This window comes from Photobacterium ganghwense (assembly GCF_017329545.1).
Taxonomy (GTDB): Bacteria; Pseudomonadota; Gammaproteobacteria; order Enterobacterales; family Vibrionaceae; genus Photobacterium; species Photobacterium ganghwense.
Window position 1 is genome coordinate 2533218 of the sequence record NZ_CP071325.1, and the last position, 57671, is coordinate 2590888.

Sequence of the window (57671 nt, forward strand, 5' to 3'; positions counted from 1 at the left end):
ATAGCCATAGACATGTAGGCTCCCATCGACCAGATGGCGGCGGGAACGTGAAGATAAATAATTCGGAAGCTGTCACCCTGCTGATAATCGGTCGGTGCGTACATTAACCCCCAGAGGGTACCAATCACCATTGATAACAGGGCCAGGATTGAAAACCAGGGTAGCAAAGTGCCACATAACCGGTAACAATTTTCAGCTTTAGCGTAGGGATGTAACCACTTCCACATAATTCTGCTCTACTCACATAATAGTAATTAGTACGTTCCAGTCTGCAGCCGGGCTCACTGACATGGCCTGATTGCGTGACAGAGACGTGACTCATCTTTCTCTTTGGCTAACACAAGGTGAATACTCCCAAAGGGGTAATCCACCCATTATCAACCGCTTCCTTGTGCTTGCTCAAATTCATCACCGGTGATTTCACCCCGTATGATGAATAAGTCAGCCTTTACCTACTTTTTTGCCGATATTTTAGTTTTACTGACAAGTTGCAAAAAAGCTCTATGGCTAACTTTATTGTAATCATTTATTGCACACTGATGCGTAGTGAAGCTGCGACAGCAAACGGAGAAAGTGTCGCAGAGCCCACTAACATGGCTCCCAGCAGTGCCAGCTGGCCGTTATACGGCATGCCCAAACTGGCCGCATCAATCGCGGAGGTCGCGAATATAAGCACAGGTATATAGAGCGGCAATATGAGCAGGCTCAATAAAACCCCACCTTTTCGCAATCCCACAGTTAACGCCACCCCGATGGAGCCTAAAAAGCTCAAAGTTGGCGTTCCCAATAGTAAAGTTAACACCACAGCTTTCCAGGTTGCCCAGTCTAATGACAATAAAATCGCCAGCAACGGACTGATCAGCAGCAGCGGTACCCCGGTCAGGAACCAGTGCGCCACCATTTTGGCAAACGCCAGGACCGGCAACGGCGTCGGCATCATCAACATCTGCTCCAGCGACCCGTCTACATAATCATCCCGGAACAGGCGCTCCATCGATAACAGGGCCGCCAGCAGGGCCGCAACCCAAACAATCCCCGGAGCAATACGTGCTAACAAATTCGGCTCTGGCCCAACACCGAGAGGGAACAGCGTAATAACAATAATGAAAAACCACAGCGGGTTGAAAATTTCAGCCTGACGACGAAACGCAATCATCAGCTCACGGCGAACAACGAGGGTAATTTCTCTGATCATGGATTTTTATCGCCCCAGCTTGATTTTTCGTAGATGGTCGCTGTCAGCGAACATGTCCTGGTGCGTGGTCAGGATCACCATCCCTCCTCGCTGGACATGGGAAAGAAACAATTGCTCAAGCACTTTGACGCCTTGTTTATCGATCGCAGTCAGAGGCTCATCCAGAATCCACAGCTTATGGTTGCTCAGCCACAGTCGGGCCAGCGCCACCCGGCGCTGCTGACCAGCAGACAACTGCCCGGCAGGCACATCTTCCCGTCCTGCCAGGCCAACGCGAGCCAGCGCCTGCCACAGGCTATCGGCACCACTGACCATTGCCTCACCGGTTAATCCGTTGTCACCGTTGTGGACGTGCATAGACTGGAAAAAAGAAAGATTTTCGTAAGCCGTCAGCTCACGTTTCACGCCGGTCTGGTGACCAAGAAAAAGGAGATCCTGATGGTAGAGCTCCCGTGCCGATTCGATATTTTCATCATTCCAGCTAACGATGCCGTTGTCTGCTCGTCCCAACCCTGCCAGGATACGCAGCAAGGTCGTTTTTCCGGCCCCGTTCTGGCCCTCAATCTGAACCAGTTCTCCAGATGAAACCGAAAAATGTAAATCCTCAAACAATACCCTTTCGTCCCGGGTACAACTTAACTCTTCAACAGACAACATAAAAATGATGTATCCTAGGTGACACAATTAGGGTCGAATCTTATCACAGCGACCGCTGGATCTGTTAGACATGGAATGATATCTGCCTGCGCGAGGATCGGTAATTGTGACCTCTATACACACTGCTCACGTTTCCGCTACATTACAACGCAAAAATGAACAAATTGACGTAAAAAATGTACCGGAAAATGCGACTAAAACCGCAAAATCTGAGCTAACACCAACATCCGGCACGCAGCAAACTGCGAAATCAGTCAATAGTGCCCACTCAGCAAAAACGTCGGCCATATCATCTGCGCTACCACCGATAGCATCTTCCGCAACGCAGCTTGAACGTCTGTTAAATCAGTTACCTATCTTGCAGCGTTTATTCAGTCCTTTGCTGACTGGCCTCGCCACGCCCGGGACAACAAATGCCGATACAAAGACGCCAATGCTGACGACGCCCTTACAGCACCTGATAAGCCAGCTGCTGCAACCGTCATCGCAATCCACATTGATTAACTGGCTCCAGCAAGGTGCGGGAAAACAGGTGTTGGCACAGCTCATTCGTCAGCTGGCTGAACCCGGCAGTGAACTGCGACGCTGGCTTTCCCAGCTTCCACCTCATCAGCAGGAGGAATTCAGTGCCCTGTTAAGGCTGGCAGGGGAACAGCGTCTGGCCACACCAACACCAGCCTCTCAAGATACACTGGTTCTGATGTGGCCGATGCTAACTCCCAATGGCAGGGAGGCCTTTCTGGAAATCCAGCGTGAGGCGCGGTCAACAGAAAAGAACCCGCAAAAAAAGCCGAAGTGGCGGATACGTTTACGCTTACCGGTAGGTAATGCGGATAATGTGTATGTGCAGGCTGGCTGGGACGGCGACGAATTATCGCTGTTGTTTGAATCGGAAAACCCTGCGCTGTTGGAACGCACCCGACTCTTGTCACCGTTCTTAAACCAACGTCTGGAGAGCATGGGGATTCAGACGGTTTCCAGTGAGTTTCGCCGACATGTTGAGGAGCCGGAATCAACCTATACCGATTCCGGCAGTGGCCTGAATATCACAGTCTGACCATGCAGCTACAGCAACAGAAACGGGAAATAATATGACGACGAAAACAGGTTCTGCCGTTGATGCAGCAAAATCAGCCATCGCCTTGCATTACAACGGGTATGACACTCCCACCGTCGCCGCCAAAGGGTATGGTGCGCTGGCGGAGCACATCATTACGCAGGTAAAAGAACAAGGCGGCCTGATTCATGAAGATAAAGAGCTGGCCCAGTATCTCGATCACCTGAAGCAAGGAGACGAAATTCCGGAGCCGGTTTACCGGATTGTCGCGGAACTGATCGCGTTTTCCTGGCTACTGAACGGAAAAACCCCTCCCGGCTGGGAAGGGCTTGAAGGTATTGATGAACACGTTTAGGTGTATCGGTGGAACGCCAGTTTTTAATAAGCCCACCGGAGCGTACTAAAGCTGAACAAGCTGGCGCTGTAGTTGCCAGCCGTTAAAATGCGTTCGCGATAAAACAGGCTTCAGCGGCGCCGTGACTGATGCATTTGCTGCAGCCGCAGCAGAAGCTCGGCTTCCGCTTTGGGCAGATCACACTCTTCCATCAGCTCATTCACATCCGCACCGAGTTCAACCATTTTACTGGCACGGCTGTAAAGGCGACCATCCGGGTCCTGCATGGCCAGTTCCCCTTGTCTCTCGGCCAATGACTCTAGCTGATGATCCATTTCGGCCAGCTTCTGGCCCATTCCCATGGTACCGGCCCGCAACTCCTGAAACTGCTTCTGCATACTTTCGTTTTGCTGGCGGGCATTTTTCAACACCAGCTCCGTCGCTGCAAATTTGCTCTCTAGCGCCTGACGAGCCAGACGCTCACGCCGAATCATGAACCAGGCAAACAGAATCGCCAGCAGAGAAACAATCAGCGGCAGCCATTGCAACAACACCGTCAGCATTACAGGTACGCCATCTCGTCCCATTCATCATCAGACAGCAGCTTGTTCAGATCCACCAGGATCAGCAGCTGGCCATCACGATTGCTCACACCCTGAATGAATTTCGCGCTCTCTTCCGTGCCAACACTTGGTGTGCTGTCGATTTCAGAGCTGCGCAGGTAAACCACTTCCGCAACGCTGTCGACCAAAATACCGATAACCTGCTTTTCCGCTTCGATGATCACGATACGGGTATTGTCTGAAATATCTCCCGGAGCCAGACCAAAGCGGGCACGAGTATCAATCACGGTAACCACATTACCGCGCAGGTTGATAATACCCAGAACATAATCAGGCGCGCCAGGTACTGGAGCGATTTCTGAGTAACGCAACACTTCACGAACCTGCATCACATTGATGCCGTATGTTTCGTCTTCCAGCTGAAAGGTTACCCACTGCAGGACCTGATCGTTACTGTCTTCTTTTTTTATTTCAGCGACACTCACCTGAGACATGCTGTTTCCTCATTTTGCAGCTTTAACATTGTCCTTACCAGACCAGCCTCTTTCAGGGCTGCCCTAGCTTGGTATTAACATCTAATCCCGCGTTTAGCATAGAGATTAGTTCGCTAACATGAATTAGCGCACACATTTTTTCTTTCACCATACCGGCCAGCCAGGGGCGTTTACCGGCTTTCTCCCGCCAGCGCACACTGCCGGTCGGCAAGGCTTCGGTTCCCAGCAGCGCATTACATGCCAGGCCCCATTTACTTTCCCCCAGAAGGACAACGTATCGGTACCCTTCGCGGTGGTCATCATCCGTCAGCTTTTCAGCCATTGCCCAACGGGCAGTATCAACCACATCCAGTTGCTGCTCACGCGTACTCATCAACCCCAGGTACCAAGGTGGCCGGCCAAGCAGATGATTCAAATCGCCCAGCTGATGGATACCGCCCAGTTCTGTCAAAGGCACCGCAAACGTGACGCCATTGACTTCAAAAAACAGCGCCTGAAATTCATTACCCAGACTCTTTTGCTGATTCCAGTCATCCGGCGGGGCAACGCCCGTCTGCGTTTCCGGTGCAGCAGTTAGGCCTGACTCCGGTTCTGGCTGGTCCACCGTGTTTTCTTGCAACGATTTTGCCGCTGGCAACACTTCCGAAGGCTCTAGTTCCTGTACCTCGGAAGGCAGCTGTTCAGAAAGCTGTACTTCCGACAAAACTAACGTTTCTGTCGCAAATTCTGTCTGCACGGCTTTGTGAGCCATCGCTTTATGGGCCATCTCCTCATGAGCCATCACGGCCTGCCAGTCCGCATCCAGTTCTGGCGCGGCATTCATGACACCGCTATCGGGCTCAGGTACCGCAACCGCAGTGTCGGTTGGCGTCGGCATCTGCGTCGATAAGCGGCTGACCTGATCCAGCAGACGCTGAACATTTTCCAGGGCGACCGGTTGTGCTTCTGGTGCCTGAGCAATCCAGTCGTTCGGCCTATCGGCACTCACCTGGCGAGCCGGAGACAATTGGGGCGATTGGGGTGCCGATTGCGACGTTTGTTCACTCCACCACGGCATGTCCCCCATCACTGCATCAGCCGCTTCTTCAGACGGACTCTCCAGCGAGGAAAAATCAAACGGTGCCGCCGAAATGGCCTCCGATGTTTCTGCTGTCAGATCCCCAGCAAGCGGAGGTAATGCTCCGTCATCAGGCCTGGGATCCTCCAGGGTGTTTTCAGGCTCCGGCTCATCGTCACCCGCAATCGGGGTCTCGGCGGCGACCGGAACACTGGCCACGTGGGCACTGCTATCTGCCGCTGAGCCTGTTTCTGTTTCTGTTTCTGTTTCAGTTTCAGGCACAGGTTCAGGTTCAGGTTCAGGTTCAGGTTCAACCAGCAAATCAAAAAAATAGTCATCCAGCGCCTGCTGGCTGGACAAACGGTTACTATCGCTCATCCTGTTGCAATCGCTCCAGGTAATTCAATAAGGTTTTATACGCAAACACGCCCCGGCAGTTGCGGGAAAACAGTGAAGGCGGCATGTGCTTTATACTGGCATCACGGAATTTGGTGTCAATCGGCACCGCGGATGCCCAGACCTGATCAGGGAAACGCAGCTTCAGCTCCTGCAGGGTTTGCAAAGAGGCCCGGGTACGTTTGTCGTACATGGTTGGTACAATGGTGACTTTGAAACCATCCGGACGCGACTTTTGCATAATCTGCAGTGTTCGCATCATGCGCTCCAACCCTTTCATCGCCAGAAATTCCGTCTGTACCGGAATCAGAATACGATCGCTGGCCGCCAAGGCATTGACCATCATGACCCCCAGAATAGGCGGGCAATCAATCAGCACATAATCGTAGTCATCTGCCAGACAGTGCAGGGCTTTTTTCAGGATCAAGCCCATTCCACTGCGGTTTCCCATGACCCGATCCAGCGTCGCTAGGGACATATGGGCCGGAATGATATCCAGATGCTTAAACGGCGTACGCTGGATAACCGTCCGTACCGTATCGCGGCGGATATCCGTGAGCTGAAATAAATCAAACAGGCTGGTCGATACCCGGTCGACATCGAGATTCAGGTAGGTCGACAGCGAGGCGTGGGGGTCTGTATCCACCAGCAGCACCCGCTTATTGCGCTCACACAGCAGACCCGCCAGCGTTACCGTTGTTGTGGTTTTGCCGACGCCGCCTTTCTGGTTAGCAATACTCCAGACAATCACAGACCGCTCCCTATGCCATATTCAGCTCGACCAAAATGCGCTCTGCAATTCGGTCAAGTGGCAGATCTTCGCTGGAAATACCGGCTTTAGCGACAGCTTGCGGCATCCCGTAGACTACGCAGCTTTCTTCATCCTGAGCCCAGACGGTCGAGCCGTTGTTTTTCAGCATGCGGGCACCTTCGCGCCCGTCGGCGCCCATCCCAGTCAGCACCATCGACAACACTTTGTCGTGATAGACCTTGGCTGCCGACCCAAATGTGACATCCACACACGGTTTGTAATTCATTCGGTCACCGCCATCCAGAATACGCAGACGCGCAGCCCCCGGACGACCTTCGACCATCATCTGCATGCCGCCCGGTGCCAGATACGCCATTCCCGGTTTCAAGGTATCGCCGTCTTCCGCTTCCTTGACGCCAATTTTGCAAAGGTTGTTAAGACGGGCTGCAAACGCGGCAGTAAACGTGGCAGGCATGTGCTGCACTAAAACAATCGGGTACGGGAAGTTAGCCGGTAATTTTGTCAGGACTTTCTGTAGCGCAACGGGTCCACCGGTGGATGTGCCGATGGCCATCAACTGGTATTTCTTCCCACTGGCTTTAAATCGTACCGGGGGCTTGGCGGCCGGACGCACCGGTGTCGTCTGGCGAAAGGAATTTGCGGTTACCGGTTCTGAGGTATGACTGTGGGTCGGCGCCATTCGCTGACTACCGGCACGCACAGCGTCACGGTTCAACGAGGCTCCGGATACAGAGGACGGTGCAGACGCCTGTCCTCCCGTCAGCGGAGTACGCACCGCGCGGCGCATGAACATCCGCTTGCGGGCAATCTCAATAACCCGTTTTTGCAACAGAGCAACCGCCTCATCGCGGTTACGGGCGATGTCTTCAAATTTTTTCGGCAGGAAATCAAGCGCACCGGCATCCAATGCATCCAGTGTCGCCTTAGCACCTTCATGGGTCAAAGAGGAGAACATCAGAATCGGCGTTGGTGCCACTTTCATGATTTCGCGCACCGCGGTAATACCGTCCATCACCGGCATTTCAATGTCCATGGTGATCACATCCGGCTGAAGCTGACGCGTCATTTCAACGGCTTCTTTGCCGTTCACTGCATTACCAATTACTTCCAGACGCGGATCCGCGTTGAGTATTTCACTGACACGACGGCGGAAGAAACTGGAGTCATCCACCACCAATACTTTGACTGCCATGTTATGCGTTCATCCCGTTGAGATACCTAGCACCTGATAAAACAGGGTTACTCTGTGAATTCTTTATTTTAAAAATGAAGGGCCTTACCAAACGAGCTAGAGCACAATCCTGTCGATTTGCCCCTGCCTGTCTGGCAAAGCCCCTGGCTGGTCGCTGGCCGGAGGACAGTGAAAAATGTTACTTCCCCTGTTTTTCGCTCCGGCTAGCGCCGCTTTGTCAGACCTGTAACTTAACGACTGGCATAGTGCTTGAGCAGGTTTGGCACATCCAAAATGAGGGCAATGTGGCCATCACTGGTAATGGTTGCACCGGCCATTCCCGGCGTTCCTTGCAGCAGTTCGTCAAGCGGCTTGATCACGACTTCTTCCTGACCAATCAGGGTATCCACTACAAAACCGATACGCTGGTGACCAATCTGTACAATCACCACATGGCCGTGGTCACGCTCGCGCGTTGGTGCACCGGCACCGGATAACCAGTCCTGTAGGTAAAACAGCGGAATGGCTTTATCACGCACGATAATGGTGAGCTGGCCATCGACCGTATTAGTCTTACGCAGATCCAGATGAAAAATTTCATTCACGCTTGCCAGCGGTAGCGCAAACGGCTGATTCGCCACGCCGACCATCAAGGTTGGCAGAATGGCCAGCGTCAACGGCACCTTGATGTCAATACGAGTGCCTTTGCCCATCGCCGAATCAATACTGATCGAGCCGTTAAGCTGGCTGATACCGGTTTTCACCACATCCATCCCTACACCACGGCCGGAGATATCGGAAATCTCTTTCTTGGTCGAGAACCCCGGGGCAAAAATCAGGTTGTAGCATTCAGTATCGGTCAGACGCGAGGCTGCATCGGTATCCATCACGCCCCGCTCAACAGCGATGGCGCGTAGCTTATCCGGATCCATACCGCCCCCATCGTCTTCGATGGTCAGCAGAATGTGATCCCCTTCCTGCGAGGCCGCCAGCAGCACGGTACCGATTCGCGGTTTACCGGCTTTTTCACGGACATCCGGCATTTCAATACCGTGATCCACCGAGTTACGCACCAGGTGAATCAATGGGTCGGCCAGCGCCTCCACCAGGTTTTTATCCAGATCCGTTTCTTCACCGCGCATTTCAAGCACGATTTCTTTTTTCAGGCTTCGGGCTAAATCCCGTACCACCCGCGGGAAGCGACCAAAGACTTTTTTGATCGGCTGCATACGGGTTTTCATGACTGCGCCCTGCAGATCCGCAGTAACCACATCCAGGTTCGCGACCGCTTTCGACATTTCTTCGTCGTTGCTGTTCAGCCCCAGACTGACCAAGCGGTTACGTACCAGCACCAGCTCACCAACCATGTTCATGATGGTATCCAGGGTCGAGGTATCTACCCGAACCGTGGCATCAGACGATTTAGCTTTCTCTTTGGCACCCGCAGCAGGCTTCGCCATTCGGGTTTCAGCAACCGCCGGTTTTTCTGCCGTGGCAGCGCGTGCAACAGCCACCGGAGCCGCATTATTTTGAGCGAAGTCCTGTACTGAGCTCTGTGCCGGGTTCGGCGCAGAATTCACCGCCTCCGCAGGCTCAGTAGCGGAAGTGTGGCTTTCCTCAATCATCTGAGCGACGGGCTTAGTTGCCATTTCCAGCTCTTCCGCCGTCGGGCCTTTGCCCACACCGTGCAGCTCATCCAACAAACGTTCAAATTCATCGTCGGTCATCAGGTCATCGGCATTGCCTGATGCCATGCCAGACGCACTGTGTGGTGTCTGTACTGAACCGCTAGTTGCAGCAGCGTTAGCCGCCAGAGTCGCGGATGGATGACCCTGCGGAGACAGCGAGGCAGCCGTGTCAGCACTAGCTGAAAATTCACTGTTGCCAGGGCCTTTACCGACGCCGTGCAACTCATCCAGCAGGCGCTCAAATTCATCGTCGGTGATATCTCCGCTGTCAGACTGAATCTGGCTGACAATATCCTTGCCCGCATCAGCCACTGCGTTGTTGGCCGGGCTGGTATCGACAGACGGGCCACAACCCACGCCATGGAGTTCATCAAGTAGACGCTCAAACTCGTCCTGGGTAATGTCGTCCACCGAGTTACCGGCAATAGCAGAAGTATTCTCGCTCCCACCTTGCGGGCCGGACGGCATCACTGACTGGCTGTCAGGCTGAACGACCGCTTGAACAACAGACGCTTCCGGTGCCATTACCGGGATGTCTTCAACAACTGGAGCCGGTTGTTCAACTGGTGCCGCCGCCTGTGCCAGCTCTTCAGCTGTCGGTGGCTGACTGAAACGGTGCAGCGAGTCCAGCAAGGCCGGATCAGCAGGGTCAATCGGCTCGCGATCCTGCACCTGACCAAACATCACGTTAATGGTATCGAGTGCTTCAAGGATCACGTCCATCAGCTCAGGCGTCACACTGCGCTTCCCTGTGCGCAGCAAGTCGAAGATATTCTCAGCCCCGTGACACGCTTCAACCAGCTCAGTCAGAGACAGGAAGCCAGCGCCACCTTTCACGGTATGGAATCCGCGGAAAATCGCATTGAGCAGATCCGTATCCTCCGGACTCCGCTCCAGCTCAACCAGCTGCTCAGACAGCAGCTCCAGGATTTCCCCGGCTTCAATCAAAAAGTCCTGCAGGATATCTTCGTCTAAATCAAAGCTCATATCATTCCCCTAAAATCCTAGGCTCGATAGCAGGTCGTCGACATCGTCCTGGCTAGACATTACATCCTCACGGACTTCGCTGTTGACAATCGGGCCTTCCGGCGAAAGCTTGCGAGCTTCGCGTAGTGCCTCTGTTCTGTCTTCGCTTTCCATGTCAAAAGCTTTAAGAATTTCAACCAGCTGGTCTTCAACTTCGTGAACCAGTTCAATAACCCGGCGAATAATCTGCCCGGTCAGATCCTGGAAATCCTGAGCCATAAGAATTTCTGTGAGTTGGCTGCGCAGAATGGTGCTGTCACTCTCGACCTGAGTGAGCAAACCGTCGATATCGTGGCAGAGCGACTTAAATTCAGCCAATGCAATCTGCCCGCCCATCAGGCGCTGCCATCGTGGATGTACCTGTTGTAAGGTGTCCCCCAGCCGTTCCGCCAACGGCTGAATGCTGTCAACGGCATCCATGGTTTTGTTTGCCGCCTGCTCCGTTTTATCGATGACAAAGGTCAGTCGATCACGGGCATCGGGGATTTCCGTTTTTGCTAAGTCATTAATGCGGGGATCAAGGCGGAAATTTGCCAGCGAATCGTGCAACTGACGTGTCAGTTTGCCGACTTCAGCGTAAACCGGATCGCGATTATCAGCTACCAAACGGTTCAGCAGCGCATTCGCGTCTTCCTGGTTACCCTGTTCAAGCAGGCTGACAAGCTGTTTTGCCTGATCAAGTGTAATCATTATTGTAATTATCCTTTAGCGCACGACACGATTACTGCATACGTTCGAAGATTTTTTCCAATTTCTCTTTCAGTGTTGCAGCAGTAAATGGCTTAACGATGTAACCATTCACACCCGCCTGAGCGGCTTCAATGATCTGTTCGCGCTTGGCTTCCGCCGTGATCATCAGTACCGGCAAATGCTTCAGTTCAGCATCGGCACGGATATGTTTCAGCAGGTCAATTCCCTGCATGCCCGGCATATTCCAGTCGGTCACGACAAAGTCAAAGCCACCTTTTTTCAGCATCGGTAGCGCAGTCAATCCATCATCCGCCTCCTGGGTGTTGTTAAAGCCCAGGTCACGCAGCAAATTCTTTACGATACGGCGCATTGTCGAAAAATCGTCGACAATGAGGATTTTCATGTTTTTATTCAAAGTTGCCTCCACTGAGGTCACAGTGTTGTCTCAAATGGTTATTACGTGGTCCACGCGCGTAGCTTGGACCTCAAACGTTGCATTGCCTGACTATGAATCTGGCAAACGCGGGATTCACTGACCCCTATCACAGCGCCAATCTCTTTGAGGTTGAGTTCCTCGTCATAGTAAAGAGAAAGGACCAAGGCTTCTCTCTCAGGCAGGCTTTTGATGGCTTCCACCAGTGACTGACGAAAATTATCATCTACAACCCCCTGAAAGGGAAGATTTTCTTCTAGAGATTCCTCATTCGCCACCGCATCTTCGGAGACCCCGAGGTCTTCCATCCCTATCAGGCGACCACAATTAACATCATTTAAAGCCTGGTGGTACTGTTCGAGTGTCATTTCGAGATATGCGGCAATCTCCTGATCATTGGGGTCCCGCCGCAGTTCCCCTTCCAGCGCCGCTATCGCTTCGCTGATTCGCCGGCTGTTTTTGTACACAGAGCGTGGTACCCAATCGCCGCGACGAATGTCGTCTAGCATGGCCCCGCGAATCCGGATCCCGGCGAACGTTTCGAAACTCGCGCCTTTGGTCGGGTCATAGTTCTGCTGGGCTTCCAGCAGGCCTATCATGCCGGCCTGAATCAGGTCTTCCAGCTGTACATTCGGGGGCAGGCGCCCCATCAAATGGTGGGCAATGCGTTTCACCAACGGCGAATAGCGCTCAATAAAGGCATGCGGGCTCTGCTGATACTGGCCATATGGCATTGCCTTAGGATTCACTGAGCGGCACCTCTTGACGTGAGCTTCGGATCAGTAGCTTTTCAACAAAGAACTCAACGTGTCCGCCCGGGCATGCCGGAACCGGCCAGCTCAGGGCTTTGTTTGACAATGAGGTAAAGGCCAGCGCCGCCGGGCTGCGCGGAAAGGCTTCCACGACCACCTTCTGACGTTTCACGGCCTGACGCACCCGATCGTCAAGTGGGATACAAGCTACCAGCTCCAGGTTCGCACGCAGAAAACGCTCCGACACCCGGGTCAGTTTGGCAAACAGATCGCGCCCTTCACGGTAACTGCGGACCATATTCGCCACAATTTTGAAGCGCTGGACATCGTATTCGCGGCTGAGAATCTTAATCAGGGCGTAGGCATCGGTAATCGACGTAGGCTCATCGCATACCACCACCAGCACATCCTGCGCGGCCCGAGAGAAACTCAGTACCATGTCGGAAATACCGGCTGCGGTATCAATCAGCAGCACATCAATGTCATCTTCCAAGGTACTGAACGCCCGAATCAATCCGGTGTGCTGAGCCGGAGTCAGCTCTGCCATGGTTTGTGTTCCGGAAGAAGCCGGGACAATTTTCACCCCGTACGGGCCTTCAACGATGATGTCTTTCAGGTCGCAGACACCGGCCAGTACGTGGGACAAATTTCGTACGGCACGCAATCCCAGCATAACGTCCACGTTTGCCAACCCGAGGTCGGCGTCCAGCACCATGACGCGCTTACCCTGACGGGCCATCGCAATTGCCATGTTCAGAGTGACATTGGTTTTGCCTACTCCCCCTTTACCGCCAGTAACTGTAATGACTTTGGTAGAGGTTAACTGTGTCATACGGCGTAAACCGCTCGCTTGATCGTACATGCTGTTCTCAATCATAAAAGTCCGCCGCCAGATTCTCGGAGCTGTCACTCGTCCAAAAGTGGGATTGCTGGCTTAACTCTTGTTCTAGTAGTTCATTTGCCCGTGCAACCAGGTAATTGCCTGTTGCGACCTTAATATCTTCCGGTACCCGCTGGCCGTCTGCCAGGTAGGCAATCGGCAGCGCATGCTGAATCGCCATACAGATGACTTCACCGAGGCTCAGTGATTCGTCCAGCTTGGTCAGTACGCAGCCTGACAACGGAATACGCCGGAAATGTTCAATCGTTTCGTGAAGCACCCGACGCTGTGCGGTGGCCGGTAGCACCAGGAAACTGCGAATTTGCGAACCGCTGTTGTGCATCAGGGTATCCAACTGCTCTGACAGACGGATATCACGCTGTCCCATGCCTGCGGTATCCAGCAGAACCAGGCGGCGATGACGTAACTGATGAAGTATATCGGCCAGTTCCTCGGCATCTTTAGCCACGCGTACCGGACACCCCATAATGCGTCCGTACGTCGCCAGCTGTTCGTGGGCACCGATCCGGAATGTGTCTGTCGTAACCAGCGCGATCTGATCCGGACCAAACTCCATTGCCGCGCGGGCGGCCAGTTTGGCTATCGTCGTGGTTTTGCCGACGCCGGTCGGGCCCAGCAGGGCAACCACCCCACCGGTTTCCAGAATACAGTCGTCGGTGGTAATAATTTGATCCGACAGCAACTCCAGTAGCGCTGGCCAGGCTTCATTAGCAGGCACGTCTTCCGGGATGTAACAGGCCAGCTGATCTGACAATTCAGGTGACAAGCCCATTTTTTCCAGCCGCTTGATCATCATCGCCCGCATCGGTTCACGGCGCTCAACCTCCTGCCACATCAGACCGGAGACCTGATGCTCCAGCAGACGTCGGATGGTCGCCAGCTCGCTGCGCATTGATTCCATCTCATCCTGTTCGTACTGGCTGGCTTTCGGGTCATACCGGGTCGGATCCAGACGATTGCCTTTTTTCGGCGCGGATGAATAGCTGTTCTTCTGACGCTGGCCGCTCAGGGGTTCATAACCACGAGCGTCAGGACGGCGGTACTCGCCGATATCCAGTGCATGGCGCGGTTGATAGCCCTGATGACTGTCTTGACGATGCCCTTCGTGGTGATTGGTATCGCGGCGGTTATTCGCACGGTTAAGGCCACGCGCCATCTGCCCCGGCTCTGACTTCCGACGATCATTGGCCGGAAAGCCGTTCATGCGGCGAGCCTGGGCGTCATCGCCGTAACCCTGACGGAAGGATGACGAGCCGCTCTGCTGCGAGTTCTGACCTGAATACGCGTCACGGGAACCGGCCTGCTGCTTGGACTGCCGATGCAGCAAAGCGGACAGAGAATCCACTTCACTTTGCATCTCATCACCGCTGTCGCCAGCCGATTCACCACCAGCATAGCTGTTGAGCACATTGGCAAAGCGGGATGACGGCTGCTGCAACTGCACTTTATCTTCAGCCAGCTTGCGTTTAGCCTGACCCAGTCGCTCAGCCAATGCATTACGGCTCTGAATCGCTTCCGGTGAAGGCTCGTTTGGCACATCCGTATCCACGGCTGCCACAATCTCAACCCCGCCCGTCACTTTTTTGTTGGACATGATCACGGCATCAGCCCCGAGCTCTTCCTTAACCTGGCTCAGGGCGGCGCGCATATCTTTTGCAAAAAAACGTTTTATTTTCAATCTGATATTCCCGCTTTATCGTGCTATCGTCATGGCTCCTGCCATGCCTCAGACATTCCTTGTCGGGTTCCCGCCCAGTAATAACCGGTACGGGTCAAGATTCATCACTGATTTCCAACGGCACTGACAATACGAATCTGTTTCTCATCCGGAACTTCCTGGTAGGAAAGCACCCGCAGGGAAGGAATGGTATTTTTCACAAATTTCGCCAATGTCGAACGCAGAACTCCGGAGGTCAGCAATACCGCTGGCTCCCCTTTCAGTTCTTGCTGCTGGGTCGCTTCTGTCAGCGAACGCTGCAGACGTTCAGCCAGTCCAGGCTCAATACCGGCAGACTCACCACCGGCAGATTGCATCGTCTGATGCAATATCTGTTCCAACTCAGGAACCAAAGTAATCACTGGCAACTCAGGCTCTATACCATTGATTTCCTGACAAATTAGTCGTTTCAGGCTGATTCGGACTGCTGCGGTCAAGATGTCAGGATCTTGACTCTTCACGGCGTACTCCGACAGAGTCTGAGTAATCGTCCGAATATCACGGATTGGAATACCTTCATGCAGCAGGTTCTGCAGCACTTTCACAACAGTCCCGAGTGACAATTGATCCGGCACAAAGCCTTCCACCAGTTTCGGTGCTGACTGGGACAGCAATTCCAGCAGGTTCTGGACTTCTTCATGTCCCAACAGCTGAGAAGCATTATTGGCCAGGATTTGACTTAAGTGCGTCGCCAGTACCGTGGCTGAGTCCACCACGGTGTAGCCCAGTGCCTGAGCATGCTCACGCTGTGAAACCGTGATCCATACGGCTTCTAGGCCGAACGCCGGATCCGTGGTCGCCTCGCCGTCGATGTGGCCAAAGACCTGGCCCGGATTAATGGCCAGCTCTTTGTTCGGGTGAATATGGGCTTCCCCACAGGCGACGCCCATCAGACTGATACGGTAAGTATTCGGTGGCAGCTCAAGATTATCGCGAATATGAACCGGCGGGATCAGGAAACCAAAGTCCTGCGACAGCTTTTTCCGCACCCCTTTCACCCGGTCCAGCAGCTCGCCACCCTGATCTTTGTCCACCATCGGAATCAGCCGGTAGCCGACTTCCAGCCCAATCACATCAATCGGTTTAACGTCATCCCAGGACAATTCTTTCTGGGGTTGCTGTGTCGGTAAATCAGGCACCGGCGCTTCCGCCTCAGCTTTGGCTGCCGCCTGATCTTTCTTAAGACGCCAGTAAGCAAAGCCGCCAATCATGGCTGACAACAACAGAAAAGGAACATGCGGCATCCCAGGCACTATCCCCATCACAAACAGGATCACGCCGGTAATCACCAGCGCCTGAGGATTGTTGAACATCTGGAAAATCATTTGCTGGCCCATGTCCTCGTCGGTATTTTGACGAGTGACCATCATGGCCGCCCCAATCGATAAAAGCAGAGAGGGGATCTGGGCAACCAGACCATCACCAATGGTCAGCAAACTGTAGATTTGAACGGCATCGCCAAAAGCCAGGCCGTGTTGGCCCATCCCGATGACCAGACCACCGATAATATTGATGAACAGGATCAGAATACCGGCGATGGCATCCCCTTTTACAAACTTTGAGGCACCGTCCATTGAGCCGTAGAAGTCCGCTTCTTTGGTAACCTCCTGACGGCGTGTGCGCGCCTGCTCCTGATCAATCAATCCGGCATTAAGGTCCGCATCAATGGCCATCTGCTTACCCGGCAATGCATCCAGGGTAAAGCGGGCACTAACCTCTGAGATACGACCAGCACCTTTGGTCACGACCATAAAGTTGATAATCATCAGGATCAGGAATACCACCAGACCGACCGCGTAGTTACCGCCAATCACGACCGAGCCAAAGGCATCGATCACCTGACCAGCGGCCCCTTCTCCTTCATGGCCGTACAGCAGCACGACCCGGGTGGATGCCACGTTCAGCGCCAGCCGGAGCAAGGTCGCAATCAGCAGCACGGTCGGAAACGCGGCGAAATCGAGCGGGCGACGGGTATAAACGGTCACCAACAGCACCACCAGTGCCAGTGCAATATTGAAGGAGAATGCCATATCCAGCAGCAGCGGCGGCATCGGCAACACCACCATGGCCAGCGTCGCCAGCACCATCACCGGCGCGCCAATGGCCGGCATCGACTGAAGCCGGGCGAACGGCAATTTCTCAGCAAAAGGTAAAGAAAGTTTCATCAGGTCTGAAAGCTGCTCAGTTGCGCAAGGAATAAACGTGTTTTAATTGAGCAAGTTAGGTACTTGCCCGTATTAAAATGCAAACAAACCTAGCAATATTTATTCCACTTTTAAGTCAAAAAAATGACAGTGGCAACTTTTCGCTTAGTGCCGATACTCCTCCGGAATATTGGCAGCTTCCCGGGACAAGGTCGGTTTTTTTACCGCGTCCCTTACGGTATTGTTTCAACTGGAAAATATACGCCAGCACCTGGGCGACAGCGCTGAACAACCCGTCAGGAATTTGTTGCTCCAGCTCCGTGCTGTGATAGAGCGCCCGGGCCAGCGGCGGCGCCGGTACAATATCGATCTTATGTTCATTGGCAATTTCACGGATTTTCAGTGCCAGAAAATCGGTGCCTTTGGCTACCACCACCGGTGCCGTGTCAATATTGGGGTCATAGCGCAGTGCCACGGAAAAGTGCTCCGGGTTCGTGATAACGACATCAGCCTGCGGCACGTCAGCCATCATCCGGCGCTGGGCCATCTCCCGTTGCAGCATCCGAATCCGGCCCTTCACTTCCGGCTTACCTTCGGTTTCCTTGTATTCGTCCTTGACTTCCTGCTTGGTCATTTTCAACTGCTCTTTGTGCTGCCAAATCTGATACGGCACATCAATCGCCACCACGATCAGTAATGAACAACAGATCAGCAGGATAAAGCGCACCAGAATATCCAGCGCATGAAACATGTTCTGCGGGTACACCTCGACCGTCAGCTGGAACAGATCTTCCAGGCTGGCGCGCATCAGAAAGTAAGCCACTCCTGCTACCAGCGAGACTTTGAGGATGGATTTGATCAGTTCGACCAGGCTCTGCTTGCCAAACATCCGCTTGACCCCGCTTATCGGACTCAGCTTGGAAAACTTGGGAGAAGCCGCCTGCATCGAGAAGCTGATCCCCCCCAGTCCGGCCGCCCCGATCCCGGCAGCGAAAAACAGAAACACCAGCACCAGGAACAGCGGCAAGGCGACGTGCGACAGCGCGGCGGTAATCACGACAAACAATCGATTAAGATCAAACACTTCATCGCGGGTCAGGGTAAACATTTTCCCCATCATTTCCGCCAGACTTTTGCCCAGAGACTCGCCGAACCACATCAGCCCGACGGCCCCCGCAACGAGAACAGCAACAGACGCCAGTTCTCTTGAGCGCGGTACCTGCCCTTTCTCCCGCGCCTGCTCAAGCCTTCGGGGCGTGGCGTCTTCGGTACGTTCCTGACCGTCTGATTCTGCCATGGGTTATTTTCTCCGGCTTTGTATTAAGTCAGCCAAGTGGGCTTGATGATGTGATAACACTGTTAGCTGTTAGCAACAGGCCTAACATTCCATCCGGATCAGGCCACAGACTTGATCAACGCCCAGCTCCCAGGTCTGTTCATAGTGGGGAATAATACCGGCGACCAGAAACCAGCTGATCAGCAGCCCCAGCAACAGCGCAAAAGAGAAACCGAGCGAGAAAATATTGAGCTGGGGAGCCGCCCGTGTCATGACCCCGAACGAGAGGTTCACCGTCAACAGGGCAATAATGCCTGCCAGCGACATATTCAGCCCCAGCTTGAACATCAGCCCGAACCAGCCTGCCAGCTCGTAATAATCCTGCGGACGGAGCATCGACTCGCCAATCGGCAGTGTCTGGAAGCTCAAGACCACCAGATTAAGCATCGTCAGATGCCCGTCTGTAGCCAGAAACAGCATGATGGAAAGCATCATGTAAAACTGCCCCAGCACCGGCGTATTCTGGCCATTGGCCGGATCCACCATCGACGCAAAACCGATACTCGACTGCATACCAAGAATCTGCCCCAGCAACACAAACACCTGGGTAATAAACTGGGTCACCAGTCCCATCGCGGCACCGATGACCACCTGCTGTGCGCCAGTCAGGAATCCCTGAAATGACAACAGCTCAATCGTATCCGGTACTTTGGGTAACATCGGCATCACCGCGAAAGTGACCGTCAGTGACAAATAGAGCCGGATTTTAGGAGAGACAAATCGGGCACCGAAAAAACTCATCGCCATCATCATTGATGAGATGCGGGTCAGTGGCCAGAAATAGTTGGCAATCCAGTCAAGCAACAAAGGTGCAGAAAATTGCATCGACCCGCCCCGTCAGTACAGTATCTGCGAAATCTGATCGATAATCCGATAGAAATAATCCATCAGCATCTGAGTCATCATGTGACCAAACAGCATGAGTGCCAGCAGCGTCACGATCAGACGCGGCAAAAAACTCAGGGTCTGTTCGTTGATTGAGGTCGCCGCCTGAAAAACCGCGACCACCAGACCAATCAGCAACCCCGGCACCACAATGGCACTGACCATGATCAGCACCATGTACAGGGCTTCCTGAAATATCTCGACAAACGCTTCCGGCGTCATGTGCCAAAACTCCCCGCCAGCGTCGACAGAATAAGGTTCCAGCCATCCACCAGTACAAACAGCATGAGCTTAAAGGGCAGCGAGACAATCATCGGCGACAGCATCATCATACCCATTGCCATCAGCACCGATGCCACCACCAGATCGATGATCAAAAACGGCAAGAACAGCATGAAGCCAATCTGAAAAGCGGTCTTTAGTTCAGAGGTCACAAAAGCCGGGATCAGCACCGTCATCGGTACTTCCTGCGGGTCTGTGGCCGAAGAGCCTGACATATTGACGAAAGTTTCCAGATCTTTAACCCGGGTTTGCTTGAGCATGAATTGCCGCAGCGGATCCTGCGCCGCTTGCAAAGCCTCAGTCGCGGTCATTTGCTCATTGATATAGGGCTGCACCGCCTCATTATTAATACGATCCAGCACTGGCGACATAATAAAAAAGGTCAGAAACAAAGCAATGCCAATGATGACCTGATTTGAAGGCGTTTGTTGTAACCCCATGGCCTGACGCAGAATCGACATCACCACCACAATGCGGGTAAACGAGGTCATCAGAATGACGATCGCCGGCAAAAAGCCGAGCGCCGTCATCAGAGCCAGAATTTGCAGGGTCACCGAGTAATCTTCGCTGCCGTCAGGATTAACCGTAACCGAGAAAGCCGGGATACCGCTGCCGCCCCCTTTACTGAGCACCATCTTGGTTGAACCCGCCTCACTCTGCATTTCGCTGACAGTGACACTACTGGCAGCCGTGCCGGTATCGCCTTGCGCTGCCCATGCCATCGGTGTGACAAACATTGCGAAACAAAGCGAAAAAACCGCCAGAGCGGCGGCAATCCAATTATTTTTTCTCATCTTTTTTTAACAGCCTGCTGAGGTGACGGGCAAACTCGCCACTCCCCTGCATCTCATCCGTTGCGATAGGCGTATCCAGTTTCCCCAGCATCGAGATATTCTGTTGCGTCACTCCCACCAGCATCTGCTCATCACCCACCTGCAGCAGCACGATGCGTTCACGCTGTCCGACCGGTAGCTGACGCAGTACCCGCAGGGTTCGGTCACCACCCTGCATACCCGGCAATTTCATGCGTTTGAGTAACCAGGCCAACAACACGATAATGACCAAGACCAGTATCAAGGAAGCCAGGGTCGTTGCGATATTGAGTTCCGGCGCCGTACCTGCAGCCATCGCCGGGCCTGCGCCCAGCAATCCATAACACAGAGCTACCCCATAACACAGGCCTAATCCGACCTGAGCTAAACGCTTTTGATGCACACTCATCAGCGCAGCTTCTTAATGCGTTCAGTTTGGCTGATCACGTCGGTCAGACGGATACCGAACTTGTCGTTGACGACAACCACTTCGCCGTGAGCAATCAGTGTCCCGTTGACCATCACATCCAGTGACTCACCAGCTACCCGGTCCAATTCCACAACCGACCCCTGGTTCAGCTGAAGCAGGTTACGGATGCTGATCTGAGTACGGCCGACTTCCATCGAAATCGTGACCGGAATATCCAGAATGGTATCCAGTTTACGGCGCTCATCGTCACCAATCGGTCTCGATTCGTCAGTCAGTTCTTCCAGCGGTGCTGGCTGAGCATCATCTTCGGCACCCGCCTGTTCGGCCAGCGCAGCAGCCCAATCATCGGCAATTTGTTGATCATTCTGAGACATGGCTTTTACCTATCATTATCGTTGTCGTCACTGTCTAGGTTCAGCAGTGCCGTACCTAATTCATTTCGGTCCAGGAAGGCCAGATCGCTCTTCACCATATCAGGACGTTTCAGTTTCTCGGTGATTTTGAGGGCGATGTTTTCCCCTGATTTCCCCATCTTGGCGCGATAGGTTGGCAGGTCTTCCACAAACACCGTGGCATGTTCCGGCATATCAATCGGGATAATATCGCCCGGCTGAAGCTCCATCAGGTCGCGCAGTGTCAGCTCGACATCCAGCAGCTTGGCCCGCATATTCACCGGTACATCCATAATTTCGTCACGCAGCGCTTTGCTCCAGCGCACGTCAGTATCCATCTTGTCACTTTGTACACCGGCATCAAGCAACTCACGGATTGGCTCGACCATGGAGTACGGCATCACGACATGAAAATCACCGCCGCCACCATCAACTTCAATGTGGAAGGAGCTGACAACAATCACTTCCGTCGGGCTGACAATGTTGGCCATGGTCGGGTTCACTTCAGAGTCCAGGTATTCGAACTCCACCCCCATCACCGGAGACCATGCTTCGCGGTAGTCTTCAAACACCAGCTTCAGCAGCATCTGTACGATACGTCGCTCGGTCGGGGTAAACTCCCGCCCTTCGATCTTGGCGTGAAAACGGCCGTCGCCCCCGAAGAAGTTCTCGACCAGGATGAAAACCAGCCGGGCCTCCATGGTGATCAGTGCCGTTCCTTTCAGCGGCCGGAACCGCACCATATTCAGGCTGGTCGGGACATACAGGGTATTCTGATACTCACCAAACTTGAGCATCTGTACCCCGTTAATAGAGACTTCCGCCGTTTTTCGCAGCATGTTGAACAGGCTGATCCGCATATGACGGGCAAAACGTTCATTGATCAGCTCAAGCGTCGGCATCCGCCCGCGGACAATACGGTCCTGCGAGGAAAAATCAAACGAGATGACCCCGGCTTCATCCTGGCCATCATCGTCGTCATCAACGTCATCGACCCCGTGCAACAGGGCATCAATTTCATCCTGCGTTAATAAATCGCTCACTTTATACCTATTGCATTACAAAACCAGTGAACAGGACTCGCTCAACAGACTGTCTGCCAGCGACTTTAATCATGGCATCCTGAACGGCTGTCAGTGCTTGCTGACGCAGATCAATACGGCCATTCGGAGTACGTAACTGTTCAACCGTTGCCGCACTGAAGGTCTGCAACAACGTGCTTTCAATCAATGGAATGTGCTGTTTGGTGGCCGCTTCGTTCTCGTCGCCGCGAACCATTAACTGGACTTTCACCTGAACCAGGCGATCTCGCTTGTCACCCGTTACATTGAAAATGAACGGCTGAGGAAGAATCACATAATACGCGGACTCTTTAGCTCCCGGTGCCGCACTTTCCTGAGGCTTTGCGACTTCCTGTTCAGGGGTATCCTCACCGCCGAACATGAACCAGGCCCCGGCCCCGCCGCCAGCCAATAGCACCACGGCCAGAGCTATGATCACAAACAGTTTTTTCTTGCTGCCACCGTTAAGGTCTTCCGCCATTGCGTTTGATTCCTTTTCTTATTCTTGTCGCCCGAGCCAGTCTACCAAACTCTGTGCTCAGGCATAATAATCGACGCCGTCTTTCTTCTGGCTCATCCACAGTTCTGTCACATCACCGTCCGAACCCTGCCCGGGGTCAGTTCCGCCCGCCGTCATCATTCCGTTGCCGGAAGACTGCTCTTGCTGATGAAACTGGCCGCCATTCTGCCCGGCGCTATCTTGCTGAACAGAGCCCTGAGCCAGTTGGACGCCCTGCTGACCCAGCAATTCCCGGAGTCGTGGCATGGCTTGCTCCACCAGATCACGGGTCTGCGAATTGGCGACGGTAAAATGCACCGAAGCCTGATCCTGGTTGAGCGACAATTTAATGTGCAGTTTTCCCAACTCCGGTGGATCAAGGCGAATGTCGATCTGCTTTAAGTTCTTGGCCATCATCATTTGCACCTGATCAGCCAGTTTGTCACCGGCCTGATCTTTATGCAGCTGAATAGCTGGGGCAGAGGCGGTATTTTCAGCTTTATTCGCTGCCAGCAAAGGGGCGCTCTGCCCCTGATGTGTCCGCCCGGCAGCGTCATCCGCTTTGTGATCACCGGTCAGTTCATCCAGCCCGCCCTGGCTGATTTGAGATGACAATGCATGAGTCCCTTTCAGGCTTTCAAGGCCTACCGCCTCAGACTCTCCGTCTTGGGTCGTCGCACCTGTCAGGAGTGTCGATTTACCGTCACCCCCAGACAAACGGGAAGCCATCAATGCTGACAGTGGGGAATCTGTGCCAGTCAAAATTCCGGCACTTTTCTGACCATCGGGTTTCACCCCGTCTTTGCCGCCATCAGCCCATGGCGGCAACTCTTTGCCATTTGCCTCTTTGATGGTCGACAAAGCAGTCTGCGCTAAACTCGCATCATCCGCCTGATCTGCCTCACCGTCACTCAACTGAGCATGAGCGGCAGATAAGCGCGCCAGCAGTGCATCGCCTTCACTCATCCACTTTTTCGCCCCGGATGCACCGGAAAATGCTTTATCAGAAATAACGGCATCGGTAACGGCTTTATCTGAACCTGCTTTATCAGCAGAATCAGCAGCCTTCGTTATAGGTGCCGCTTGGGCAAAACCCATCAGTGAAGAAATAGCAGCCCCATCCACCTTATCCTCAGAAGCTTCATCGACGTTGTCCGACTCCGCGACATGGGACGCGGAGAGCGCTACATCGTTAGCGGTCGGCGAATGGCCGGCTGACATGATGGCATCGCCCTCATCGTCAGGCTGAACAGACCCAGCCGTTTGTTCTGAAAGGGATTTATCAGCTATTTCTGCACTGTCATCGTCCCCTTTTTCAGCCAACACCGATCCCTTTGAAGAGCCGGCGAACACACCGGCTTCGCCAGATGATGCGGTGCCAGACAGTTCGGTTGCCGCAGAGCGGGTGACGGAATCCGCTTTTTCTGCTCCGACAGCCACTTCTTCCCCGGCCTGAGAGCCCGGTTGTGTGGACTGAGACGCGGTGCGACTCGTCTCTGATTGTTTTCCGGCACCCTGACCATCAGCAGCTAGGGGCTGTTTTGCCACAAGCGACTTTGCCGATGATGGTTTTTCCGAAGACGGGGCATGACGATTCGCCTGATCCAATACCTCAGAAAAGGCTGCTGAAGAAGCAGGAGTCGTCGCTGTTTCTCTCCCCTGGGCACGCAAAGGCGCTGCGGCAATAGGAGTTGACGAAGGTAAAACCTGACTTTTAGTCGGCTCTGGCGTGAGTAAGCGAGATACAGTCATAATCGGCTCTGGTGTGCTGTGCTTGCCAAAATAGACAAGTCAAAATCACGACAATTCATAACGGGTATACAAGCAAGAATTGCACCAGTTTTTTGCCATCTCTCTGACGGCCTGACAGGTAACCCGATACCGGATCAGGTTAACGCTGATTGGTCATCCGACGGGCGAATTGCAGAGTGGCAAACTCATCCATCAGCTTCTGCTCCTGGCGATCCAAACGCTGCTGGCGCTCCGTTTGCTTTTTATCCAGCAGCCATTCAATGGAGCGCCGCTGTTTTCGGACTTCATTCCATTGCTCAGAGCTTCGGGTAATTTGATGATCAAAGTGGTGACCGGCGGCTTTTTGCCGCGACAGGGTTTCATCCAACTGGCTGAGAAACTTTTGCAAATGACTGTAGGAGCTGGCTGTCAGCCCCTGCATTCCGCGCTCCGACAGCTGTCGGCTGTAATCCAGCCGGTATTGCTCGATCTGCTGCAGCTGGCGAAGGTAATTTTCCTTCTCCAACCGCGCCTGGTGTAAGGCTGTCGCGGCTTTTTGCTCATCGTCTTTGGCTCGCTCCAATAAGAGCGCCAGGGCTTGTTCAGACATGGTCAGATTCCTAGGTTAAGCTCAGCTTTCATCAGGAACCACTCAGAACCGAGCGCAGCATGTTGACGCACATATCATAAGGAACCGATTCTTTCATCGATTGTTGCAGATACGCATCCAGTCTGGGTTTGAATGCGAATGCCTGATCAATGGCCTGATCCGTACCCGGTTTATAGGCACCGATAGACACCAAATCCTGATTTTTTCGGCAGATAGACAAAATCTGCCGTACTGCTTTTGACATCAGCATGTGCTCCTCGCTGACAATCGCCGGCATCACCCGGCTGACCGAGCGCTCTACATCAATAGCCGGGTAATGACCGGCATCCGCCATTTCCCGGGACAGCACAATGTGACCATCCAGAATTGCCCGCGCGGAATCGGCAATCGGATCCTGCAGATCATCACCTTCGGTTAACACGGTAAAAAAAGCAGTGATAGACCCCTGATGCTCGCCACCATTACCGGCACGTTCAACCAATGCCGGCAGTTTGGCAAAAACCGACGGCGGATAACCTTTGGTTGCCGGGGGCTCACCAACCGACAGGGCAATCTCCCGCTGTGCCTGGGCAAAGCGGGTCAGAGAATCCATTAACAGCAGCACATCCAGTCCCTGGTCACGAAAGTATTCCGCAATTGTCAGGGCTGTCTGGCAACCTTTTAACCGCATCAGCGGAGAGGCATCTGCCGGGGCCGCGATCACTACAGCCCGCTCGCGCCCCTCAGTACCGAGAATCTCATCAATAAATTCTTTTACCTCGCGACCACGCTCGCCGATCAGGCCCACGACAACCACCTGAGCGGTCGTGCCCCTAGTCATCATTCCCAGCGTGACGGACTTACCGACCCCCGAACCGGCAAACAGGCCAATCCGCTGGCCTTTGCCGACCGTCAGCACACCATTGATGGCTTTCAGCCCGACATCCAGCGGTTCTTTGATCGGCTTACGGCTCAAGGGATTGATTGGGTCGGCGTTAAATGAAGCGCGCTCAGCGGTATAAATATCACCCAGCCCGTCAAGCGGGTTACCAACCCCGTCAATGACCCGCCCAAGCAGCTCCATCCCAACCGGCAGACCGGCAGCATGCTGAATTGGTGTGACTCTGGCCCCGGGCATCACGCCGGTCAACTGTTCGCTCGGCATCAGGTACAGGGTCTCGCCGGAGAAGCCCACCACCTCAGCTTCCATCTCACCGTTGAGGGTTTCCACCCGGCACAGGCTGCCAACCGGAGCCCGACAGCCAATCGCTTCCAGAGTCAGGCCAACCACGCGAACCAAGCGGCCAGCGGCCACTGGGCGACAAGCCAGTTGGGAAGTTTGGTATCGGGAAAGACGCTCAGCCAGTGCCATTATCAGGCTCCATGCTGCGTGTGTTGCGTTGCATTGACGCCTATGAATTGGGTCAGCAGATGGCGAATTCGCTCCTGAACGGGGAACTCCACCGTAGAGTCACCAGCCTGCACCACCAGATCGCCGCGATTTAAGGCGGGTTCAGCCTGAAGCTGCCATTGGCGTTCGGCCAGGCTCGCTTCACCATAGGCTTTTTTGATAACAGCGGCATCGTCTGGATGCAGTTGAATAATCACGGTTTGATTGGCGATAGGCAGAGCGGCAATACCCTCGCGAAGAGTCTGAAGAATCACCTGAGAATTGGTATTCAGTTCCACCTGAATCAGCTCACGGGTCAGCCCGGTTACCAACCGGAGCAACTGCTGTTCAACATCATTGTCGACCTGCGCCAGCGGAGTCGAAAGCTTGTCCATCAGCTGGGTGAGTAATCCTACCTGCTCCTGAATGCGTGCCTCGCCCTGTGTCAGCCCTTCTGCGAGCCCTTGTTCCAGGCCTTGCTGCTTACCCTGCTCCAGCCCTTCGCTTTGCCCCAGAGCAAAACCTTCAGCATGACCGGCCTCGCGACCTTCTAGCAGGCCTTCTTCGTAAGCCGACTGACGAATGGCTTCCAGATCAGCGGCGGTTAACGGTGGCGGTCCCTGCTCTTCCTCTTCAAGTTCGAGCGGCTCCACATGCCATTGCGGATCATAGTTCAGCGCATTCTCCGCCATCGACGACTGCTCGTCGCTGTAATCCGGATAAGCCCAGCGCTCCAGCTCCTGAGCCTGATGCTCAGATACTCGCAAAAAACCACGGCGGCGATCAGTCGACATTTATTTTCCTGTCAGTTTTCAGGTTATAGGATCAGAGGAAATCGTCCTGACCACTGCCAGTCAGCATGAGTTCACCGGCATCAGACAGACGACGGGCAATTGACAGAATCTCTTTCTGAGCAGCTTCCACATCAGAGACCCGAATTGGTCCCATGGCTTCCAGATCGTCCTGCAGCATTTCAGCCGCACGCTTGGACATGTTACGCAGGATTTTTTCACGCAACAGGTCATCCGCTCCTTTCAGGGCTTTCTGCAGCAGATCTTGCGGCACATCACGCAAAAGAGTCTGGATACCACGATCATCCACTTCCGCCAGGTTATCAAAGACGAACATCAAATCTTCAATCTGTGTCGCCATCTCTTCATCGTTCTCGCGGATCTGATCCATGAGCAGACCTTCAACATTGTTGTCGAGGTAGTTCATGATTTCTGCCGCCGCCTTCAGGCCGCCAATTTTCGCCGCCTGAGCGCCGGCCTGACCGGCAAACTGTTTCTCCATGATATCATTCAGTTCATGCAGTGCCGCCGGCTGGACTTCTTCTAGGTTAGCAATACGCATCATCAGATCTAAACGAACCCGTTCAGGGAACTGTGCCAGAATCTCGGCCGATTGTTCCGGCTCAAGGTAAGACAGCACAATGGTCTGGATCTGCGGGTGCTCATTGTGAATGATGCTGGCCACCTGACGGGGATCCATCCATTTCAGGGAATCGAGCCCTTTCGAGCCGCTGCCCATCAGGATTTGATCCACCAGATTATTGGCCTTGTCTTCACCCAGCGCGGCAATCAGCGTATTGCGAACAAAGTCTTCACTGCCCATGCCGATGCTGGTGTATTTCTGAATATCTTCGAGAAAATGGCGATGTACGGCGGACACCTTGTCCTGGCTCAGATCAGCCATTGACGCCATGGCACCACCCACCCGCTGTACCTGTTTAGGCTGCAAATGGCGAATAATGCTGGCGGCATCCTGTTCATTCAGGCTCAACAGCAAAATAGCCGCTTTTTCAGTCCCAGACAGACTGTTGACGTCAAACTTTTTGTCTTCAGTGGTAGAGACTTCATTAGCCATCTTCATTCACCCAATTTTTCACAACTTGTGCCGCCAGATCCGGCTCGTTAGCAACCAGTGCCCGCACCGCTTTCAGCAGATCCTCATCTTTGTGCAGGTTCGGCAGGTCGAGCGTGCTGCTGCTCAGCTCCAGCACGTCACCGCCATCCAATTCACTACCGATAAGGTCAATCCGATCATTGTCACCGCCCATCAGTGGCATGCCATTTTCATCAAGTGGCGTACCGTCTGCGGCCTGATTCGGATACAGCAGCTTGCGCATCGCCGGACGCACCATGACCAACATGACAACAGCAATCACCAGTGCGGCAGCCAGCCAGCGAACCCAGGTACTGAAGTTCGGATGCTCCCAAATTGGCAGATCGGAAACCTGAATGTCTTCCGGCTCGGCAAACGGCACAGAAATCACTTCCAGCATGTCACCGCGGGCCTCCGAAAAGCCCACCCCACCTTTCAGCAGGCGGCTGATTTTCGCCAGCTCGGCTTCACTGAGCGGTATCCGGGTCATTTCACCACTTTCCGGATCCAGTACAGATTTATAATCAATAGCAACAGAAACCGTCTGACGCTGAATACTGCCGGATTGCGCCCGCTTATGGCGAATAGTGGTATCCAGTTCATAGTTACGGGTGGCTTCGCGGTGTACCGAGCCATTGTTTGCATTTTTACCCGACTGCAGTTTGGCGACATCTTCCGGAATCGAGCTGTCTGCAGGCGGCTGGTTGCTCAGCGCGCCGGGAATACCGGCCACCATGCTACCGTTGTTGTAATCTTCCAGCGTGTATTCACTGCGGGTCGCCGAGGTCGCCGGGTCGTACTGCTTGCGGGTTTCTTCCACCGCGCTGAAATCCATCGATACATCCACCTGGGACGTATATTTCCCCAGTCCCAGTACAGGGATCAGGATGGCATCGATTTTATCCCGCAGGGCCTGCTCCTGCTTGCGTTCCAGCTCATACTCTTTGCGCCGGGCGGTCGCCGCCGGGTCTTCGGTTCCTGAACTGAGCAAACGACCGTGCTGATCAGTCACGGTAACACGGGTCGGTTTGAGCCCCGGCACCGCCGTGGACACCATGTCGACAATTGAATCCACTTCCTGCTGGCCCAGCGTTGCACCGCTGCCCAGCGTCAGAAAGACAGTGGCTGATGCTTCCTGGTTATGACGCACAAATACGCTCTGTTTTGGCATCGCCAACAACACCTGCGCTTTGCGGACCTGACGGATTTGTTCGATGGCACGGGCCAGCTGGCGCTCACGACTTAGCTTAAGACGCTCCTGCTCAAGCCGTTGCGACACGCCGAAACCCATGTCTTTCAGCAGGATATCATCGCCTTCTGCGGTCGTCTGATTGAGCCCGGCCCGGGTCATCTCCAGCTTAATCGAGGAATAATTATCGGCAGGCACCCGGATGGTGTTGCCTTCCAGGGTGTAAACAATTTTTTTCTGATCAAAATGATCGAGAATAGGTATCAGCTCAGCCGTTTCAAACGTGCCTAACGGACGCATCTCCGGCTCTTTCAGCCAGGAGATAACCAGCACAATCAAGGCCACGCAGATCGCCACTGACAAGACCAGAATCACCTGACGCAGAAGATCTAGGTTGCCCAGCATGCTGTCTACACGCGAAACACTCTTTTCTTCCGCATCCGGGTTCTGCATATCCAGGCTATCATTCGACAACGCCGGTGTAGATGCCTGCCCAGCCACAGCTAGCTCATTGTTTGAAGACGAATCCGACACTCAATAATTCCTGATTTATACCGGCATGTTCATTAATTCTTTGTAGGCCTCAACCATTTTGTTCCGCACCTGCACGGTTGCTTCAAAGGCCACACTGGATTTGTTGCGGGCAATCATAACGTCAGACAGAGAAACACTGCGGTCTCCCTGATCAAATCGCGTCGCCAGCTCGCTGGACTGCGACTGCAGACCGTTGACGTTTTTAATGGCATTGCCCAGCAACGCGCCGAAATCTTCACTGACTTGCTGTGCTGAGGCAGGCTTGTTGGCATTGCTGGCCTCCAGTTTCATTGCCTGGAGTTCCGCCTGAAGTCCGTTTACTTTCATCTTCTCTCCTTACAAATCAGTCTAATTCTTATTGAAATCAACATTCTAAATAAATAATGGTAATGGCAAAACAACAGCATCATTACGCCGGTTAAACTGGGATATCGATTCCAGCATCACGCATTTTTGCCAACTTATAGCGAAGGGTTCGTGGGCTGATCCCCAGTCTTTCTGCGACATCTTTCCGGCTGCCATCGCAGGCACGAATGGTTTCTAGAATAATCGAAAACTCCTGCTCCCGCAGCTCATTTCCTAGGCCATCAGCAGGCACCGCTGTCGAGAAAACCGCACTGCACTTTTCCTGAACAGGCATCACATCCGGAATCACTGCCTGCTCAATGGTCGATTGCAAGTCACAGGCATCCAGCCAGTCCAGCCCTTCCAGCAGAATATCAGCTGCGGTAATGTACTGCCCCTGACACAGAATCAGCGCACGCTGGACGACATTATCCAGCTCCCGGACATTTCCCGGCCAGCTGTAGCGTCGCAGTTTAGCCAGGGCATCACCCGCAATCTCCGGCAAGGCCAGCCCCTGCTTTTTGCAGTGGCGATCCAGTAGAAACTGAGCCAATGGCTCGATATCGCCCGGACGATCAGCCAGCGCCGGCCACGCCAGCGGAAACACATTGAGCCGGTAATATAAGTCCTCGCGAAAATGCCCGTCCGTGACATACTGCTTCAGGTCACGGTTGCTGGTCGCCAGAACTCGTACATCCAGCTTGATACTTTTACGGCTGCCCAGACGTTCTACTTCTCTTTCCTGCAGCACGCGCAGCAGTTTGACCTGAAGATTCAGGTCCATCTCGCTGATTTCATCCAGCAAAATCGTCCCGCCCTGCGCCTGCTCAAATTTACCCGGACAAGCCTGGACAGCACCGGTAAACGCCCCTTTCTCGTAGCCAAACAGCGTGGCTTCCAGCATGTTGTCCGGTATTGCCGCGCAGTTGATAGCGACAAATGGGCCATCACTACGTGCCGAATGATCGTGAATATAGCGGGACATGACTTCTTTGCCCGAACCGCTTGGGCCAAGGATAAGCACGCTGGCATCCGTTTTGGCTACTCTTTCCGCCAACGCCAGCAGCTTACGGGATTTTTCGTCTGCCACTACCGCGGAGGTAGATTCCGTCTTAACCGGTGCATAACGGCCAATCATGTTAAGCAGCACTTCCGGGGCAAAAGGCTTGGCCATGTAGTCGATGGCACCGTCCTTCATAGCTGACACGGCATCTTCAATATTGGCGTATGCCGTCATCAGCAACACCGGCAATTTCGGCCAGTGCTGCTTGATACTACGCAGCAGGCTGAGCCCGTCCATGCCTGCCATTTGAACATCCGACACGACGATATCAACCGGCTCCGATTTCAGCAGTAGCAATGCCTGCTCGGCACTCTCTGCTTCCAGCCATTGGTAACCTGCCAGAGCAAGTGTATCGACCAGGGCCTCGCGCAGTCCCTCATCATCTTCAACGACTAAGACACGGCTCTGATTCATAACATAACTCCTGTTTCTGACGTATCGGGTTGATGCGCGTAAGAAGATGACGCAGCATCAGGGACAGGCAAAGAAAGGGTAAAACAGGCACCATTACCTGGTTCAGAAGACACCCTCATCGTTCCCTTGTGAGCATTGACGACCATCTGGACCACAGCCAGACCCAATCCGGTGCCCTGTTTGCGGGTCGTAAAGAATGGCTCCAGGATTTTTTGCTGCAGCTCGGCGGAGATCCCCGGGCCATTATCCAGCACGGCAATATGAATTCGATCATCTTGTTGTAGTACATGCACCGCAACACGGCAGCCTTTACCCGCCATTTGGACCGCATTGATAATCAGGTTGCTAAGGGCATTCGCCAGCGCGTTCACATTACCGACCAAAACATGTGATTCATCATCACAGTCAATGCTGAAATCCACCTGTTTTTGCATTACCAACGCTTCAACCATCGTTTCCAGTTCGTTCAACAGTGCTTCCACGGTAAACCGTTCGATCACTTTGTTGTCGCCACCTTTGGCGAACAGCAACATATCATTGACTTGTTTTTCAAGATCATGGAGGCGGTCGACCAGTTTGGCCTGAAAGCGATCTCGGGTAGCTGGAGCCAGATTCGGAGCCCCCAAATTAGAGGCATACAACATGGCACTGGACAAAGGGGTACGCACCTGATGAGCTAAGGAAGCAACCATTTTTCCCAGTGACGACAGTCGCTGCATTTCACTGATTCGCGACTGGAGTAGTCGGGTTTCCGTCATATCAGTAATAAAAATCAACTGCCCGCTCGCTGTGGCAGAAATAGCCAGTCTGACACGGCGACCGTTTCGTAGTGACACTTCATGACCGTCGTCTTCTCGGGGCGCAAAGGCACGCTGAATGACCTCAACCCATTTCACGCCCACCAGCGGTTCACCCAGAAGGCGGCAGGCTTCGGGATTCGCTTCGCTGACTTTGCCGGCTGAATCGAGGAAAATCACGCCTGAAGGCATGACATCAAGTGCTTGTTGGTATCGGGCGACCTGCTGCGACATCGTGTCGAGCGAGGCGTCTTTGTTGTCCATCAAATCCCTGGCCATACTGACTTTTTATTAGTAGGTGTTTTCTTTAGCATTTTTCGTGCCAATAAAAAACAATAAGATTCAGTATGTTATAATGACCAGAAACAAAAACAGCGATGTCAGTATTTTGACACCGCTGTTTTTAAATAGGCACTGCTTATTGTCGCGAACTTCTGCTATCCGCTCACTCAATACATTGTCTTAGCGAATTTCTTCTTTGTTTAGACCGTATTTACGCATTTTTTCAACCAGAGTCGTACGACGCATTCCCAGCATATCCGCCGCTCGCGCCACGACGCCGCTTTGCGCTTCCAGCGCCTGACGAATCATATCAACTTCCAGCTCTGCCAGCATTTCCTTCAGATTCAAACCTTCAGGTGGCAGCCCGCTCAGGCTTAGGGTCTCTTCCGGTTCGCGGCTGTCTGTCGCAAACATGTCAGCCAGTGCCGCACGCTCCTGATCTTCAAGCGACAGGAAGTTTTCTTCCGGCTGGAACTCCGGCAAATCACAATAGCGGTACTTCATCGGCAGGTGGTTAACGTCAACCATCTCGCCCGGATAAAGAATGATCAGGCGTTCAACCAGATTCGCCAGTTCACGAATGTTACCCGGCCAGTCGTGATCCATCAGCGAGGTAATCGCACGCGGGGTAAAGTAAACCGGCTTCGCCCCTTCAGCTTCCATTCGAGCCAAAAGTTCCTGAAGCAGCAGCGGGATGTCTTCAATACGACCGCGCAGGGCGGGCATTTCAATTGGGAAGACGTTCAGGCGATAGTAAAGATCTTCACGGAAAGTATTGTCGCTGATCATCTCTTCCAGGTTGCGGTGTGTCGCTGCGACAATTCGCACATTGGCTTTGATGGTTTCCGTGCCACCGACGCGCTCAAAACAACGTTCCTGAAGGACCCGAAGTAGTTTCACCTGCATGGACATTGGCATATCGCCAATCTCGTCCAGGAACAGAGTGCCGCCTTCAGCCAGTTCAAAGCGACCTTTACGGGCAGAAATCGCACCGGTAAATGCCCCTTTCTCATGGCCAAACAGTTCACTTTCCAACAGATCCGGCGGGATAGCCCCACAGTTAACCGGAACAAACGGGCCTTTACCACGGTTGGAATGATAATGAATGTTTCGTGCCACTACTTCTTTTCCGGTGCCGGATTCCCCTAGTATCAGAACACTGGCTTCCGTCGTCGAAACCTGTTCAATAAGATGGCGGATCTCACTGATCGCTTCACTGCGACCCACCATTGAGCGAAATAAGGTGTTCTTTCGTCCCAACTGAGGCGCCTGAAACGCACGTTTGCCTAGAAATTCCTGGCAGTGACGGAATGCATTGGTCAACTGACTGTAGTTAAGTGGTAGCTCAAGGTTTCCGACATAATTTGGCAGCCCCGCTAACGCCTGTTCGTGACCAGACAAAGCAATGACCGGGATATGATTATTGATGCGAAGGAAGTCCAGGATTCTGCTGACCGCTTTATCGGCTTTGATATTACCCAGTAAACAGGCACCCCAAGCATTTCCCCACACAGAATTATCGATCTCTTCAGAGGATAAAGTGACATGTTGTTCACCGAGAAAGTTCAATATGACACTAAAATCGTGGCGATACTGCTGATCATCATCAATAACGAGGGTTTTTGCTAAACCTTGCATAGGAAAGATATTGCCTGTCTGTAATTATCTAATCGTGGCACCCTGCCAAACGGATAAAATCCTACAACGTTAATCGCGAATTTTCGTTTATAAAAATAAGATGGTTGCCAGGTAAATTGGCAACCATTGTAATCAATGTACAGTAGAAGGCAACTGACTTCCCTCAAAGTGAGAGACCAGTACAAATGAAGGGGCTTTTGCCGTGCAACAATAGGAATATTTGTCACACGGCGAGGTTAGCCATACATTAACCGGCGTTTTCGGCCTGTTCAGTGGCATAATGGTACTCTGCCGGGATTTGATCCCAGGCTGATTTAATTTCACTGAGCAGTGAAATTACTTCCGCAATTTTCTCCGGATCGTTGTTCAGATTTGCGTCAAGGATATGACGCATCATGAAATCGTAGAGGCGATCCAAATTAACAGCAACGTCACCACCATCAGACATTGAAAGTGTTTCACGCAGACTGCTGATGATTTCCAGGGCTTTATTCAGGCGCTCACCTTTGGCCGCCATATTCCCCTGCTCCATTGCCGCTTTACCCTGAACCAGGCGTTCAATGGCTCCGGCCATCAACATCTGTACGATGCGATGTGGTGAAGCACTGGCTAGCTGAGAGTTTACCGATACTTGCTTGTAGGCCTGAAGGGAACCACGCATGATAATTTCCTAATTTATTTTTGATACATTTGATAAATCGACACTGATTTTTTGCCTTTTTTGGCAATCAACAGCTTCTCTTTAATACGGGAACGGTTTTGCTCCAGCAGATGCTTAATTTCCCGAGTACGCTGCTGTACCTCATCAAATTTTTGACGGGTCAGCGTTTTTTCATCTGCAAGGATAGTTTTCACCATCTCATGACGAGCAGCCACCAACGTCTGTAGCTGCTCCGGAAATTCTTCCGGGTATTCTTCCATTACAACCATCGCTTTAATACGATGCTCAAGCTGATGTAGTTCTTTCATGGTCTTACCTTACTGAGAGCAACACGTTCTAGAGCAACAAGCTCTGCATGGTTGCCAGCTCCTGGGTCATTTGGGCAATCGCGGCATCCATGGCTGACAGTTGTTTGTATGTGCGATCTTCAAAGTCTTTCATACGGGCATCAAGCTGAGACATATCGTCTTCCAGACGCTTTTGCTGCTCTTTCAGGCTGTCTTCTTTACTGGTAATACTGCCATCCCGGCCAACAAAACCATCCAGGACTTCATCAGCCTTATCTAAAAAGCCGCCATCACTGGTAAAAAAAGCACCAAAATCTAAAAATTTATCATCCAGCATGTCACCTAAAATTTCTTCATCCAGTTCTAATTTACCGTACCTATCAGTCGTTACACCGAAGTCTGCCATCCGGTATTTCTGGCCATCCACGGTTACAGGTTCATTTATCAGGTTTCTCAGCTGGCTAATAAGAGATTTGGAGACACTGTCGCCGACCAACGGTCCGCCACTGCCCTCTTCAACACTATAGCTTGACTGCGATTCAATCATCTCAAACAGGCTATTGTATTGCTCAACAAACTTCGTCAACGCGTCTTTGGGTTGAGTTTTATCGTTTTCAATCGTGATATTGATACTTTTGGTTTCAATATCATCGGTGTCAGTACCTGTACCATAAGTTCCCGTCAGCTTCTTGATATCCAACGTTAAGCCATCAATGGCATTTTCAAATTTGTTGGTAGAGCTGGTTACAGCAGAAAAACCATCAATGATAATTTGAGCATCCTGCGCAGCCTGCATTTCTGCCATATTTCCGCCAGGAGAGGCGGGATCATAGGTCAAATTCGCCAAATCACCAGTCATGCCTGATGCATCGATTTTTATCTGATTTTCAGCACCGGTTTTCGTCGATGAAAACAGAATTTTTGAACCACCGTCATCGGTAATGGTAGTCGCAGTGATACCGGGATTATCTTTCGAATTATTAATTGCAGCAACAACGTCTTTTAGACTGTTTTTATCCGAACTGATATTGATGGTCATTGATTTGTCTCCGACGGAAATGACCATCTCACCACTACCTAAATCAGCAGCCGGATCGGCATCAAAGCTGGAATTACTGACAATTTTATGGCTTTTTGCCAGCTGTTTGACCTCAACAGAATAAGAGCCATTCTGGGTATTACTGTCCGCCGTTACAGAAATAAACTCTTTATCGGAAGATGAAGCTTTCTTACTGATAAAAGCTTCATCTTCTTTAAACTTTTCAAGTAACTCTTGTAGACTACTGGCCGAAGACTTTACCAAGCCATAAGCACTCAGGCTACTGTCTACTTTACTCATTTGATCTGTTATTCGCGTTTGCTTAGGCGTTCGTTCGGCTGCCACCAGCTGCTGCGTCATACCAGCAACGTCTAACCCTGATCCTAAACCACCAACAGATAATCCCATAAGTTCCTCTCTTTACACCTGCTGGCTGAGTGAGCGTGGTGCGTACTTTGCCAGGTTGCTGTTTAATTCAAGCAAGTCTTGTGCCGGAATTTGTCGAACGACATCACCACTTTGCTTATCAATGATAAAAACAACTTGCTCACCGCTCTCTTCATCCAACTCAAAGCGTAATGAGCGATTCATGCGACCCATGAGGTTTTCCAGTAGCCTTTGTTGCTCTTCCGTTGGGTACTTAGGTTGCGCTTTTTCTGAAGACGTTGGCCCTTCAACTGATGGTATAAGCTGGGGGGCGTTGGTCGATACAAGGTTAGATGCTGCATTTGGTGTGCTGTTGACACCTTGAAAGGGCAATACATTGCCGTCAGGTGAGGCAGTTGCTGGCTTGTCACCCTGGCGAGCCGAAAACAGATTTGCTACTAATGTACTGGTTTTGTCTGGGCTGATTTCCATACTGTTCACCCATACACGTTCAAATACTCAAAAGGCCCGGCATACGCCGGGCCAAGAACAACTTAAGTACGAATTACAGCAGGCTCAGTGCCGCCTGTGGGTTCTGCTTCGCCTGAGCCAGAATCGAGGTACTTGCTTGCTGCAAGATTTGGTTCTTGGTCAGGTTAGTGGTTTCTTTCGCAAAATCGACGTCTTTAATACGGCTGTTAGACGCATTGACGTTTTCATTGATGTTTGACAAGTTATTCAGAGTATGATTGAAACGGTTCTGCACCGCACCCAAATCGGCACGTTGTTCGTCTAATGATTTGATACCGGCATCCAGTGCATAAACTGCATTTTGGGCTCCAGCAGCTGTTGTCACATCTAAATCACTTAATAGTAGTGATTTTGAATCTTCAGCCCCAAGTATGATTGATGTTGTCGCATCGGCCGGGGTTGCCTGATTATCCATGATAGTGCTGCCATCTTTGTTTGTTATTGTAATGGTTTCACCTGCATATTTATTATCGGCAACACCAGACAGAGTAATGTCCCCATTATCTTCAAGCGAAGCAACCAAACCAGTACCACTCACAGCAGAGTTAATCGCATCAACAGCTCCAGCCGCATCAGTGGTACCACTTAAATCGATCTCTTTGTCAAATGTTGCACCACTCAGCTTTATACCCTTACCAAGGATATTATCAACACCTTCAGACTTAATACTGCCATCGGTAGCCGTGTCAGCCCCAACACGCCCAAGCTTATCTGCAGAAATATCCCCCAGCGACATACTGATGGTTTCATTCGCAGCTGCACCTACTTGGAACTGCTGGGTACCGAATGACCCATCCAGCAGTTTCTGACCACCAAAAGTCGTGGTTTCTGAAATACGGTTCATTTCTGTGGTTAGCTGGTCAATTTCTTTTTGAATCGCAGCACGGTCATCATCAGAGTTTGAGCCGTTGGCAGACTGCAATGACAGGTCACGCATACGCTGCATGATGTTGGTTGATTCCTGCATCGCACCTTCTGCGGTTTGCGCAATCGAGATACCGTCGTTAGCATTACGCATTGCTACGTTCAAGCCGTTGCTCTGACTGGTCAGACGGTTAGAAATTTGCATACCCGCCGCATCGTCTTTGGCGCTGTTGATACGAAGACCAGTAGACAGACGCTCCATGCTGCTGCTTACGTTGTTGTTCGCTGCGCCAAGGTTACGCTGGGCATTCATTGCAGCCACGTTGGTATTAATAGTAACAGCCATAATTTGCTCCCTGTTTATTTGCAACCCAGCTTTGGTAGCGGGGGTTTTGAGAATCAGTTTGTTTAAGTACCTTCTATAACGGCATGGAAAAATAAACCTTTAGGGATTTTTTAATTTTTTTTCCGGTTTTCTAAAACTCGCTTAATGCACAACAATCAAGTCACTCATGATTACTTTTTAATACAGCAAGTTAGGTTGCTATCAATACGTTACGCAATAAAAAAGCGGCTAATCATTGCCGCTTTTTTTAAGGGGATATAATCACATCTGCATTACAGATAATTGAACAGCGTCAGCTCTTTTGTCTTGTTAAAAGCTGCCTGTGCCGCCTGCATTGCGAGTAGGTTCTGGTTCATCTCAATAATGGCTTCACTGTAATCAGTGTCTTCGAGATTGCCTTTGGCCGCACTCAGCGTTAATTCGAAATCTTTATGTTGCTCTTCGAAGGTGTCGAGTTGCTTCAAACCGACCCCTACATCTGAACGCCGCTGGTTCATATGCACATATCCAGCGTTTAACTCTTCAATAGTTCTTTGCAAGCTCGCCCTTGCTTCTGACGATGATGCAGGCATTTCAGCATAATCAATCGCGTTCTTGATGGAATCAAACAAACTAATGGTTTTTTCAGGCTCTAAGGTAACGGAGTCATTGGGTTTGATATCCCCATCAAACTGAAAGTTCAGCGAAATCTGACTACCTGGTGCCGGATCGCTGTATTGGATACCAGCTGTCGCATCGTAAGCCCCACTGCCGAGAAGGGTGTTACTCGAATCATCGTAAAGTTCGTATTGCATCTCTCCTGCAGCATTTTCAACAAACGCCACACGATACTGCGTCGTATCATTCGGATCCTGATTGGTCGCCGACAATAGCGTCAATCCAGATTCCGGCTGGAGCCCTTGATATTCAGGCCTAAAGTCTCCGAATGGGTTTTCCACAGCCATGAAGACCTTTTGCCCTGGCTGACTGGTGTTTACAAAAACCGACTGGTCAACACGGGCCTGACGATGACCGGTATCACCAAGGTACTGAACATTACCCTGAGCATCCGCGACAAAAGGCATTTGATTCACCTGATTACCGGCGAAAATATAATTGCCCCCTTCATCCTGACTGTTAGCCAGATCGATCAATCCCTGGTAAAGGCTTTCCAACTCAGACTTAAATGCCGTTTTATCATCCCCAGCCATCGCCCCATTGATCATCCCGATAACTTTTTGTTTGGTGCTGTCAATGTAATTCTCAGCGCCGCTCAAGGCGGTTTCCAGCGAACCAAGGCGGTTTCCGGCAAGGGTGATCGACTTCTGGTATTGATCAATTTGAACGAGCTGCTGCTTGTAGTTTTGCGTCGAGACAGAGGCAACCGGGTCATCACCGGCGGTCTGCATTCGTTTACCGGTCGCAAGCTGCTCATTGGTTTCATTGATCATACTCTGCTTACGCATCAGGCTGGATGTCAGGTTTTGATACTGGGTAAACGTGGATACTCGGCTAATCATAAATCACCCCAAAAATCAGATGGCACGCATCAAGGTATCAAAGGTTTCTTTGGCCACACTCATGATACGAGAGGATGCCATGTACGCCTGCTGGAATTTCATCAGGTTGGCGGCTTCTTCATCCAGGTTGACCCCGGACAGGCTCTGCACCCGTTCGGTTGCGGCATCGAAGTCCATCTGATTTATCTGAGTCATTTTTTCGGCGTTTTGTTTCTGAATACCAACATCGGTCGACAAGCCTTCAAACAGGTCGATGATTGAGGAACGGCCCCCGTTCATGCTTTTTTCCGTCTGCAGAGACTGCATAGCCATTAGATTGGAGTTATCCCCTTCCGCAGGTTTTGCGCCCAGCTCAACGACAAAACTGTCATTGGCTTGTCCGCTTCGGGTCAGCCGCAGCGTGGCGCTGCCGCTCGGATCCGTTAGCTGAAACAGACCATCTTGCAGCGGGTAAGCCAGCGCGGTGCCGCTATTGCCAAGTGAGTCAGTCAAAGTGAGCGCATTACCGTTTGCATCGGTCACCGAGACACTGTCTCCAGCAGCGGAGAGCTGCACTTGATAACGGCCGGTTGCTGTTGCGCCAGGCAGCGCTTCAAGATGAGCGTTGCCGGTATTCGTTTCAGTTTCTGTCACGACACGTTGTGCAGCAATCGCTTTCGGGTCGTTGGTATTCAAGCTTATTTCACCGGCTCCCTGACGCACTGGGCGAATCTGCACGCTTTCACCCTCAACCGGGGGCGTACCAATTTCAATGACCATGCCATCAACGGCAATTTGCTGGCCAGCAACACCTGAACCAGCCGCTTGGGTGACCAATTCATCTGCACTGTTGAACAACGAGTAGGTTAATGCACCGGTAGCGGGATCAGCCTCAGTTTCCAGGCGATATTCATCGGCTTTGAGCTGTTTTACATCATCAATTGCTACTTTGATGTCAGCCGTACTGCCCACCTCGGTAATCACTCGCTGTTGTTGTGCAGACAAGCTGTTCACGTCTGTAAACAGGTTTTGTCCCGGCTGACCTTCCAGGTCTAGACCCTGACGTTGCATGGTATTGATCTCACTGGCAAAACCGATCGCCATTCGCCCTACTTCATTCATGCCTTTTTCAATGACGTCGCTACGGTATTCGATCAGAGCGCCGATTTTGCCCCCCATCGATTCAGCCTTGAGGGGTTTCAGTGAGTTACCATGCTCCAGCGCAACCTGACTTTGACTTGGATCCGGCTCTCCGGGAACAATTGTAAGCTTGGACGGTTCAACGCCGGATACCAGCGTGTAGCCTTGCCCAATCATAATGGTCTGCGCCGGGTTCTCTTTATCAGAGAGCACCGTCACATTGGTGTATTCAGCAAGCTCGTTGATCAACTGCTGTTGCTGATCGTACAAATCATTTTTTTCGCCCCCCTGACTTTCCAGCACTCTGGCATTCAGGGCGGCAAGTTCTTGCCCCAGGGTATTTACCCGACTGACAGAAGCTGCCACTTGATCGCTGACTTCACGGTGCATATCCGTCAGATTGCCATGGGCACTGTTGAGAGTGCTAGCCACCAGACCGGCATTTTCAATCACGGCTTTACGGGAGCCCATATCATTCGGGTGATCCGCCAGGCTTTTAACGGCATCGTAGTAATCGTTCATGTTACTGACCGTTTTACTGGCATTACGGGAAATGTAATCGTCCATAATGGCAAGCTGGCTGGCTTTTTCATTGCTGGCATGCAGCTGTGTCGTGGTCAGCGTCAGCTCTCGGGCGGCAAAGCGATCGTAGGCCCGGCTGACATTATCAATGTATGAGCCAGAACCGTAATAATCCCCTCCCAGCCATACGGCATCATTGGCTTTCTGCTCGGCGAGCTGGCGGCTATATCCAGGTGTATTGACATTATTGATGTTGTGACCTGTGACATTGAGTTGTTTCTGCGAACTCCTCAATCCCGATACGCCAATCTGCAATAAATCCAAAGCCATAATTTCTCCTGGTTTCTACCATTTCGCCAGCCTGCTTACGAAAGCGTTCAGGCCGAACATCAGAGAATTAGCAAAAATCACGCCAACTCAAACGAGACTGATCGCGATTGCCACTCCCTAGTCATTTAATCATTTGCTTACGTGATAATTGCATTCTTGCTGAGGGCTGAGGGCTGAGGGCTGAGGGGGCTAAAGTATTCGCATCGGGTGTAGCTGATACATCTCCCCGCTCACGGATACGCAACCCTAACGGAATTTCAGCACCGCTCAACATGCCCAATTTGAAATTAAAATGTTCAATCAGCCAAAATAACCAAAGCAATTTTTTGATTTGGCACGATAGCTGCATTAGAAATGGGTGACGCTCTATGACTTGATTTAATTGTTGTATTAAACCAACAGGTCATATCGTCATGCTCGACACCCAAAGCATCTAAATTGATCTCTATGTATAGCTTCCTTTAGGTATGTTTGTAGGTGCTAGAGGGAAAGTAAGATGAAAACACGCAGTAAAGCCACTATAAATCATAAGGTTATCTGAGTTTCCTATGATTTGTACGCTTTGCGAAAACATCAAAAAGACTAAAGGTAGTTTTTATCTTTTCGAGCACTATAATGATTTTTTGGTAAAAACAGAGTCAGCTAGGAAAAGTAATAAGGAACAGAATGAATATCGGGATTGCAACGTTACTGGGCTATGCGCTCAAAGAAATCGTGGGTCCGTTTATCATGGACAACATTAATGAAGGTAAGGCTGAGAAAGTTCAGCAGAATGAAATTCATCAGGCACTTTCTGAGAGTGAGGATACGCTGAAAATTGTTTCGACCATTGTCGATATTTTTGTCTGAAAGGCGTTTGTCTAAGAATGCCTTTATCTGACATGCTTTTAGTTAAAGTAAATAAAAACCCAACCGTTTACGATACTACCACTTTCTCTGATTTTATTTGCAGCCAGCCAGAACTGATTACCTGTTCGCTGTAACTAACAAGGTAAACATCTGGTTTCTACATCTGGCTTTTGCTGTTCATGGCTCTGTCACTCATTTCTCAGTAACAACAGTTTCCGCGCTTTGGCCATACTTTTTCCGCCCTTATTTTTCCATTCCGCCCTTACTTTTCCATCATCTCATTGACCTGATCGAGCACTCTGAGCACCTTCTTACTGTATTCAGGGTCCGTCGCATAACCGGCTTTGTGAATTTCTCTGACAAAACGTTCTGGCTGAGTGCGATAGTTCAGTGCCGTTTCATAGCGTGGGTTATCCTGCAAAAAACGCACATAATCGCTGAAACTGTCCTGGTAAGAGTTATATGACCGAAAAGATGCCCGCTCCTGAACAGGGATGCCCTGATGGAACTCAAGTGTTTGCGTCGTCAGCTTCTTCCCGCCCCAGCGTGAGTCCGCTTTAATATTAAACAAGTTATAGCTGTCGCCGGCGGCATTGCGCAGTACCTTTTTCCCCCAGCCGGTTTCCAGCGCGGCTTGCGCAATCAAGACCCCAGGATCAACCCCGAGCACACGCCCGGCTCGCATCGCATAAGGTTTCATCGCCTGAACAAACTCATCGGGCGAAGTAAACGAGGTCGGCTTTCTCGGTGGTAAGGCTGGCATCTCAGAAGTGGCAGATACATCAACAGGTTGGGAGACGGCACGATATGGCGGCAACACGTTGTCACGCTCGCTGACAGGCATATTGCTATCAGTTACCGGCAACTGATTCGTCTCGACCAGCAATGAGGTTTTGACGGTATCCGGTGTTTGGCGACTGTCAGCCTCATTGTGCACACTGCGATCAGGCTGTTCAGGATGCAGAAGCTTCTCGGTATCACTGGGGCTCAATATAGTTTGAGCCTCATGAGACGCAGCCTCTTCACCGCTCAGGTGTGCCCCAAGTTGTTCCACAATCAGATCAGCCAACCCCAGGGAGTTCGTCCGGCTAAGCTCACTCGCCATCTGCTCGTCATGCATTTGCTCGAAAAACTTGGTATTTCGGCTGCTCATCAAGTCAGACTCAAACGCCGAGTTAGCTTCTCGCATGGATTTGAACATCATTTGAGTAAAAATGGCCTCAAACTGCTCAGCCGCGGCACGAAGACCCTGAGATTCGCCGTCTTTACCGGTTTTGACACCGGCACGCAGCCGTTCCAGGCCCGCCATATCCAGCACAAATCCCGTGTCAAATTGATTATTTTTCATCTTGTCCTCAAGACACTAAATAAAAAGCTTTAAATAATAATCAACTGGCCTTCAATCGCACCCGCCTGTTTCAGCGCCTGCAAAATTGCCATTAAGTCTGATGGGGCAGCCCCAACCTGATTGACCGCCCGAACCAGATCTTCCAGCGTTGCGCCAGGCTCGAACAGGAACATACGTGAATCTTCTTCTTTGACCTGAATTTCGCTATTGGGCACGACGGCTGTCTGCCCACCGCCGAATGCATTCGGCTGGCTGACCGCATAGTTTTCTTTGATTGAAACCGTCATACCGCCATGGGTAATGGCGGCTGGTTTCAGACGAACATGTTGACCAATCACAATGGTCCCTGTCCGGGAGTTAACGATGATTTTCGCCCCGGCATCGGCAGGTTTAAATTCGATGTTTTCAATTGCCGCTAGAAATGCCACGCGCTGGCTGACATCACGCGGAGCACGTACCCGAACGGACGCGGCATCTACAGCAGACGCGACGCCAGGGCCGAGGAAATCATTTACAGCCTCAACCATACTTTGCGCCGTCGTAAAATCAGGTTCAAACAGGTTGAATGTCAGGTAATCGCCGCGTCCGAACGGATTTGGGACTTCCTGCTCAACAATCGCGCCCGAGGGAACCGTCCCCACCGTTGGCGTGTTACTCATGATGCTCGAGCCATCGGCACCGTCTGCGGTAAAACCCCCGACAACCAAGCTGCCCTGCGCCACTGCATAAACTTTGCCATCCAGGCCTTTCAGGAAGGTCTGTAGCAAGGTACCACCGCGCAGGCTTTTGGCTGAGCCAATAGAGGATACAGTGATATCAATAGACTGCCCTTGCTTGGTAAACGGCGGCAATGTGGCATGTACCGCCACCGCAGCAACGTTTTTGGTACGAAAACGCGCATCAGCCGGCAGATTAATGCCGAAGTTGTTCAGCATGGCCAGAAAGCTTTGCTCAGTATACGTCGCAGAAGACGACTCACCGGTGCCCGGAAGACCGACCACCAGGCCATACCCGACCAGCTGGTTATCCCGCACTCCCGCAACGGATGAGACATCCTTAATCCGGGCGGCATTCGCCACACCGGCCATCATGGTCATAGATGCCGCCAGAACCAGGGAAGTCATCAGGGTAGTAATCAGTCTTTTCATAACCTTACATCGCTGCGTTAAAGAATCGGGCGAACCAGCTTGGCGTTTGCGTATCCTGGCGATCACCGGTCGCCGAATACTGAATACGGGCATTAGAAATCCGGGTGGACGGAATGGAATTATTGGTATCAATATCATCCGGTCGGATCGTGCCACTCACCCGGATGTATTCATCCCCGCTGTTCAGAGTCAGCCATTTTTCCCCGCGCACTATCAGGTTGCCATTTGGCAGCACTTCAATCACCTCAACCGAAAGTGAACCGGAAAAACTGTTACTCTGATCCGCCGAAGCCGAACCTGAAAATTTGTTGTCGTTACTGAGCAGATAAGACAGGTTGTAATCAGCAATGGTGGCAGGTCGTCCGCCCAACTCAATAGGATCGAGTTTCATGTCAGTGGATTTGCCCAGATCTGAACTGGCGCTTTTTTTCGCCTGGGTCTTTTCCTGCAACATAACAGTGACAATATCCCCCAGACCGCGAGGGCGGGTGTCATTGTAAAGATCCTGAGAAGCCGTATTGAACAGCGAACCCGTTGCTGTTGTGTAATGCTCAGGCTGATTAGGTGGCCGAACAGCAGACCATGCCGGATCGCCCTGAACCGCATCTTCCCGCGTCCGCACCAGATCAATAATGCCTTTGCTCGGCTCCGTACTGCCTTCCACCGCATCCACATCGCTGACGGCGGTTTCCAGATCAGAACCGATATCCGGTTTAGACACACACCCCGTCAGCAACAGGATCAGAATCCATACCCCGTATTTCATTGTTTATCCTGCCGCCTTTGATTTAGATTAAAGTTGCTGGTTCACGTAACTCAACATCTGATCCACTGTCGAGATCACTTTCGAGTTCATCTCGTAGACACGCTGGGCTTCAATCATATTCACCAACTCTTCGGTGACGTTTACGTTTGATGTTTCCAGCATGGACTGACGAATGCTGCCGAAACCATCAAGCCCTGGGATACCGTCCTGCGGATCACCACTGGCCCCCGTTGGCAAAAACAGGTTCTGACCAATAGGCTCCAAGCCTCCCGGATTGATGAAGTTGGTCAGGTTGATCTGGCCAATTGGCTGGTTTTCCTGTTGATCACGGATACGAGCAGACACTTCACCGTCGGTCCCCACTGTAATCGCCACGGCGTTATCCGGCACAACCAGTTCAGGCTCCAGGACATAGCCCGAGCCGGAGGTCACAATCTGGCCTTGCTCGTTGACCGTGAACTGGCCATTTCGGGTATAGCCGATATTGCCGTCAGGCATCATTACCTGGAAGAAACCATCGCCTTCCACCATCAGATCCAGTGCGTTGTCAGTGGTCTGGGTATTCCCCTGCGTAAAGACTTTCTGGGTTGCCACCACTTTAGAACCCGCACCCAACATCAGGCCGGATGGCAAAGTGGTGTTCTGTGTGACCTGACCGCCTGGCTGGTTGATATTCTGGTAGAACAGATCTTCAAATACCGGACGACTCTTTTTAAATCCCACCGTTGAGGCGTTGGCCAGGTTATTGGAAATGGTTGAGATATTGGTTTGCTGCGCGTCGAGACCCGTCTTACTAACCCATAGAGCTGGATGCATGCTGTTTTACCCCTGTTTCTTATCCAATACGCATTAATGATGCGGAGGCTTTGTCCATTTCCTCAGCGGTTTTCATCAACTTGACCTGCATTTCGAAATGTCGCTGCAAATCGATCATACTGGTCATTTCACCCACGGCATTCACATTGCTCCCTTCCAGGAAGCCGCTCAGCAACGTGACGGTTGCATCCGGCTCCAACCCGATAGGGTTGGGGGCACTGAATTTAAAGAGGCCATCGACATCTTTGAAAAGGCTTTTGTTATCCGGCTTCACCAACTTGATGCGATCAATCTGGATCATGGCTTCAGGCGGCGCGCCTTGCGGCAAAACATGAATCATGCCGTTCTTCTTAACCTCGATTTTGTTGATCGGCAGCGGAATCTGAATCGGGGTATCCCCTTCACCCAGAATTAACTGGCCGTTGCTGTTTTGCAGCATGCCAGCCTCATCAATTTTCAGGTGACCTGCTCGGGTATAGGCTTCTTTGCCGGTGCTGTCCTGTACCGCCAGCCAGCCTTCTCCTTCAATCGCCACATCTAACTCCCGGCCGGTAGACTTCACACTGCCTTGGGAAAAATCATTACCGGGACGTTCCGTCATAGTAAATACCCGGGTCGGTAAGCCTTCACCATAAGCCTGCATCATACGAGCCTGCTCGAGGTCGGCGCGAAAACCAGTGGTACTCACATTCGCCAAGTTATTGGCATGCAGCTGCATCCCGTACATATCTTGTTTGGCACCACTCATGGCCAGGAAAAGTGCACGATCCATAACATCTCCCTTCAGTCGATGGCAGAATCAAAGCAATTTCCATACCACAGATGCAAATTATTGTTTTATATGGACATAGCGCAGATGGAGTCGGCATTTCAGACGCAGAATTCAGCCACTGCCGATAAATTGGCACCCGGACGAGAAGCTTGAGGAAAAAAATTGCCGCCGACAGGTTGCCGGCGGCGGAAGAACGTTATCGCGTTATGATAACCCCTCGGGTAAACCGTTTGGACTATCGAATCTGCAGAATGTTCTGCTGCAGCTGGTTGTTCACATCCAGTGCACGGGAGCTGGCCTGGAAGTTACGCTGCGCTGAAATCAAATCCACCAGCTCCTGAGTCATATCGATATTCGACTGTTCCAGCGTACCGTTTTTAATGGCACCAAAGGAACCCTGAGCCGCATCCCCCCAGATCACTTCGCCGGACTCCTGACTGACTTTCCACATCGTGCCACCTTGCTGCGCCAGTCCCTGCTCATTTGGCACTCGTGCCATTGCTACACGCCCGACCACCAGATCTTTACCGTTCGAGTAAGAAGCCAGAATATTGCCATCCGGGTCGATATCAACATTGGACAGGTAGCCCGTAGTCGCGCCGTCTTTATCCTGGAAACGGCGGATTTCAAAAGGTGCCGCATATTGGGTGGTGTCTTCGTAATTCATCGACAGCGTTTGTGTCCCATCAGCACCGCCTACGTTGACACCTGCTGCCTGGAAGCTGACCGTCCGGAACTTGTCCGTTGAGGTCATTTTACCGGAGGTGTCGAAAGTCATGCGATGACCCACATGGCCAGTACCATTATTCACGACTTCATTCGCTGGTAAATTTGTCGGGTCAATATTCAATGGACTTTCAGTTCCTGCTGCATCCGTCACCGTGTAGTACACCTGCCAGGAGTTTGCCGCAGTCGGGCTTTCGGCCACATAGTAAGTGGACAGTTTGTACGGTTTACCCAAAGAGTCATACACGGTAGATGACGTCGATTTGTTGAATGAGTCCGGATTCTGTGGATCAAAGGGAGAGTTCACCGGCTGCGTTTCTTTGTTCGGCAGGTTCAGCGAAATATTCATGTTGTTCGATTTCTGCGGCTGACCGAACGTATCACTGATTTTCATCGGCTTAGGCTCATACGAGGCCACCGATTTGGTGTCATTGTTAACTTCATAACCCAGCAGGAAATTGTTTTCTGCATTGACAATTTCGTTGTCGCTGTTGAGGTGGAATGCACCGTTACGTGTCAGGCTGTTCACATTCGGCTCATTTTTATTGGCCGCTACCGCAAAAAATCCGGTGCCCGATACGCGTAAATCCAGCGGGTTATTCGTGTAGATACTTGAACCTTCATGGAACTGCTGAGCAACGGTAGATGTTTGCACCCCGCCGCCTGTTGTGGTTTTGCTGTTCGAGAAAATAGAGTTGGAGTAAACATCGGCAAACTCGGCACGGGACTCTTTAAAGCCGTAGGTGTTGGCGTTAGCAATGTTGTTACTGGTTGTGTTCAGATCTTTCTGGGCTGCACTCAGGCCGCTCAACGCAATATTCATGCTCATTGTTATAATTCCTCTTGCTGTTACGCCTTACCAACCTGCAGGACATCCGTCAGTTTGAACGGAGACTCAAAACCGGCAAGGTTCAGCATAACGCCGCCATCCCCTTTGCCTAGCAGAACACTATTTACATTAGCGTGGGTAAATACTTCAAAATCTTTACTCTGGCCATTGACCATGCCGGAGACTTTCACCGTGTAACGGCCTTCCGGCAACGTTTTGCCGTCCTCGCCTTTTCCGTCCCAGGCGATATCATGGTCGCCGGTCCCTTTCGCGCCTAAATCAATGGTGCGAACCAGCTCACCCTGGGCGTTTTCCACCCGCATTACAGCCTGATCCAGCGAATTCGTCAGTCGCACACGGCCACTGACATCGCCTTCCGCCGTTTTGAAACTGGTCGACTTTGGAATCAGCACATCCTGTCCTACCAGCGATGAAGCCTGCAAGGCTTGATTTGACGTCATCGCGGTATTCAGCAACCCGAATTGTTCGTTCATTTTGTTGATACCATCCACCGTGGCAAACGACGCCATCTGGGCGATCATTTTATCGTTGCCCACCGGCTCGAACGGGTCTTGCTGAGACAGTTGCTTGGTCAGCAGTGACAGAAAATCTTCTTGCTTAAGCTGATTCTGTCCGGTGATTTGCTGATCTTCCTGCACTTTCTTTTCGTGCATCTCTTTTAGCTGGTCGAGATAAGTGAGGTTAGTCTGCCCAGCACCATTAATCGGATTCATCGCCATGCCTCTCTATGCTTATTTACCCATCTGCAGCGTGCTCATCAGCATCTGCTTGCTGGTATCAGCCACCTGGACATTATTCTGATATGAGCGAGAGGCAGAGATCATATTCGCCATCTCTTCCATCACGTTCACGTTCGATTTATAGATATACCCATCAGCGTTCGCGAGCGGGTGCTCCGGGTTATATTCGGCTTGCAGGGGTTTCTGACTTTCGACAATACCTTTAACCTGAACTGGCACACTGTCTTCGCGCTGATAACTGGCGCTCTGCAATGCTGCGGCAAACACCGGATGACGAGCTTTATAGGTTTCAGACGCTGAGCTGCTGACACTGTTGGCATTCGCCAGGTTACTGGATGTGGTATTCAGACGGACGGATTCCGCACTCATCGCCGACCCGGCAACATTGAAGATGTTAAACAAACTCATCGATTACTCCCCTTTCAATGCCTTGCTGAGGTTCTTAAATTTCGCCCCCAGAAAGTCCAGTGACGCTTGGTATTCCAAGGAATTTTGCATAAATAGGTTTTGCTCAAGCTGGGCATCTACGGTGTTGCCGTCACCTGCATCAGGTTGTGTGGGTACACGGTATTTTTGCTCGCCCATCACGGTCGTAGAGGCAGGAATATGCCGGTTGTCCGTACGGCTAAGGCCAATTTTTGCCTCTGAGGTTGCCGCATTCAACGCTCGCTGAAAGTCGATATCTTTTGCCTTGTAGCCAGGTGTATTGGCATTGGCGAGGTTACTAGCCAGTGTTTCTGCCCGTTTAGCCCGCACACCAACGGTATGCTGATGTACACCCAGTGCTTTATCAAAAGAAATTGACATATCTGCCTCCGTAATTCTCTGATAATTACAAAGCAAAGGCCGTGCCAACGTTAAAGTCGGATTGATAATGTGGAAGAAATTAGGGGATAAAATGAAACAGGAGGAAAGAACTTCCCCCTGTTATTTACTCATCGGGCTGCTGGCCGAATGGCTTAGCTGGCAGCGACAATTACTTCAGCTTGTAAATGATACCCGGGTTACAACGGATCATTTCGAATTTATCACTCAGCCCTGTCAGCGACTCAGAAGCACCAAGGAACAAATATCCCCCTGGATTAAGACTGGTTGCCATTTGATTCAGCACTTTGGCTTTCATTTCCGGTGAGAAATAGATCAACACGTTGCGGCAAAAAATGACATCAAACTTACCTAGCAGTGCATAGCTGTCTTTCAGGTTCTGCGGACGGAAATTCACCATTCGCTTCACCTTATCATTCACCTTCATTCGACCGTCGCCGTTGTTTTCAAAAAACATCCGACGGCGCTCCGGCGATAATCCCCGGCTAAGTGCCAGGTTGTCATACACACCGGCGCGGCATGTTTCCAGCATCGTCTGGGAAATGTCGGTGGCCGTAATCTGAACCCCGGCGGTCAACATTCCCGGACGACGGTTTTGCGTTTCCAGCACCGTCATGGCAATCGAATACGGTTCCTGACCAGAGGAGCTGGCCGATGACCAAACCTTTATCGGGCGCTTGTTGGCAGCCAGCTCTGGCAGAATTTTGTCGGCCAGCACCGTATACGGATAAGTATCACGGAACCACAACGTTTCATTGGTGGTCATGGCATCCACGGCAGCGACTCTCAACTCACGGTGGCGACCGGAGATCACCAGCTGCAGCAACTCCGACAGTGACGAGAGAGCAAAACGGCTGATGAGTGGAGTGAGCCGGCTGCGCACCAGATACTGCTTGCTGTCACCCAGAACTATTCCACACTGAGCTTCAAGAAAACGGCAAAAATCACGGTATTCCTGATCATTAATTGTTATCGCTGTCATTTACTACTCAAAAATTATTGTTATCGTGGCATTGCGGCTTTTACCGCTGCACCTAGCTCATCAGGATTAAATTTCGGAATAAATGCATTCGCACCGACGCGTTCAACCATCGCCTGGTTGAACACACCACTTAGCGAGGTGTGCAGAATCACATGAAGATCCTTCAGTTTCGGATCGTTACGGATTTCAGCGGTCAGGGTGTAGCCGTCCATTTCCGGCATTTCAATATCTGAGATCACCAACGCCAATTGCTGATAGATATCCCCTTCTTTCGCCATTTCACGCAGGGTCAAAATGGCTTCTTTGCCATCTTTGACTAACACACATTCACAGCCAATAGCTTCAATGGCACGCTGAACCTGCTTACGGGCTACACTCGAGTCATCTGCCACCAGAACCCGGCGTACTGCTGGCAGGTGTTCAACCAGCTCTTCCAGGATGGTGCCTGTGATATCGGTATTTGCCGGAGAAATTTCATCCAGAATCTTTTCAACATCCAGAATTTCAACCAGTTCATTGTCGATTTCTGTAACGGCAGTCAGGTAATTCGCCCGGCCGGCCCCTTTTGGCGGTGGCAGAATCGATTCCCAGTTCATGTTAATGATACGTTCCACCGAGGAGACCAGGAATCCCTGCACTGAGCGGTTAAACTCAGAAATGATAACAAAGCAGTTATCCAGGTCATCAATCGGGCGGCCACCGGTTGCCAGGCTCATATCAATCACAGAAATGGTCTGGCCTCGAATATGGGCGATGCCTTTAACTAAAGGGTGTAAGTTTGGCATGGTCGTCAGCTTTGGACACTGCAACACTTCTTTGACTTTAAAAACGTTAATACCGTAGCGTTGACGGCGGTTAAGTCTGAACGTTAGCAATTCCAGTCGGTTTTGCCCTACTAGCTGGGTGCGTTGGTTAACTGTATCCAGGATCCCCGACATAAGGATGACTCCATGTTATTTGTTTTAATAATTTAGATACGCGTTAGATGGGAAGTATCACGGCAATTCGCGTATGATAGCAGACGGTATCCGATTCCGGCTATCCGGTTGATGCAATGACTTACGAGGCTAACTATAGCCACTTTTTCTCCGCAGCAATGGGCGAAGACCGTGACCCCAAAAACACTTTTAAGATTACTAATCTTTTTTATCGGCCTGACAAGCACATTCTTTAGCAATTTTGTTCTTGGTTCACAGCAAAATATTCTTGAACAGGTCCAGCAAACGGCAGAGCAGTTTGTAACCGCACTGATTGATCCGCCTGACAATGGTGAGCTTCACGTACAAGCTTCCCCTCTCGACAGTCGGCTTCGCCTTAGCCCGTGTCCAACTGAACTGGAAGCCACGGTGCCAGGTAAGCAGTCACTGACCGGTAATGTCACCGTTCTCGTCAAATGTCCGGCGGCAGACTGGCAGGTCTATGTGCCAGTAAAAACGCAGCTCATGCTCCCCCGCGTTGTTGCCACGAAACCATTAGGACGGGGAATGGTGATTACCACCGATGATCTCACTATACAGATGGTTGACTTACGCTTTCAGCGCGGGATGATTTTCGAACGGCCAGCTCAGATCATTGGCTCAAAAATGAAGCGCAACGTCAAAATGGGCGACACCATTCAAGGCAATGATATCTGCCTGGTATGCCGAAATGACACGGTTCGTATCAATGCCGGAGGGAGTAACCTGAGCATCATCACCGAAGGCGTCGCCCTGTCTGACGGTTCGTTAGGCGAACAAGTTCGGGTGCAAAATGCCCGCTCCAAGAAAATCATCAATGCCTCTGTGACGGCAGTGGGTGAAGTGAGCGTAAGCTATTAAAGACAAACGACCAGCCCGGGATAAACTTGCGTATAATTACTAAAGTATTACCCACTACTGCCGATATCAGGTACATCCAGGTAACCGTGTAAGAGAAATGTCGTATGCCCAGCATTAATCAGTTAAGAACAAATTTGTCGTCCTCGCCGTTGACGACCCAGCGCTCAGGCGAGCAAAAAGAGAAAGCTCAGGTCAGTCAGACCAGTGAGCAGCAGCAAACCGATCAGGTTTCTCTGAGCTCTCAGGCTAAATCAGCAGGCAGCATTCATAAAGAGCTGGCGGCCATGCCGGAGAGTTTTGACAACCAAAAGGTCAGCCAGATTAAAGAAGCCATCGCGAATGGTTCATATGTCATTGATGCAGAAAAGCTGGCTTCAAACTTGCTTAAATTCGAAGACGAACTTAACGGGATGTAACTGACAGGTCATTGAGTATGTCTTCTATTCAGCAGCTTATTGTGCAACAGCAGGAAAATGTACGCCGCCTTTTAGAAAACCTGAAAGCGGAACAACAGGCAATTGTCAGCCGCCATTCACAGCACATTGCGGATTGTGCAAAACAAAAGCTGGCGATTATCGACAATATCAAACTGGTGGATTACCAGCTTGGTCATCATGCCGAGACGCCATTGCTGAAAACAGATGAACAACTGATCACTGCTGTTGCCGCTATTCAGGCTGGCATTGCTGAATGCAATACCTTGAATGAAGTGAACGGTGAAGCTCTGCTACGCGCGCAGCGTACCTTCCACAAACTCAATAATCTGTTACAGCAGAGCCGAGGCAAACACCAGATGACTTATAACAGCGAAGGCCAGGCCACCAACACGCGTACACTGGGTACCGATTTAATTGCCTGATATTGTCAGCTTTACTGCTAAAACGGGTTCTGGCAACGCTCGACATAGAAAGCTATTCATATTAGAAAGCAATTCATAACGAACTGTACGGAAACCCTGTCATAGAAAGTTGTTCATTTGACGTAAAGCTCTCCAGACTGTTATTTACGCTATCATCCACTGGCAAGATTGTGAGTACTCACGCTGGGCAAGTGAGTATCACGGAAAACCGGTACAGGTAGGCAGAACAAATAAAAAAAGCGGAAGGTATCTTCCGCTTTTTTTATTGCAGGTGACCCGTCAGCCAAACACCACCTTCAAACACCTTCGCCAAACGACATCGGCATCTTCATTAAAACAGCGACGTCTGCTTGTTAGGGACATGATAGACATCCCCGACATCACTGAGGCGCTCCATCTTTTTCATGTCCAGACGCATTTCAGTCACATAGCTGTCTCCGACCGGGTAGCTACGGATCACTTCTGCACCACGGATGTTCCCGTCCACACTGGCATCAGTACTCTCAATACTCAGTTGCTGATCATCAAGCCCAGCCTGAGCACTGATTCGAAAACCATAAACCTGCTCAGCCAGTTCACGATACGCATCAATTTTTGACGCTCTCATCGCCCGAAGCTGCTTTTCTTCCTGGGTACGTCCGCGCTGCTCGCTAATGGACGCATACCCAACGGCGGTAATCACATCCGTTGCACTGCTTCTGCTCTGCAACATGGGCTGACAGCCCATCACAAATACACTCAGCAAGAAGATTAATCCGTAGCGCATGTCTGCTCCCAATCTTTTAACTATCAGGTTGTAATAATCAAGGTTTTAGAATGACGTTATTATCAGCGTAAATTGCTGCGTCATCACGAATTATCACCCCGTTTCTCATCCGAACTTTGTTCAAGGTATCGAGGTCGCTGCCAATACGCTCAGCCGGCAAAAAGCCCTGCGCCGATGCAATCACGACTCGCGAACGCATCCCAATAATACGGGCATTGACCATCACCCCTGCGGCCTGACGAACCATCGTTCCCGTCAGAACAAAATCAACCGGTTGTTCCGCAGCCAGATCTTTCCAGTTACGGCTAATAGCAAAATCCCCTTCCGACGTCACTTTTATGGCGCCGGTCGCTTTATAGTCAACCACGGTATAACCACGCTGCTGCATCTGGAACATAAAGCTCTCTGCGACAGTATTCCCCAACCAATTGGTTTCCCTCATGTCCTGCAGATCAACAAACGATGTCACAGCCAGCGGGGTTTTCGCCGTCAGGTATTGATTCGAGGCCACTAGCTGCTCGGTCATCCCCTCAATGAAGTAATCAATGGTATGGCGTGGTGTTTCTTTCAACATAAATGCACTGCCTGAATACGGCTTTTTACCGTTGTAAACAGGCGAGTAGGTACAAGATACCGTAACCAATGCCAGTACCAGTACGATCCAGTTTTTCATTCTAACCAGCTCCAAATGCGACGAGTCTCAATGCCATAGTTTTTTTATCGTACAGTCGGAAAAAAACTTTACCGACTCGCTGCAAAATTGCGTATGGGAACACTTTTTGCTTAATCTTTTATTATTGTGCCAGCAGCTCAGCCATAAAACTGAAGATAACAAGCCTGTTGGTATCACTAAGCAATTTTCGTACCTATAGTTAAAAGTGATCTCAATGAGAAAAAAAACAAGCGCGTTGCTCCTGAGCCTGTGTTCCTTGCTCTCGGCGCCTTTACAGGCATCCTGGTATGAGATCACCGGCAATGCCATCATCCTCGAGAGTGAAAGCCTGGCAAGGCAAAATGCCCTGGAAGACGCGGTGTTTCAGGCCACCAGTTATGCCGGAGCGGATATCGCTAATATCGGCCTGATTAAACCTTACCTAGAGGATGGGAAGAAAGACTATCATTTCAGCGGCAACGAAATCCGTCATATTTCTGTCACTAAGACAGAGAAGAAAGGCGGCAAATATTACCTCACCGCTCGGATTGAGATCGCACCATCGGCAAAAAATTGCCACCGTACTCAATACAAAAAGGGCTTGCTACTGGGCGAGTTTGCTATTGCCTACCCTCAGCACGCCGCGCTGGGATCGATTTACCAGCTGGGTGACGATTTCACTCAGCTGTTTAACCGCCAACTTAATAAGAACTCCCAGAGCTTTGTCACTGCCGGCATCACACCTTTCCCGGTTAATCCCGGCCAGCCTGATTCATTGACTATGATGGCGGAAGATAATGACGCTCAATATATTGTCAGTGGCGAAATCACCGATTTGACCTCAACGGTAGACAACCAGATCCTCAGAACTGACAAGATCAATCGCCAATTTGCCGCGACATTGATGATCATTGACGGAAAAACCGGCGAGATATTGATGCAGAATAACTACCGGGAGGTGGCTAACTGGCCATTTTCCCGGACAAGCCTGGTGGATACCAAAAGTGCCCGTTTTTGGCAATCAGGCTACGGGCAGGCAATTGTGCGGGTCAGTCGCAACATGATGCTGGATTTGGAATCAACCCTATCCTGCCGCACCAGTTTGCCTGAGGTGGTCAGTACCCGAGGCAACGCCGTGCAAATCAATGTCGGTCGAATTCATGGTGTTCGCGCTGGCGATCAATTGGCTTTGTGGCACTCCGCCGGATTTATTGATCAAAATGGAATTCCCCGGAACCGAATGGTACAAACCAATATCACACTCACCGTTGACCGCGTGTACGAAAAATCTTCCGAGCTGGTTGTCAGACAGCCCGAGCTCGCGGCCAGTATCCAACCCGGTGATTTACTGACCAAACAGCTCAGAACGCTCGACTAATTGCTTAATTTATAGTTAATTTTTTGTATAATGCCTGACAAGCAGTTGCTCCCTTAGCTCAGTAGGATAGAGCGTCCCCCTCCTAAGGGGAAGGCCACAGGTTCGACTCCTGTAGGGAGCGCCATTTCAAATCATAAGCTTACAGTAATTTCTCAACTTGTAAGCTTATGTCTTTGATTGTGCTAGGTAACTTGCTACACAGGTTGCTACACA

The 57671-nt window shown here is 51.4% G+C and carries 58 protein-coding genes, 1 tRNA gene and 2 pseudogenes (1 of these 61 only partly in view); 8 read left to right on the plus strand and 53 right to left on the minus strand.

All coding sequences use genetic code 11. The annotated features are described in order from the left end of the window. The 3 genes from FH974_RS11485 to ccmA form a co-directional block, all read right to left on the minus strand. Positions 1–227 carry the 5' end (the start) of a heme ABC transporter permease gene (locus tag FH974_RS11485; RefSeq protein WP_047883814.1) on the minus strand. 505 nt of this gene lie to the left of the window's left edge, so 227 of the gene's 732 nt are visible here — the first part of the coding sequence; it begins with the start codon at positions 225–227; the stop codon falls past the left edge of the window. Between the two features lie 299 nt (positions 228–526). Beyond that, entirely contained in the window at positions 527–1195 is a 669-nt protein-coding gene (gene ccmB, locus FH974_RS11490; protein WP_047883815.1) for a heme exporter protein CcmB, read from the minus strand. 6 nt (positions 1196–1201) lie between these two features. Then, the gene (ccmA, locus tag FH974_RS11495) at positions 1202–1852 is read right to left on the minus strand and encodes a cytochrome c biogenesis heme-transporting ATPase CcmA (RefSeq protein WP_047883816.1); all 651 of its coding nucleotides are present in this window, start codon (positions 1850–1852) and stop codon (positions 1202–1204) included. Between the two features lie 106 nt (positions 1853–1958). Here ccmA and FH974_RS11500 point away from each other — a divergent pair, with 106 nt between their 5' ends. Beyond that, a complete protein-coding gene (locus FH974_RS11500) occupies positions 1959–2909 on the plus strand; it encodes a hypothetical protein (RefSeq protein WP_146149662.1) in 951 nt (316 codons plus the stop codon). Between the two features lie 34 nt (positions 2910–2943). After that, complete coding sequence (locus FH974_RS11505; RefSeq protein WP_047883818.1) at positions 2944–3264, plus strand: EscU/YscU/HrcU family type III secretion system export apparatus switch protein; 321 nt, start codon at positions 2944–2946, stop codon at positions 3262–3264. Positions 3265–3374: 110 nt separating this feature from the next. Here the strand turns inward: FH974_RS11505 and FH974_RS11510 are convergent, their stop codons facing one another. From FH974_RS11510 to flgK, 37 genes and pseudogenes are all read right to left on the minus strand, one after another. Next, positions 3375–3806 (minus strand): DUF2802 domain-containing protein, encoded by a 432-nt coding sequence (locus tag FH974_RS11510; RefSeq protein WP_047883819.1) that lies wholly within the window; start codon positions 3804–3806, stop codon positions 3375–3377. Continuing rightward, entirely contained in the window at positions 3806–4300 is a 495-nt protein-coding gene (locus FH974_RS11515) for a chemotaxis protein CheW (protein ID WP_047883820.1), read from the minus strand. The genes FH974_RS11510 and FH974_RS11515 overlap by 1 nt, the downstream gene beginning before the upstream one ends. Before the next feature lie 52 nt (positions 4301–4352). Further along, positions 4353–5735, minus strand: a complete 1383-nt coding sequence (locus tag FH974_RS11520; protein ID WP_242551827.1) for a chemotaxis protein CheW — start codon at positions 5733–5735, stop codon at positions 4353–4355. After that, entirely contained in the window at positions 5725–6504 is a 780-nt protein-coding gene (locus tag FH974_RS11530) for a ParA family protein (RefSeq protein WP_047883822.1), read from the minus strand. The genes FH974_RS11520 and FH974_RS11530 overlap by 11 nt, the downstream gene beginning before the upstream one ends. Before the next feature lie 10 nt (positions 6505–6514). Next, on the minus strand, positions 6515–7717 hold the full coding sequence (locus FH974_RS11535) for a protein-glutamate methylesterase/protein-glutamine glutaminase (protein WP_047883823.1): 1203 nt from the start codon (positions 7715–7717) through the stop codon (positions 6515–6517). A 230-nt stretch (positions 7718–7947) separates the two neighbouring features. Continuing rightward, complete coding sequence (locus FH974_RS11540) at positions 7948–10371, minus strand: chemotaxis protein CheA (RefSeq protein ID WP_047883824.1); 2424 nt, start codon at positions 10369–10371, stop codon at positions 7948–7950. Positions 10372–10380: 9 nt separating this feature from the next. Then, positions 10381–11100 (minus strand): protein phosphatase CheZ, encoded by a 720-nt coding sequence (locus FH974_RS11545; RefSeq protein WP_047883825.1) that lies wholly within the window; start codon positions 11098–11100, stop codon positions 10381–10383. Between the two features lie 31 nt (positions 11101–11131). Then, on the minus strand, positions 11132–11503 hold the full coding sequence (gene cheY / locus FH974_RS11550; RefSeq protein WP_047883826.1) for a chemotaxis response regulator CheY: 372 nt from the start codon (positions 11501–11503) through the stop codon (positions 11132–11134). Between the two features lie 53 nt (positions 11504–11556). Beyond that, entirely contained in the window at positions 11557–12267 is a 711-nt protein-coding gene (locus tag FH974_RS11555; protein WP_047883827.1) for an RNA polymerase sigma factor FliA, read from the minus strand. Between the two features lie 4 nt (positions 12268–12271). Then, positions 12272–13162, minus strand: a complete 891-nt coding sequence (locus tag FH974_RS11560; protein ID WP_047883828.1) for a MinD/ParA family protein — start codon at positions 13160–13162, stop codon at positions 12272–12274. Next, the gene (gene flhF, locus FH974_RS11565) at positions 13155–14864 is read right to left on the minus strand and encodes a flagellar biosynthesis GTPase FlhF (RefSeq protein ID WP_207103287.1); all 1710 of its coding nucleotides are present in this window, start codon (positions 14862–14864) and stop codon (positions 13155–13157) included. Before flhF ends, FH974_RS11560 begins: the two co-directional genes overlap by 8 nt. 104 nt (positions 14865–14968) lie before the next feature. Continuing rightward, complete coding sequence (flhA, locus tag FH974_RS11570; RefSeq protein WP_047883830.1) at positions 14969–17068, minus strand: flagellar biosynthesis protein FlhA; 2100 nt, start codon at positions 17066–17068, stop codon at positions 14969–14971. Between the two features lie 144 nt (positions 17069–17212). Next, positions 17213–18344: pseudogene (gene flhB, locus FH974_RS11575) on the minus strand (flagellar biosynthesis protein FlhB). 81 nt (positions 18345–18425) lie between these two features. After that, positions 18426–19208, minus strand: coding sequence for a flagellar biosynthetic protein FliR (gene fliR, locus FH974_RS11580; RefSeq protein ID WP_047883832.1), 783 nt, complete (start codon positions 19206–19208; stop codon positions 18426–18428). Positions 19209–19220: 12 nt separating this feature from the next. Then, on the minus strand, positions 19221–19490 hold the full coding sequence (fliQ, locus tag FH974_RS11585) for a flagellar biosynthesis protein FliQ (protein ID WP_047883833.1): 270 nt from the start codon (positions 19488–19490) through the stop codon (positions 19221–19223). Then, positions 19487–20344 (minus strand): flagellar type III secretion system pore protein FliP, encoded by an 858-nt coding sequence (gene fliP, locus FH974_RS11590; protein WP_047883834.1) that lies wholly within the window; start codon positions 20342–20344, stop codon positions 19487–19489. Before fliP ends, fliQ begins: the two co-directional genes overlap by 4 nt. Continuing rightward, a complete protein-coding gene (gene fliO / locus FH974_RS11595) occupies positions 20331–20771 on the minus strand; it encodes a flagellar biosynthetic protein FliO (RefSeq protein WP_047883835.1) in 441 nt (146 codons plus the stop codon). The genes fliP and fliO overlap by 14 nt, the downstream gene beginning before the upstream one ends. Continuing rightward, entirely contained in the window at positions 20771–21166 is a 396-nt protein-coding gene (gene fliN / locus FH974_RS11600; RefSeq protein WP_047883836.1) for a flagellar motor switch protein FliN, read from the minus strand. The genes fliO and fliN overlap by 1 nt, the downstream gene beginning before the upstream one ends. Positions 21167–21171: 5 nt before the next feature. Further along, positions 21172–22227 (minus strand): flagellar motor switch protein FliM, encoded by a 1056-nt coding sequence (gene fliM, locus FH974_RS11605; protein WP_047883837.1) that lies wholly within the window; start codon positions 22225–22227, stop codon positions 21172–21174. Positions 22228–22234: 7 nt separating this feature from the next. After that, a pseudogene (fliL, locus tag FH974_RS11610) lies at positions 22235–22744 on the minus strand (flagellar basal body-associated protein FliL); the annotation flags it as partial. Positions 22745–22783: 39 nt separating this feature from the next. Further along, on the minus strand, positions 22784–24496 hold the full coding sequence (locus FH974_RS11615) for a flagellar hook-length control protein FliK (RefSeq protein WP_047883839.1): 1713 nt from the start codon (positions 24494–24496) through the stop codon (positions 22784–22786). A gap of 139 nt (positions 24497–24635) precedes the next feature. Continuing rightward, positions 24636–25085, minus strand: a complete 450-nt coding sequence (gene fliJ / locus FH974_RS11620) for a flagellar export protein FliJ (protein WP_047883840.1) — start codon at positions 25083–25085, stop codon at positions 24636–24638. A 31-nt stretch (positions 25086–25116) separates the two neighbouring features. Beyond that, on the minus strand, positions 25117–26439 hold the full coding sequence (gene fliI / locus FH974_RS11625) for a flagellar protein export ATPase FliI (protein ID WP_047883841.1): 1323 nt from the start codon (positions 26437–26439) through the stop codon (positions 25117–25119). Continuing rightward, a complete protein-coding gene (fliH, locus tag FH974_RS11630; protein WP_047883842.1) occupies positions 26439–27248 on the minus strand; it encodes a flagellar assembly protein FliH in 810 nt (269 codons plus the stop codon). The genes fliI and fliH overlap by 1 nt, the downstream gene beginning before the upstream one ends. Positions 27249–27279: 31 nt before the next feature. After that, positions 27280–28320 (minus strand): flagellar motor switch protein FliG, encoded by a 1041-nt coding sequence (fliG, locus tag FH974_RS11635; protein ID WP_207103290.1) that lies wholly within the window; start codon positions 28318–28320, stop codon positions 27280–27282. After that, entirely contained in the window at positions 28313–30061 is a 1749-nt protein-coding gene (fliF, locus tag FH974_RS11640; protein ID WP_047883844.1) for a flagellar basal-body MS-ring/collar protein FliF, read from the minus strand. Before fliF ends, fliG begins: the two co-directional genes overlap by 8 nt. A 15-nt stretch (positions 30062–30076) precedes the next feature. After that, positions 30077–30388, minus strand: coding sequence for a flagellar hook-basal body complex protein FliE (gene fliE, locus FH974_RS11645; RefSeq protein ID WP_047883845.1), 312 nt, complete (start codon positions 30386–30388; stop codon positions 30077–30079). Between the two features lie 91 nt (positions 30389–30479). Beyond that, positions 30480–31883 carry a sigma-54-dependent transcriptional regulator gene (locus tag FH974_RS11650; RefSeq protein WP_047883846.1) on the minus strand — a complete coding sequence of 468 codons (1404 nt, stop codon included), beginning with the start codon at positions 31881–31883 and terminating at the stop codon, positions 30480–30482. Next, entirely contained in the window at positions 31880–32944 is a 1065-nt protein-coding gene (locus FH974_RS11655; RefSeq protein WP_047883847.1) for a sensor histidine kinase, read from the minus strand. Before FH974_RS11655 ends, FH974_RS11650 begins: the two co-directional genes overlap by 4 nt. A 198-nt stretch (positions 32945–33142) precedes the next feature. After that, positions 33143–34600: a sigma-54 dependent transcriptional regulator gene (locus tag FH974_RS11660; protein WP_047883848.1), complete on the minus strand. Its 1458-nt coding sequence runs from the start codon at positions 34598–34600 to the stop codon at positions 33143–33145. A 247-nt stretch (positions 34601–34847) separates the two neighbouring features. Beyond that, entirely contained in the window at positions 34848–35261 is a 414-nt protein-coding gene (gene fliS, locus FH974_RS11665; RefSeq protein WP_047883849.1) for a flagellar export chaperone FliS, read from the minus strand. A 14-nt stretch (positions 35262–35275) separates the two neighbouring features. Beyond that, positions 35276–35569, minus strand: a complete 294-nt coding sequence (locus tag FH974_RS11670; RefSeq protein ID WP_047883850.1) for a hypothetical protein — start codon at positions 35567–35569, stop codon at positions 35276–35278. Positions 35570–35597: 28 nt separating this feature from the next. Then, positions 35598–36995: a flagellar filament capping protein FliD gene (gene fliD / locus FH974_RS11675; RefSeq protein WP_047883851.1), complete on the minus strand. Its 1398-nt coding sequence runs from the start codon at positions 36993–36995 to the stop codon at positions 35598–35600. Positions 36996–37007: 12 nt separating this feature from the next. Next, complete coding sequence (locus FH974_RS11680) at positions 37008–37445, minus strand: flagellar protein FlaG (protein WP_053061724.1); 438 nt, start codon at positions 37443–37445, stop codon at positions 37008–37010. Positions 37446–37518: 73 nt separating this feature from the next. Continuing rightward, positions 37519–38694 (minus strand): flagellin, encoded by a 1176-nt coding sequence (locus FH974_RS11685; protein WP_047883852.1) that lies wholly within the window; start codon positions 38692–38694, stop codon positions 37519–37521. A gap of 272 nt (positions 38695–38966) precedes the next feature. Next, positions 38967–40193, minus strand: coding sequence for a flagellar hook-associated protein FlgL (flgL, locus tag FH974_RS11690; protein WP_207103291.1), 1227 nt, complete (start codon positions 40191–40193; stop codon positions 38967–38969). A 15-nt stretch (positions 40194–40208) separates the two neighbouring features. Further along, positions 40209–42164: a flagellar hook-associated protein FlgK gene (flgK, locus tag FH974_RS11695; protein ID WP_047883854.1), complete on the minus strand. Its 1956-nt coding sequence runs from the start codon at positions 42162–42164 to the stop codon at positions 40209–40211. Positions 42165–42830: 666 nt separating this feature from the next. Between flgK and FH974_RS11700 the strand changes: the two genes are divergently transcribed. Beyond that, positions 42831–43013 (plus strand): hypothetical protein, encoded by a 183-nt coding sequence (locus tag FH974_RS11700; RefSeq protein WP_047883855.1) that lies wholly within the window; start codon positions 42831–42833, stop codon positions 43011–43013. 262 nt (positions 43014–43275) lie between these two features. Here FH974_RS11700 and flgJ read toward each other — a convergent pair whose 3' ends face one another. The 11 genes from flgJ to FH974_RS11755 all read right to left on the minus strand — a co-directional run bounded on the left by flgJ (position 43276) and on the right by FH974_RS11755 (position 52924). Continuing rightward, positions 43276–44361: a flagellar assembly peptidoglycan hydrolase FlgJ gene (gene flgJ / locus FH974_RS11705; RefSeq protein ID WP_047883856.1), complete on the minus strand. Its 1086-nt coding sequence runs from the start codon at positions 44359–44361 to the stop codon at positions 43276–43278. Between the two features lie 29 nt (positions 44362–44390). Continuing rightward, positions 44391–45509: a flagellar basal body P-ring protein FlgI gene (locus FH974_RS11710; RefSeq protein ID WP_047883857.1), complete on the minus strand. Its 1119-nt coding sequence runs from the start codon at positions 45507–45509 to the stop codon at positions 44391–44393. 4 nt (positions 45510–45513) lie between these two features. Beyond that, complete coding sequence (locus FH974_RS11715) at positions 45514–46275, minus strand: flagellar basal body L-ring protein FlgH (RefSeq protein WP_207103292.1); 762 nt, start codon at positions 46273–46275, stop codon at positions 45514–45516. Positions 46276–46302: 27 nt separating this feature from the next. Beyond that, on the minus strand, positions 46303–47091 hold the full coding sequence (flgG, locus tag FH974_RS11720; RefSeq protein WP_047883859.1) for a flagellar basal-body rod protein FlgG: 789 nt from the start codon (positions 47089–47091) through the stop codon (positions 46303–46305). A 19-nt stretch (positions 47092–47110) separates the two neighbouring features. Next, entirely contained in the window at positions 47111–47863 is a 753-nt protein-coding gene (gene flgF, locus FH974_RS11725; protein WP_047883860.1) for a flagellar basal-body rod protein FlgF, read from the minus strand. Positions 47864–48098: 235 nt separating this feature from the next. After that, positions 48099–49418 (minus strand): flagellar hook protein FlgE, encoded by a 1320-nt coding sequence (flgE, locus tag FH974_RS11730; protein WP_047883861.1) that lies wholly within the window; start codon positions 49416–49418, stop codon positions 48099–48101. 20 nt (positions 49419–49438) lie between these two features. Further along, on the minus strand, positions 49439–50152 hold the full coding sequence (locus FH974_RS11735; RefSeq protein ID WP_047883986.1) for a flagellar hook assembly protein FlgD: 714 nt from the start codon (positions 50150–50152) through the stop codon (positions 49439–49441). Positions 50153–50170: 18 nt separating this feature from the next. Further along, positions 50171–50587, minus strand: coding sequence for a flagellar basal body rod protein FlgC (gene flgC / locus FH974_RS11740; RefSeq protein WP_047883862.1), 417 nt, complete (start codon positions 50585–50587; stop codon positions 50171–50173). Positions 50588–50590: 3 nt separating this feature from the next. Further along, positions 50591–50986: a flagellar basal body rod protein FlgB gene (gene flgB, locus FH974_RS11745; protein ID WP_047883863.1), complete on the minus strand. Its 396-nt coding sequence runs from the start codon at positions 50984–50986 to the stop codon at positions 50591–50593. Between the two features lie 169 nt (positions 50987–51155). Further along, on the minus strand, positions 51156–51986 hold the full coding sequence (locus tag FH974_RS11750; RefSeq protein WP_047883864.1) for a CheR family methyltransferase: 831 nt from the start codon (positions 51984–51986) through the stop codon (positions 51156–51158). A 20-nt stretch (positions 51987–52006) separates the two neighbouring features. Next, positions 52007–52924 carry a chemotaxis protein CheV gene (locus tag FH974_RS11755; protein ID WP_047883865.1) on the minus strand — a complete coding sequence of 306 codons (918 nt, stop codon included), beginning with the start codon at positions 52922–52924 and terminating at the stop codon, positions 52007–52009. 171 nt (positions 52925–53095) lie between these two features. Here FH974_RS11755 and flgA point away from each other — a divergent pair, with 171 nt between their 5' ends. The 3 genes from flgA to flgN all read left to right on the plus strand — a co-directional run bounded on the left by flgA (position 53096) and on the right by flgN (position 54662). Further along, positions 53096–53803 carry a flagellar basal body P-ring formation chaperone FlgA gene (gene flgA, locus FH974_RS11760; protein ID WP_047883866.1) on the plus strand — a complete coding sequence of 236 codons (708 nt, stop codon included), beginning with the start codon at positions 53096–53098 and terminating at the stop codon, positions 53801–53803. A gap of 104 nt (positions 53804–53907) precedes the next feature. Next, positions 53908–54219 carry a flagellar biosynthesis anti-sigma factor FlgM gene (gene flgM, locus FH974_RS11765; protein WP_047883867.1) on the plus strand — a complete coding sequence of 104 codons (312 nt, stop codon included), beginning with the start codon at positions 53908–53910 and terminating at the stop codon, positions 54217–54219. 17 nt (positions 54220–54236) lie between these two features. Then, positions 54237–54662, plus strand: a complete 426-nt coding sequence (flgN, locus tag FH974_RS11770; RefSeq protein ID WP_047883868.1) for a flagellar protein FlgN — start codon at positions 54237–54239, stop codon at positions 54660–54662. 331 nt (positions 54663–54993) lie between these two features. Here the strand turns inward: flgN and FH974_RS11775 are convergent, their stop codons facing one another. Together FH974_RS11775 and FH974_RS11780 are read right to left on the minus strand one after the other, a co-directional pair. Then, positions 54994–55428, minus strand: a complete 435-nt coding sequence (locus tag FH974_RS11775; RefSeq protein WP_047883869.1) for an LPP20 family lipoprotein — start codon at positions 55426–55428, stop codon at positions 54994–54996. 37 nt (positions 55429–55465) lie between these two features. Continuing rightward, positions 55466–56101 (minus strand): FlgO family outer membrane protein, encoded by a 636-nt coding sequence (locus FH974_RS11780; protein ID WP_047883870.1) that lies wholly within the window; start codon positions 56099–56101, stop codon positions 55466–55468. A gap of 214 nt (positions 56102–56315) precedes the next feature. Between FH974_RS11780 and FH974_RS11785 the strand changes: the two genes are divergently transcribed. Together FH974_RS11785 and FH974_RS11790 are read left to right on the plus strand one after the other, a co-directional pair. After that, positions 56316–57458: a flagellar assembly protein FlgT gene (locus FH974_RS11785; protein WP_047883871.1), complete on the plus strand. Its 1143-nt coding sequence runs from the start codon at positions 56316–56318 to the stop codon at positions 57456–57458. A gap of 47 nt (positions 57459–57505) precedes the next feature. Further along, positions 57506–57582: transfer RNA gene (locus FH974_RS11790), tRNA-Arg, on the plus strand. Positions 57583–57671: the final 89 nt, after the last annotated feature.

Bases quoted from the DNA above. Each gene is read 5' to 3' on its own strand.
- FH974_RS11735 (WP_047883986.1), bottom strand. From the start codon at position 50,152: ATGAATCCGATTAATGGTGCTGGGCAGACTAACCTCACTTATCTCGAC.
- fliP (WP_047883834.1), bottom strand. From the start codon at position 20,344: ATGAGAAAAAATAATTGGATTGCCGCCGCTCTGGCGGTTTTTTCGCTT.
- flgM (WP_047883867.1), top strand. From the start codon at position 53,908: ATGCCCAGCATTAATCAGTTAAGAACAAATTTGTCGTCCTCGCCGTTG.
- ccmA (WP_047883816.1), bottom strand. From the start codon at position 1,852: ATGTTGTCTGTTGAAGAGTTAAGTTGTACCCGGGACGAAAGGGTATTG.
- FH974_RS11545 (WP_047883825.1), bottom strand. From the start codon at position 11,100: ATGATTACACTTGATCAGGCAAAACAGCTTGTCAGCCTGCTTGAACAG.
- FH974_RS11750 (WP_047883864.1), bottom strand. From the start codon at position 51,986: ATGACAGCGATAACAATTAATGATCAGGAATACCGTGATTTTTGCCGT.
- fliS (WP_047883849.1), bottom strand. From the start codon at position 35,261: ATGCGTGGTTCCCTTCAGGCCTACAAGCAAGTATCGGTAAACTCTCAG.
- fliH (WP_047883842.1), bottom strand. From the start codon at position 27,248: ATGTCGACTGATCGCCGCCGTGGTTTTTTGCGAGTATCTGAGCATCAG.
- FH974_RS11670 (WP_047883850.1), bottom strand. From the start codon at position 35,569: ATGAAAGAACTACATCAGCTTGAGCATCGTATTAAAGCGATGGTTGTA.
- ccmB (WP_047883815.1), bottom strand. From the start codon at position 1,195: ATGATCAGAGAAATTACCCTCGTTGTTCGCCGTGAGCTGATGATTGCG.
- cheY (WP_047883826.1), bottom strand. From the start codon at position 11,503: ATGAAAATCCTCATTGTCGACGATTTTTCGACAATGCGCCGTATCGTA.
- FH974_RS11775 (WP_047883869.1), bottom strand. From the start codon at position 55,428: ATGCGCTACGGATTAATCTTCTTGCTGAGTGTATTTGTGATGGGCTGT.
- FH974_RS11715 (WP_207103292.1), bottom strand. From the start codon at position 46,275: ATGAAATACGGGGTATGGATTCTGATCCTGTTGCTGACGGGGTGTGTG.
- flhA (WP_047883830.1), bottom strand. From the start codon at position 17,068: ATGAAACTTTCTTTACCTTTTGCTGAGAAATTGCCGTTCGCCCGGCTT.
- FH974_RS11555 (WP_047883827.1), bottom strand. From the start codon at position 12,267: ATGCCATATGGCCAGTATCAGCAGAGCCCGCATGCCTTTATTGAGCGC.
- fliO (WP_047883835.1), bottom strand. From the start codon at position 20,771: ATGAGTGTGCATCAAAAGCGTTTAGCTCAGGTCGGATTAGGCCTGTGT.
- FH974_RS11655 (WP_047883847.1), bottom strand. From the start codon at position 32,944: ATGGACAACAAAGACGCCTCGCTCGACACGATGTCGCAGCAGGTCGCC.
- fliN (WP_047883836.1), bottom strand. From the start codon at position 21,166: ATGTCTCAGAATGATCAACAAATTGCCGATGATTGGGCTGCTGCGCTG.
- FH974_RS11520 (WP_242551827.1), bottom strand. From the start codon at position 5,735: ATGAGCGATAGTAACCGTTTGTCCAGCCAGCAGGCGCTGGATGACTAT.
- FH974_RS11685 (WP_047883852.1), bottom strand. From the start codon at position 38,694: ATGGCTGTTACTATTAATACCAACGTGGCTGCAATGAATGCCCAGCGT.
- fliR (WP_047883832.1), bottom strand. From the start codon at position 19,208: ATGCAATTTTCTGCACCTTTGTTGCTTGACTGGATTGCCAACTATTTC.
- flgK (WP_047883854.1), bottom strand. From the start codon at position 42,164: ATGGCTTTGGATTTATTGCAGATTGGCGTATCGGGATTGAGGAGTTCG.
- FH974_RS11615 (WP_047883839.1), bottom strand. From the start codon at position 24,496: ATGACTGTATCTCGCTTACTCACGCCAGAGCCGACTAAAAGTCAGGTT.
- FH974_RS11515 (WP_047883820.1), bottom strand. From the start codon at position 4,300: ATGTCTCAGGTGAGTGTCGCTGAAATAAAAAAAGAAGACAGTAACGAT.
- flgL (WP_207103291.1), bottom strand. From the start codon at position 40,193: ATGATTAGCCGAGTATCCACGTTTACCCAGTATCAAAACCTGACATCC.
- flgN (WP_047883868.1), top strand. From the start codon at position 54,237: ATGTCTTCTATTCAGCAGCTTATTGTGCAACAGCAGGAAAATGTACGC.
- FH974_RS11505 (WP_047883818.1), top strand. From the start codon at position 2,944: ATGACGACGAAAACAGGTTCTGCCGTTGATGCAGCAAAATCAGCCATC.
- FH974_RS11650 (WP_047883846.1), bottom strand. From the start codon at position 31,883: ATGAATCAGAGCCGTGTCTTAGTCGTTGAAGATGATGAGGGACTGCGC.
- flgB (WP_047883863.1), bottom strand. From the start codon at position 50,986: ATGTCAATTTCTTTTGATAAAGCACTGGGTGTACATCAGCATACCGTT.
- FH974_RS11660 (WP_047883848.1), bottom strand. From the start codon at position 34,600: ATGCAAGGTTTAGCAAAAACCCTCGTTATTGATGATGATCAGCAGTAT.
- FH974_RS11755 (WP_047883865.1), bottom strand. From the start codon at position 52,924: ATGTCGGGGATCCTGGATACAGTTAACCAACGCACCCAGCTAGTAGGG.
- fliJ (WP_047883840.1), bottom strand. From the start codon at position 25,085: ATGTCTGAACAAGCCCTGGCGCTCTTATTGGAGCGAGCCAAAGACGAT.
- fliE (WP_047883845.1), bottom strand. From the start codon at position 30,388: ATGAAAGTAAACGGACTTCAGGCGGAACTCCAGGCAATGAAACTGGAG.
- fliD (WP_047883851.1), bottom strand. From the start codon at position 36,995: ATGGGATTATCTGTTGGTGGTTTAGGATCAGGGTTAGACGTTGCTGGT.
- flgJ (WP_047883856.1), bottom strand. From the start codon at position 44,361: ATGAAAAATAATCAATTTGACACGGGATTTGTGCTGGATATGGCGGGC.
- flgF (WP_047883860.1), bottom strand. From the start codon at position 47,863: ATGGATCGTGCACTTTTCCTGGCCATGAGTGGTGCCAAACAAGATATG.
- FH974_RS11510 (WP_047883819.1), bottom strand. From the start codon at position 3,806: ATGCTGACGGTGTTGTTGCAATGGCTGCCGCTGATTGTTTCTCTGCTG.
- FH974_RS11560 (WP_047883828.1), bottom strand. From the start codon at position 13,162: ATGATTGAGAACAGCATGTACGATCAAGCGAGCGGTTTACGCCGTATG.
- FH974_RS11780 (WP_047883870.1), bottom strand. From the start codon at position 56,101: ATGAAAAACTGGATCGTACTGGTACTGGCATTGGTTACGGTATCTTGT.
- fliG (WP_207103290.1), bottom strand. From the start codon at position 28,320: ATGGCTAATGAAGTCTCTACCACTGAAGACAAAAAGTTTGACGTCAAC.
- flgG (WP_047883859.1), bottom strand. From the start codon at position 47,091: ATGCATCCAGCTCTATGGGTTAGTAAGACGGGTCTCGACGCGCAGCAA.
- FH974_RS11700 (WP_047883855.1), top strand. From the start codon at position 42,831: ATGAATATCGGGATTGCAACGTTACTGGGCTATGCGCTCAAAGAAATC.
- FH974_RS11680 (WP_053061724.1), bottom strand. From the start codon at position 37,445: ATGGAAATCAGCCCAGACAAAACCAGTACATTAGTAGCAAATCTGTTT.
- flgC (WP_047883862.1), bottom strand. From the start codon at position 50,587: ATGAGTTTGTTTAACATCTTCAATGTTGCCGGGTCGGCGATGAGTGCG.
- FH974_RS11785 (WP_047883871.1), top strand. From the start codon at position 56,316: ATGAGAAAAAAAACAAGCGCGTTGCTCCTGAGCCTGTGTTCCTTGCTC.
- flgE (WP_047883861.1), bottom strand. From the start codon at position 49,418: ATGAGCATGAATATTGCGTTGAGCGGCCTGAGTGCAGCCCAGAAAGAT.
- FH974_RS11710 (WP_047883857.1), bottom strand. From the start codon at position 45,509: ATGAAAAGACTGATTACTACCCTGATGACTTCCCTGGTTCTGGCGGCA.
- fliQ (WP_047883833.1), bottom strand. From the start codon at position 19,490: ATGACGCCGGAAGCGTTTGTCGAGATATTTCAGGAAGCCCTGTACATG.
- FH974_RS11535 (WP_047883823.1), bottom strand. From the start codon at position 7,717: ATGGCAGTCAAAGTATTGGTGGTGGATGACTCCAGTTTCTTCCGCCGT.
- FH974_RS11540 (WP_047883824.1), bottom strand. From the start codon at position 10,371: ATGAGCTTTGATTTAGACGAAGATATCCTGCAGGACTTTTTGATTGAA.